The organism is Thalassospira sp. GO-4 (genome assembly GCF_023588965.1).
GTDB lineage: Bacteria > Pseudomonadota > Alphaproteobacteria > Rhodospirillales > Thalassospiraceae > Thalassospira > Thalassospira povalilytica.
Genome location: NZ_CP097807.1, coordinates 3,184,045 through 3,241,715, shown reverse-complemented (window position 1 = coordinate 3,241,715; position 57,671 = coordinate 3,184,045). Strand labels below are relative to the sequence as shown.

52 protein-coding genes (2 of these 52 only partly in view) are annotated in these 57,671 nt (G+C 54.9%); 28 read left to right on the top strand and 24 right to left on the bottom strand.

Translation table 11 applies throughout. The features are described from left to right. Both gcvA and M9H61_RS15005 read left to right on the top strand, forming a co-directional pair. Positions 1-98: the end of a transcriptional regulator GcvA gene (gene gcvA / locus M9H61_RS15010; protein ID WP_101246545.1), read on the top strand. It extends 817 nt beyond the left edge of the window; only the last 98 of its 915 coding nucleotides appear in the window; the start codon falls outside the window, past its left edge; the stop codon is at positions 96-98. Positions 99-298: 200 nt separating this feature from the next. Then, positions 299-2,008 (top strand): methyl-accepting chemotaxis protein, encoded by a 1,710-nt coding sequence (locus M9H61_RS15005; RefSeq protein ID WP_250281355.1) that lies wholly within the window; start codon positions 299-301, stop codon positions 2,006-2,008. Positions 2,009-2,020: 12 nt separating this feature from the next. Here the strand turns inward: M9H61_RS15005 and M9H61_RS15000 are convergent, their stop codons facing one another. The 8 genes from M9H61_RS15000 to M9H61_RS14965 form a co-directional block, all read right to left on the bottom strand. Continuing rightward, positions 2,021-2,845: a heme ABC transporter ATP-binding protein gene (locus M9H61_RS15000; RefSeq protein WP_371922191.1), complete on the bottom strand. Its 825-nt coding sequence runs from the start codon at positions 2,843-2,845 to the stop codon at positions 2,021-2,023. Then, positions 2,842-3,927, bottom strand: coding sequence for an iron ABC transporter permease (locus M9H61_RS14995; protein WP_250281351.1), 1,086 nt, complete (start codon positions 3,925-3,927; stop codon positions 2,842-2,844). The genes M9H61_RS15000 and M9H61_RS14995 overlap by 4 nt, the downstream gene beginning before the upstream one ends. Next, a complete protein-coding gene (locus tag M9H61_RS14990; RefSeq protein ID WP_250281350.1) occupies positions 3,924-4,781 on the bottom strand; it encodes a hemin ABC transporter substrate-binding protein in 858 nt (285 codons plus the stop codon). The genes M9H61_RS14995 and M9H61_RS14990 overlap by 4 nt, the downstream gene beginning before the upstream one ends. Before the next feature lie 3 nt (positions 4,782-4,784). Continuing rightward, positions 4,785-5,858: a hemin-degrading factor gene (locus M9H61_RS14985; RefSeq protein WP_250281348.1), complete on the bottom strand. Its 1,074-nt coding sequence runs from the start codon at positions 5,856-5,858 to the stop codon at positions 4,785-4,787. 63 nt (positions 5,859-5,921) lie between these two features. Then, positions 5,922-7,991 (bottom strand): TonB-dependent hemoglobin/transferrin/lactoferrin family receptor, encoded by a 2,070-nt coding sequence (locus tag M9H61_RS14980; protein WP_250281346.1) that lies wholly within the window; start codon positions 7,989-7,991, stop codon positions 5,922-5,924. A gap of 117 nt (positions 7,992-8,108) precedes the next feature. Then, positions 8,109-8,276, bottom strand: coding sequence for a hemin uptake protein HemP (hemP, locus tag M9H61_RS14975; protein WP_101246552.1), 168 nt, complete (start codon positions 8,274-8,276; stop codon positions 8,109-8,111). Between the two features lie 207 nt (positions 8,277-8,483). Further along, on the bottom strand, positions 8,484-9,710 hold the full coding sequence (locus M9H61_RS14970) for an MFS transporter (protein WP_114112037.1): 1,227 nt from the start codon (positions 9,708-9,710) through the stop codon (positions 8,484-8,486). A gap of 94 nt (positions 9,711-9,804) precedes the next feature. Next, entirely contained in the window at positions 9,805-10,440 is a 636-nt protein-coding gene (locus tag M9H61_RS14965) for a LysE family translocator (RefSeq protein WP_114112038.1), read from the bottom strand. A gap of 161 nt (positions 10,441-10,601) precedes the next feature. On the opposite strand from M9H61_RS14965, the gene iadA reads away from it, so the two are divergent. The 14 genes from iadA to M9H61_RS14895 all read left to right on the top strand — a co-directional run bounded on the left by iadA (position 10,602) and on the right by M9H61_RS14895 (position 25,375). Beyond that, entirely contained in the window at positions 10,602-11,771 is a 1,170-nt protein-coding gene (iadA, locus tag M9H61_RS14960; protein ID WP_250281344.1) for a beta-aspartyl-peptidase, read from the top strand. Positions 11,772-11,968: 197 nt separating this feature from the next. Next, positions 11,969-12,202, top strand: a complete 234-nt coding sequence (locus M9H61_RS14955) for a hypothetical protein (protein WP_101246555.1) — start codon at positions 11,969-11,971, stop codon at positions 12,200-12,202. A gap of 14 nt (positions 12,203-12,216) precedes the next feature. After that, the gene (locus M9H61_RS14950; RefSeq protein WP_250281342.1) at positions 12,217-12,795 is read left to right on the top strand and encodes an RT0821/Lpp0805 family surface protein; all 579 of its coding nucleotides are present in this window, start codon (positions 12,217-12,219) and stop codon (positions 12,793-12,795) included. A gap of 234 nt (positions 12,796-13,029) precedes the next feature. Then, positions 13,030-13,326, top strand: coding sequence for an SCP2 sterol-binding domain-containing protein (locus M9H61_RS14945; protein WP_101246557.1), 297 nt, complete (start codon positions 13,030-13,032; stop codon positions 13,324-13,326). Positions 13,327-13,358: 32 nt separating this feature from the next. After that, entirely contained in the window at positions 13,359-14,027 is a 669-nt protein-coding gene (locus M9H61_RS14940) for a DUF6134 family protein (RefSeq protein ID WP_101246558.1), read from the top strand. A 54-nt stretch (positions 14,028-14,081) separates the two neighbouring features. After that, complete coding sequence (locus M9H61_RS14935) at positions 14,082-15,392, top strand: OmpP1/FadL family transporter (protein WP_250281340.1); 1,311 nt, start codon at positions 14,082-14,084, stop codon at positions 15,390-15,392. Positions 15,393-15,489: 97 nt separating this feature from the next. Beyond that, positions 15,490-17,181, top strand: a complete 1,692-nt coding sequence (locus tag M9H61_RS14930) for a long-chain fatty acid--CoA ligase (protein WP_250281337.1) — start codon at positions 15,490-15,492, stop codon at positions 17,179-17,181. Between the two features lie 105 nt (positions 17,182-17,286). Beyond that, positions 17,287-17,691: a MerR family DNA-binding transcriptional regulator gene (locus M9H61_RS14925; protein ID WP_101246560.1), complete on the top strand. Its 405-nt coding sequence runs from the start codon at positions 17,287-17,289 to the stop codon at positions 17,689-17,691. 45 nt (positions 17,692-17,736) lie between these two features. Next, positions 17,737-18,873: a thiolase family protein gene (locus M9H61_RS14920; RefSeq protein WP_250281335.1), complete on the top strand. Its 1,137-nt coding sequence runs from the start codon at positions 17,737-17,739 to the stop codon at positions 18,871-18,873. Then, positions 18,873-21,197 (top strand): 3-hydroxyacyl-CoA dehydrogenase/enoyl-CoA hydratase family protein, encoded by a 2,325-nt coding sequence (locus M9H61_RS14915; protein ID WP_250281333.1) that lies wholly within the window; start codon positions 18,873-18,875, stop codon positions 21,195-21,197. The genes M9H61_RS14920 and M9H61_RS14915 overlap by 1 nt, the downstream gene beginning before the upstream one ends. Positions 21,198-21,219: 22 nt before the next feature. Then, positions 21,220-23,004, top strand: coding sequence for an acyl-CoA dehydrogenase C-terminal domain-containing protein (locus M9H61_RS14910; protein ID WP_250281331.1), 1,785 nt, complete (start codon positions 21,220-21,222; stop codon positions 23,002-23,004). Between the two features lie 55 nt (positions 23,005-23,059). Beyond that, positions 23,060-23,590: an acyl-CoA thioesterase gene (locus tag M9H61_RS14905; RefSeq protein ID WP_228194800.1), complete on the top strand. Its 531-nt coding sequence runs from the start codon at positions 23,060-23,062 to the stop codon at positions 23,588-23,590. Positions 23,591-23,652: 62 nt separating this feature from the next. Further along, positions 23,653-24,459: an enoyl-CoA hydratase/isomerase family protein gene (locus M9H61_RS14900; RefSeq protein WP_250281329.1), complete on the top strand. Its 807-nt coding sequence runs from the start codon at positions 23,653-23,655 to the stop codon at positions 24,457-24,459. A gap of 22 nt (positions 24,460-24,481) precedes the next feature. After that, positions 24,482-25,375: an NAD(P)-dependent oxidoreductase gene (locus tag M9H61_RS14895; RefSeq protein ID WP_250281327.1), complete on the top strand. Its 894-nt coding sequence runs from the start codon at positions 24,482-24,484 to the stop codon at positions 25,373-25,375. Between the two features lie 254 nt (positions 25,376-25,629). On the opposite strand, the gene M9H61_RS14890 is transcribed toward M9H61_RS14895, so the two are convergent. From M9H61_RS14890 to M9H61_RS14860, 7 genes are all read right to left on the bottom strand, one after another. Further along, the gene (locus M9H61_RS14890; RefSeq protein WP_101246567.1) at positions 25,630-26,127 is read right to left on the bottom strand and encodes a hypothetical protein; all 498 of its coding nucleotides are present in this window, start codon (positions 26,125-26,127) and stop codon (positions 25,630-25,632) included. A 159-nt stretch (positions 26,128-26,286) separates the two neighbouring features. Further along, positions 26,287-28,365 (bottom strand): glucans biosynthesis glucosyltransferase MdoH, encoded by a 2,079-nt coding sequence (gene mdoH, locus M9H61_RS14885; protein ID WP_250281325.1) that lies wholly within the window; start codon positions 28,363-28,365, stop codon positions 26,287-26,289. Between the two features lie 56 nt (positions 28,366-28,421). Further along, positions 28,422-30,197: a glucan biosynthesis protein gene (locus M9H61_RS14880; protein ID WP_250281323.1), complete on the bottom strand. Its 1,776-nt coding sequence runs from the start codon at positions 30,195-30,197 to the stop codon at positions 28,422-28,424. Positions 30,198-30,546: 349 nt separating this feature from the next. Beyond that, positions 30,547-32,145, bottom strand: a complete 1,599-nt coding sequence (locus tag M9H61_RS14875; RefSeq protein WP_250281321.1) for a gamma-glutamyltransferase family protein — start codon at positions 32,143-32,145, stop codon at positions 30,547-30,549. A 23-nt stretch (positions 32,146-32,168) separates the two neighbouring features. After that, on the bottom strand, positions 32,169-33,692 hold the full coding sequence (locus tag M9H61_RS14870) for a tripartite tricarboxylate transporter permease (RefSeq protein ID WP_101246570.1): 1,524 nt from the start codon (positions 33,690-33,692) through the stop codon (positions 32,169-32,171). A gap of 15 nt (positions 33,693-33,707) precedes the next feature. Beyond that, entirely contained in the window at positions 33,708-34,259 is a 552-nt protein-coding gene (locus tag M9H61_RS14865) for a tripartite tricarboxylate transporter TctB family protein (protein WP_250281319.1), read from the bottom strand. Continuing rightward, positions 34,256-35,200 carry a tripartite tricarboxylate transporter substrate binding protein gene (locus M9H61_RS14860; protein ID WP_250281318.1) on the bottom strand — a complete coding sequence of 315 codons (945 nt, stop codon included), beginning with the start codon at positions 35,198-35,200 and terminating at the stop codon, positions 34,256-34,258. The genes M9H61_RS14865 and M9H61_RS14860 overlap by 4 nt, the downstream gene beginning before the upstream one ends. A 235-nt stretch (positions 35,201-35,435) precedes the next feature. On the opposite strand from M9H61_RS14860, the gene M9H61_RS14855 reads away from it, so the two are divergent. Next, complete coding sequence (locus M9H61_RS14855) at positions 35,436-36,269, top strand: sulfite exporter TauE/SafE family protein (RefSeq protein WP_114112351.1); 834 nt, start codon at positions 35,436-35,438, stop codon at positions 36,267-36,269. A 111-nt stretch (positions 36,270-36,380) separates the two neighbouring features. Beyond that, a complete protein-coding gene (locus M9H61_RS14850; protein WP_206926540.1) occupies positions 36,381-37,052 on the top strand; it encodes a FadR/GntR family transcriptional regulator in 672 nt (223 codons plus the stop codon). An 86-nt stretch (positions 37,053-37,138) separates the two neighbouring features. Here the strand turns inward: M9H61_RS14850 and M9H61_RS14845 are convergent, their stop codons facing one another. The 5 genes from M9H61_RS14845 to M9H61_RS14825 all read right to left on the bottom strand — a co-directional run bounded on the left by M9H61_RS14845 (position 37,139) and on the right by M9H61_RS14825 (position 42,176). Next, positions 37,139-37,897 carry an aspartate/glutamate racemase family protein gene (locus M9H61_RS14845; protein WP_250281316.1) on the bottom strand — a complete coding sequence of 253 codons (759 nt, stop codon included), beginning with the start codon at positions 37,895-37,897 and terminating at the stop codon, positions 37,139-37,141. Further along, positions 37,894-38,721 carry an ABC transporter permease gene (locus tag M9H61_RS14840; RefSeq protein WP_250281310.1) on the bottom strand — a complete coding sequence of 276 codons (828 nt, stop codon included), beginning with the start codon at positions 38,719-38,721 and terminating at the stop codon, positions 37,894-37,896. The genes M9H61_RS14845 and M9H61_RS14840 overlap by 4 nt, the downstream gene beginning before the upstream one ends. 2 nt (positions 38,722-38,723) lie before the next feature. Then, on the bottom strand, positions 38,724-39,581 hold the full coding sequence (locus M9H61_RS14835; RefSeq protein ID WP_101246575.1) for an ABC transporter permease: 858 nt from the start codon (positions 39,579-39,581) through the stop codon (positions 38,724-38,726). Positions 39,582-39,735: 154 nt separating this feature from the next. After that, positions 39,736-41,049, bottom strand: a complete 1,314-nt coding sequence (locus M9H61_RS14830) for a PotD/PotF family extracellular solute-binding protein (protein WP_250281307.1) — start codon at positions 41,047-41,049, stop codon at positions 39,736-39,738. Positions 41,050-41,090: 41 nt separating this feature from the next. Beyond that, positions 41,091-42,176: an ABC transporter ATP-binding protein gene (locus tag M9H61_RS14825; protein ID WP_250281306.1), complete on the bottom strand. Its 1,086-nt coding sequence runs from the start codon at positions 42,174-42,176 to the stop codon at positions 41,091-41,093. A 315-nt stretch (positions 42,177-42,491) separates the two neighbouring features. Here M9H61_RS14825 and M9H61_RS14820 point away from each other — a divergent pair, with 315 nt between their 5' ends. From M9H61_RS14820 to M9H61_RS14800, 5 genes are all read left to right on the top strand, one after another. Next, the gene (locus tag M9H61_RS14820; RefSeq protein ID WP_101246578.1) at positions 42,492-43,223 is read left to right on the top strand and encodes a GntR family transcriptional regulator; all 732 of its coding nucleotides are present in this window, start codon (positions 42,492-42,494) and stop codon (positions 43,221-43,223) included. A 308-nt stretch (positions 43,224-43,531) separates the two neighbouring features. Continuing rightward, the gene (locus tag M9H61_RS14815) at positions 43,532-44,044 is read left to right on the top strand and encodes an RNA polymerase sigma factor (protein WP_101246579.1); all 513 of its coding nucleotides are present in this window, start codon (positions 43,532-43,534) and stop codon (positions 44,042-44,044) included. Positions 44,045-44,110: 66 nt separating this feature from the next. After that, a complete protein-coding gene (locus tag M9H61_RS14810) occupies positions 44,111-45,139 on the top strand; it encodes a FecR family protein (protein WP_250281304.1) in 1,029 nt (342 codons plus the stop codon). Positions 45,140-45,323: 184 nt separating this feature from the next. Next, positions 45,324-47,795 carry a TonB-dependent receptor gene (locus M9H61_RS14805; protein ID WP_250281303.1) on the top strand — a complete coding sequence of 824 codons (2,472 nt, stop codon included), beginning with the start codon at positions 45,324-45,326 and terminating at the stop codon, positions 47,793-47,795. 381 nt (positions 47,796-48,176) lie between these two features. Further along, positions 48,177-49,754, top strand: coding sequence for an aldehyde dehydrogenase (NADP(+)) (locus M9H61_RS14800; protein WP_250281299.1), 1,578 nt, complete (start codon positions 48,177-48,179; stop codon positions 49,752-49,754). Between the two features lie 83 nt (positions 49,755-49,837). On the opposite strand, the gene M9H61_RS14795 is transcribed toward M9H61_RS14800, so the two are convergent. Next, positions 49,838-50,287: a PaaI family thioesterase gene (locus tag M9H61_RS14795; protein WP_250281294.1), complete on the bottom strand. Its 450-nt coding sequence runs from the start codon at positions 50,285-50,287 to the stop codon at positions 49,838-49,840. Between the two features lie 322 nt (positions 50,288-50,609). Here M9H61_RS14795 and M9H61_RS14790 point away from each other — a divergent pair, with 322 nt between their 5' ends. Together M9H61_RS14790 and M9H61_RS14785 are read left to right on the top strand one after the other, a co-directional pair. Continuing rightward, entirely contained in the window at positions 50,610-50,786 is a 177-nt protein-coding gene (locus tag M9H61_RS14790) for a hypothetical protein (protein WP_170310186.1), read from the top strand. Positions 50,787-50,886: 100 nt separating this feature from the next. Continuing rightward, positions 50,887-51,819, top strand: coding sequence for a LysR family transcriptional regulator (locus M9H61_RS14785; protein ID WP_101246583.1), 933 nt, complete (start codon positions 50,887-50,889; stop codon positions 51,817-51,819). 17 nt (positions 51,820-51,836) lie between these two features. Here M9H61_RS14785 and M9H61_RS14780 read toward each other — a convergent pair whose 3' ends face one another. Next, positions 51,837-52,637, bottom strand: a complete 801-nt coding sequence (locus M9H61_RS14780; protein WP_101246584.1) for a sirohydrochlorin chelatase — start codon at positions 52,635-52,637, stop codon at positions 51,837-51,839. Positions 52,638-52,733: 96 nt separating this feature from the next. Further along, positions 52,734-53,636, bottom strand: a complete 903-nt coding sequence (locus M9H61_RS14775; protein ID WP_228195141.1) for a LysR family transcriptional regulator — start codon at positions 53,634-53,636, stop codon at positions 52,734-52,736. A gap of 161 nt (positions 53,637-53,797) precedes the next feature. On the opposite strand from M9H61_RS14775, the gene M9H61_RS14770 reads away from it, so the two are divergent. The 3 genes from M9H61_RS14770 to M9H61_RS14760 all read left to right on the top strand — a co-directional run bounded on the left by M9H61_RS14770 (position 53,798) and on the right by M9H61_RS14760 (position 56,469). After that, positions 53,798-54,499: a pirin family protein gene (locus M9H61_RS14770; RefSeq protein ID WP_101246586.1), complete on the top strand. Its 702-nt coding sequence runs from the start codon at positions 53,798-53,800 to the stop codon at positions 54,497-54,499. A 40-nt stretch (positions 54,500-54,539) separates the two neighbouring features. Continuing rightward, the gene (locus M9H61_RS14765; RefSeq protein WP_101246587.1) at positions 54,540-55,010 is read left to right on the top strand and encodes a DoxX family protein; all 471 of its coding nucleotides are present in this window, start codon (positions 54,540-54,542) and stop codon (positions 55,008-55,010) included. Positions 55,011-55,212: 202 nt separating this feature from the next. Beyond that, positions 55,213-56,469: a response regulator gene (locus M9H61_RS14760; protein WP_250281293.1), complete on the top strand. Its 1,257-nt coding sequence runs from the start codon at positions 55,213-55,215 to the stop codon at positions 56,467-56,469. On the opposite strand, the gene M9H61_RS14755 is transcribed toward M9H61_RS14760, so the two are convergent. After that, positions 56,466-57,671 carry the 3' portion of a sensor histidine kinase gene (locus M9H61_RS14755; protein WP_250281290.1) on the bottom strand. It continues 315 nt past the right edge of the window, so the window shows 1,206 of its 1,521 coding nt (coding positions 316-1,521); its start codon lies off the right edge, out of view; the stop codon is at positions 56,466-56,468. The genes M9H61_RS14760 and M9H61_RS14755 overlap by 4 nt on opposite strands.

Below are 57,671 nucleotides of genomic sequence, written 5' to 3'. Positions count from 1 at the left end.
TCTATCCCAAGGAAAAGGAAAACAACTTTGCGGTGCGGGCTTTTCGGGACTGGCTGATCGCGACCTGCAAAACCGAACAGGAAGCTCGCCCGGGCTGACCCCACCCGAACAAAACCCAGATACTATTCTTGTGGACAGAAAATTGATTGCCGATTGAACCAGCGATCCCTAAAGTTTCCGCATCCGGGGGTCGGGGCCGCATTTTTGCGCGCAATCCCCATATAGAAAAATGCTTTCAAAAGCATATTCGGGAGCAGTCCGGCAAGCTGGCCGGGGGTGGGAGAAGGGAATTCAATCCGTGTCGTTACTTGAAGACCGCCTGGAACGCTACGACGTCTTGCCGGCCACATTTGGCATTTTGCGCAAGGCATCCAAGGAAATTCACGATGGGGCGGCCAAACGCGCCAGGACATTTTACAAGATCATCGCCCAAAAAGCCGGTCCTGATCAGCCTTCCCTTTCCGATAGCGTTACAGCACAGCTGACCGACGCCCTTCAATCCCACTGGCAAAAGCTGTTTGATGGCAAGATCGATGATGATTTTGTGCGGCAATCCATTGCCATCGGGAAACGCCACGAAGAATACGCCATCACCCCCAAACTTTATATTTCCGCTTATAACGCGGTTACCGATGCGCTGATCGAAACCATTATTGTCAAATTCCGCTGGCGTGCCGGCGAAGCCGGGAAAATCGTCACGGCCCTGACATCGGTCATGCTGCTTGATATCGAATTGACCCTGACGGCCTATTGCGATGCCAGTGCCGAAAACCGGCACAAGGCATCGGAAAACGCGTTTGCCGATCAACAGCTTGACCGCACGATGGATTTGTCAGTCGCGATCAATGAAAGTGCAATTTCAAATGCACGGATGATGAACGTGATCAGCGATGTCGACCGACAAGCCCAGTCGATTTCAGCAGCGGTAGATCAGATGGTATCAGGCATCAGTCACATTGCGGAAAACGGTCGGGTTGCTGCCGACAATGCCGAAGACGCCATCAATGTCACCCGCAACGGTCAGGAAACCGTCAATGGCGCAGTCGACAGCATGAATGCCATTGCCAACGCGGTTCAGGATGCGTCGCGCCGGGTCGATATTCTGGCCGATGCATCGGCAAAGATCGGGGAAATTGTCCAATCGATCGAAGCCATTGCATCGGAAACCAATCTTTTGGCGCTTAATGCCACCATTGAAGCCGCCCGTGCTGGCGAAGCCGGCAAGGGATTTGCCGTCGTCGCCAACGAGGTCAAAGCACTGAGCCAGCAAACCGCACGTGCGACCGAGGAAATCCGAACCCGTATCACCAACCTTCAGGACGAAACGCGCGGCATTGTCGATGCGATGAATCTTGGGACCGAAGCAGTATCGCGCGGGCAGGAAGTCATGGGTGAGGTCGCCCATGACATCAGTGAAATCGGCAACAAAATGGAAGACACCACCCAACGCATTGCCGACATTTCAAACATTCTTGATGAACAAAACCGCGCAACCGATGCCGTACGCACCGGCATCAGTGGCATTGCCAACCAGACCGGCGGACAGGTTACGGCAATCAAATCGGCAATCGCAACCGTTGGTGAAGTCGAACAACTGATCGAACAACAGGTTTCCGAACTTGTGCGGTATGACATTCCCAACCGCACGATCCGAAGTGCCCGGGCCGAGCACGCCGTCTATTTCAAGGCCGTCGCCGAAGTTCTGGCCGGGCTTGCCGATCCTGCCAATGTTGAAATCGGTGCCGCCACCAGTTGCCGGTTTGGCAAATGGTATGACAGCGACGCCAGCAAACCCTTCCGGGACCTGCCGGGATTTGCCGCCGTGCGCCAACCTCATGAAAATCAGCACAAAGCCGGGCATGACGCAATTGCGGCCTATGCCAATAATGACATTCCGGCTGCCGAAGCGGCCTTTGCCAGGATGGAGGCCGCAACGACCGATGTGCTTGCAGCCCTTAAGCAGCTTGCCGATGAAGCATCGCAAACAGTTTCAAAAAGCAGCACCTGACGGAAAAACCGGTCAACCGGGCTGACTGACCAGAACGCTACCGCCTTCGGGATCAGGGATGGCACGGATCGGGCTTTTAAACACGGCCGACAACAAATCCGGGCGCATGACATCGTCAACCGCACCCTTTGCAACCATTTCCCCGTTTTGCAAAACAACAACCCGGTCGGCATAGGCCGTGACCTGATTGAAATCATGCAAGATCATCAGAACACCAACCTTGTTTTGATGGGCTTCGCGCCGGGCAACGCCAAGCAACGCATGCTGATGGGAAACATCCAGACCCGATGTCGGCTCATCAAGCAACAAAAACCGGTCACGATCCTCATGACCGGTTTTGGGAACCATATTGCGTTCCGGCCCATCCATTCCCCAGACCTGAACCAAGGCACGGGCCAGATGCACGCGCTGTTTTTCCCCGCCCGACAATGCCGGATAGGCACGGTCGGCAAGGTGATCAATATCGGCAAGCCTGATCGCATGACGGACCAGCTTCTGATCAAGTTGCCTGGTTGATATCTTGCGAAATGGTGCACGACCCAGCGCAACCACATCGCGCACCGCAAACGGAAAGGTCATCGAGGCGGCCTGTGGCATCACGGCGCGCGACTGGGCCAGCGCCAATGCCGTGGTTGCCGTGATGTCCTGACCACTTTGCCGTATGGCCCCCTTGGTTGCCCGATATTCACCGGCCAATACCCTAAGCAGGGTCGATTTGCCCGCCCCGTTTGGCCCCAGCACGGCCAGTACCTCGCCCGGTGTGACTTCAAGCGAAATATCACGCAGCAAATAACGGCCACGTGCCACAAAGCTAACGTCTTGTGCCACCAAACTCATAGGCGACGCCTTTTCTTTTCGCGCATCAGCAATCCAAGGAAAAACGGCCCGCCGACAATCCCGGTCACAAGACCGATCGGCAGTTCGGCCGGAAGAACAATGATCCGTGCCACCGCATCGGCCCCGGTCAGCATGATCGCCCCGCAAATTGCCGATGCCGGCAGGACATAACGGTTATCAGGCCCGGTAACCAGCCGCACAAGATGCGGCGCCACCAGCCCGACAAATCCGATAATGCCCGAAACCGCAACCGCTGCCCCGACGACAAGTGCCGTCACAACCGTTGCCCGACGTTTGAGATGTTCGACCTCGACGCCAAGATGGCGTGCTTCGGCCTCGCCCAGCAAAAACAGGTTAAGCGGGGTTCCCAGCGTCATCAGATAGGCAATACCAATTCCCATGATGATCAGGGCCGGTGTATCGGTCGGGCCGTTCCCGGCAAGTGCCCCCATCTGCCAGAAGGTCAGGCTGCGTAACTGAGCGTCATCGGCCATATAGGTAAAGACACCGACACCGGCAAAGGCCATCGCATTGATGGCAACCCCGATCAGCAACATGATTGCGGCATCTGTCTGGCCATCCTGACGTGATAGAATCCGGATGAAGGCGGTTGCGATCACCGCCCCGCCAAAGGCTGCGACCGGAACACCATAAGGCCCGACAACCGGATAATAACTGCCCAGAATGATATGGCCGGTCACGATCATTGCAACCGCCCCCAGGGCCGCACTGGCAGATACCCCGATGATGCCCGGATCCGCGATCGGATTGCGAAACAGACTTTGCATCACCGCCCCGGCAAGACCAAGTCCCGCACCAATCACAATCGCGCGCGCAATCCGGGGCAACCGCAAGGTATCAAGGACACGCGCATCAAATGCATCAATGCCGACACCCGCGACACCAATCCGGTGCGCGATATGTGCAACCACATCACCAAGTTCGATGCGTGCCCCGCCGGTGCCCAGCGAAATGACCACCAGGACCAGCAGCGCAACCATCAAAAGAACAAGAACCATCACCGGCCGATTGATTTGCCAGTATTGCCGAAGCGATGTTTCCACCTGCTTCACAGACTTCATTGACCGTGTTCTTGTTGATGAAGGGATTTCGCCACATCACGGATTTCTGACGCCGATTCCGGTCCGAAACCAAGAATGGTCGAAGACGAAACCGTCAAAACCTTGCCATTGGCAACCGCCTTGTTCAGACCAAGAACCGGGTCGGTTTTCAAACCGTCCAGGCCACCGAAATGGTCAACCGTCGACTGCGGCACCAGCACATAATCAGACTGATCGGCAGCAATGATTTCCGGTGAAACCGGCTTGAACCCGTCAAAACTTGCCATCGGATTGGTCCCGCCAATCAGATCGATGATTTGTGAAGCCGTCGTGTGGCTTCCTGCCGAAAGCGGTTTGCCATGACCAACCGCCATCAGAAAGATGATGCTTGGACGTCCGGCTTCATCGCGTGCAGCAAGACCTGAAATATCGTCACGGACTTTCTGGATCAGTGACTTCGCATCTTCGTCGCGCCCAAGAGCCTTGCCCGCAACCGCGATTGCATCTGGCAGGTTGTTGATCTCGTCCAAAGACGGCAATTTGACAACCGGTATTCCCAGATTGCCAAGTTCCTGCAACACGTTTTCGGGTCCGGATTTTTCAACAGCAACAACAAGGTCGGGCTTCAGGCTGATGATCCCTTCTGATGCCAGTTGCCGCATATAGCCAACCTTGGGCAAAGTCGGCACGGGATCGGGTCGGGTACTGGTGGTGTCGGTTGCAACCACGCTGTCCCCGGCACCAAGTGCAAAGACGATTTCAGTTGCCGGCGCACCGACAGTAATGACACGCGCCGGACGCTCGTCGGCATGGCTTGGCACAGCAAGACCGGTACCGGCCGTCAGGACAATCAGGAATGCGATAAAACGACGCATCAGTTACTCCGCAACAGCTTGTTTAGCGGCATCAAATCGCGGAAGTCCTTCCGCCAGTTTCTGCCAGGCAGGGTTTTCGGGTTCTTTTGGTGCGCGTTCACCACAGAAGATCGCGAAGTTGTTAAGGTCCGCGTCATACAACTCAACAGTGGTCACCACACCTTCGCGGATCGGTTTGCGCACGATCCAGGCTTCGGCGATCATATCCATGCGCAGATGCAGGGTGAAACGCGGGTCCATGACATTGATCCAGTCCCCCATTTCACGGATGGTGTTCACGGGGCCGGTGTGAATCTGGATCGCACCGGCATTGCCGACAAACACCATGATCGGCAAACCGCTTTCGGATGCCGATTCCAGCATGATTTTTAGCGAATCGTTGGTCAGTCGTTCGGCAAACTCGGTGCCGACAAGACGCATGCCCTGCTGACGCCCGACATTGAAATCCTTAAGCAGACCGTGGAACTGATGCACATCGGTCATTTTGCGCCAGTGGGCGCGCAGGTTCTCGACATCGACATCTTCATCCTTGCGGGTCACGGCCTTGGGCAATGGCGGCAGGGTCTCGATACCCGGTTGCTGATTCCGCGCACGGAATTCGGCAACCAGCGCCTCGTAACCCGCAGCGTTTGAATTGTCGGTCAGGAAAATCTTGTGGATCGCTTTGCCTTCATGATCGAAGAACTGCAAGCTGCGGCGACGTCCTGCGCGCGGATTGTTGGTTTCAACCGCAAATCCGTGCCCCCAACGCCCCAAAAACAGGCGAAGGTCCACATCCCCGTTCAGGACCAGGCCCATTTCGCCATTGATGCTGACCTTGCCAAAGGTTCCGATCTTTTCATGAACAACACTGGGATTGCGGGTCAGGATCTTGACCTCGCCCAGTTCTTCAAGGCGCTTGATCAGATCCCCCCAATCAGCATCCAGACGCACGACATTGTTGCCAGTACCCGCTGCCACCAGCTCACCTTCGGTCAGGCCAAGCTCGGCTGCGATATCCACCGCATAGCCCTTTGCCTCCCCGGCAGAAAAGGCCGACCAGGCTTCAAGCGGTGTTTTGAAATTGTTTTCACTCATGGCGTTTAAATACCTCCTCAAAGATCAGACGATGCAAAAGCTGCATCGTCTGATCCCTTGACATCAGAATTTCATGCTTGCGGAAATTTTCAGATTGCGGCCCGGCTCATAGAGGCCCTGATCAGCTGTCTGATAATTGTGATCAAGGATGTTATCGATCCCGGCATTGACGGTCAGGCCGGGCACTGTTTCATGCGCATCCCAGCTGACAAAAACGTCAAAGGTTGCATATCCCGGAACCTCGCTGCCCGATGCGATCCGGGTCAAACGATCAACCAGATTGGCCCGTCCACCAAGCTCGACACCATGATCTTGGAAACGATAGCCGCCTGACAACGCAACCTTGTCAGCAGGAATGTCGGAAAGATTTGCACCCGTGCGGGTATTTTCCCCGCGGATGCGCGATGCAGCCAATCCGCCAAAGATCACACCGGTATCGTAAGTCAGCTCTGCTTCGAACCCTTGAATCTCGGCTTCGGGAACGTTGACGCTTTTGGTTTCCGAACTGCCAAACGTCGCACCTTGCTGTTCGATATAGTCTTCGATTTCGTTGTGGAAATAGGCGACCTTGGCGCGGAACGCATCACCATGCGTCAACAGATTGTCGGATTTGAAGTTCGTCCCGAATTCCCACGTTTTGGCCTTTTCGGCTTCGAGATCGGGGTTGGCGACAAAGTTGTTCCCCGGGAAGTGATAGCCGCTTGCATACATTTCAGTCATAGCCGGCGCGCGGAACGCCTCGGCATAACTGACATAGGGCTGCATCCAGGATGTCAGGCGATAGCTTGCCGAAAAGCGCGGTGAAATGGCGCTGTCTTCGCGGGCACGCTGCCCGTCCGCGGAAAGATCATAGGAATCAAAACGAACCCCGGCGGTCACATCAAGCGCATCGGTCAGCGCCAATGCATTATCGACATAGACGCCATAAATGGTCATTTCGGCATCAGGAAACAGGTTGGAAACGGCGACACCGTTACGACGGCCTTCCTGGGAATCCTGATAGATTTCACCACCGACAGTCACCGCCAGATCGCGTCCAGCCAGATCAAAGCGCGATGTGTTGCTGCCATCCAGACCAATGGTATCAAGGGTGCGTTCATCGTGACGACCGTCACTGACCCGTTTTTCATCCAGATCCGTGCGCATGCCATAGGCATTCACATTGGCATCAATCCAGTCATTTGCGGAGTCATGGTAACGATAGCCAAGCACCATTGATGTTTCTTCGCTTTCGCGATTCACAAGATAGTTGCTGGTACTCAGTGCCGCACCGCTATCGGGTGCCGACGGCAGGCGATGGTCATCGTTATAACGCTGCACGGTCAGGGTCAGCCGGCTGGCATCATTGATGTCGATACCACCTTTGAGCATCCCGTTAATGTAGTCATCATCGGTGTAGGGTTGCTTGTCGCCATCACCGGATTCAAAATTGCCCGTACTTTCGCGGGTCACGCTGACAAGCAGATCGGTGTTGTCAGTTGGACGGCCATACGCCATGCCATTGGTCGTAAGGCCGTGATCAACCGATGCGTAGCCAACCTTTACCCGCGCACCCAATGTCTGACCGGGATCAAGAAGATCGTTGGCATCTTTGGTGGTCAGAGCGATCACACCCCCCAGTGCCCCGGTGCCCTGCATGGTCGATGCCGCACCACGATACACCTCGACCGATTTCAGAACTTCCGGATCAAAGAAGAACCGCCCCTTGTGACCGACACTCATATTGGCGCGTGCACCATCCACGCGCACAACAACCCGGTCACCGGTCAATCCGCGAATGATCGGTTCCTGTACGGTGCTGCGCGGGCCACCATGAATTTCAACCCCCGGCATTCCGCGTAAAATATCGGAAAGATCAGATGCCTGACGACGTTCAAGTTCTTCTTCATCGACCACAGAAATGGATGCCGGGGCATCAATAACCGACGTTTCCAGTTTGTTGGCGATAATCGTGATGGCATCAAGTGCGACGACGGCGACTGTTCCGGTTTGCCCGGAAGTTTCCGCTGTCGTTTCGGTTTCGGCCGGTTGGCCGATTGTTGGCGATGCCGCGTCCTGGGCCTGGGCCGCTGTTGCAAGCGCAAATGTGGATACTGTCGCCATAAGCAGGCGCGCAGAATTGCTAAGAGCCATGATCTTCCCCTAAGGCAGCTTTTTTTTTCCGATTTCGGCTGGCTGGCTGGCTTGTGCAGGGCACTGGCGCGCTGGCTGGCAAATCTGGTGATTTGATTGTCGGGCGTCGGGCGACGCCTACTTCGTAAGAATAAGTTTGTTGTTTGACGTCATGCGCAGGCGGTATTCATCCCCCTGATGAAGAATGATGATCTCGCGATCCATTCCCATCAGATCTTCCACCTGGATCTGTCTTGCCTGACCGGTTTTTCCCGGCTTTTCTGATTTGGCTGCGATGTCAGGCATCGCAAACTCCTTGTCCAAATGACACCTTAATTGATAATGAGTTGCATTCTTATAGAATTTTGCGAAAGCAAGTCAACTGCGCAATTGCGTCGAATTCGCAACTTACATCCCCAAAACCGGCTGAATGTGAAAAAGGCCACATTTCCACACAGGAAATGCAGCCTCATGATCGGGATCAGGGTCTTTTTGGTCGTTTGATTTGCGCGCTCAGGCTTCGCCGATTTTGTCCGGTGACCCGGCACGCATCGATGCCACAAGCTGAATCGCCACGACAACAAACAGGAAATAAAGCGCGACCTGCCAATCCCCAAGCAGGTCGTGAAGGGCCCCAAACAATACCGGGCCAATCGCCGCAAACAGATATCCGACCGATTGCGCCATGCCCGACAAACGTGCCGATGTTTGCGGGTCCGCGCCGCGCATCCCCACCAGGGTGAGTGCAATACTGATCATGCTGCCCTGCCCCAGACCAAGACATACCGCCCATACATAGGGAAGTTCGGTTGTGGCAAAAACGAACCCGGGAATGGCGATGATCAAGGGGATATGCAACACCAACATTGCCAGCTTCTTGTTGGCAATTTTCGAATAGATCAGCGGTGCAGCAAAGGCTGCGGGAATGCCAAATACGTTAAAGATCGACAAAAGTGTCGCGGCCTCGGCCTCGGTGATCCCGTGATCAATAAAGACCTTCGCAAGCCATGCGACCCCTGTGTAAAACATCAGGGACTGACAACCAAAGAACAGGGCAAGCCACCAGGCTTCTACATTTTTCCAAAGCGATATTTTGGCCGTCAATGCCGGTGCAGCAGCCTTGTGCCGGTATCGCAGCATCGGCAACCAGCACACAAAGGCGATTGCCGCAAACACCGCCCAAACGCCAAGCGACCAGCGCCAATCCCCGCCTGCTGCATTGCGGATCGGAATAGAAATGAATGCAGCGACGGTGGCCCCGGTCGACATGGTGAAGGTATAAAGGGCTGTCACAAAAGCCACATGGGTCGGAAAGCTTCGCCGCACCAGTGACGGGGTGAGAACATTCATCACCGCGATCGCCGCACCCAGAATGATGGTCCCGATCACCATGATGTCATAGGCCCCGCTGGCCCGAAGCCCCTGCCCCACCGCAATGAACAGCAACATGGTCATCAAGGTTGCCTCAAGACCGAATTTTTGACCCAGACGCGGCGCAAAGATCGACAAAACACCGAAGCTCAGAACCGGCAATGTGGTCAACAGGCCAAGCTCCGTTCCCGAAAGAGACAAATCGGTGCCGATAATTTCGGCGAGCGGGCCAAGCCCGACGATGCTTCCACGCATGTTGGCCGCCAAAAGCAATACAGCCAGCAAAAAGCCGATATGCGCACCAAGGCGGTTAAACCCGCGTCCCGCATCATGGGCTGGATCGGTGGTCGGGGCAGTCTTGTCAGTCATCGGAAAACTCCGTCTGGATCACACACGATCCGCGTTACGTCGTGATGGTGGCACGATCTGGTCATATTGATTACAGGTCGACAGAACCCGTTCTTTATCCAAATGCGGTAACTCCCCACAAAACCCGAAGGGCGATCAGCACAAACAGAATGGCGATAATTCGTTCAATCCAGGCAGCATGATCGCGCAGCCATGGCAATACCGCACCATGGGACAAACCGATCGCCACCAGGCAATACCAGCCCGCATCAATTGCCGCTGCGGTAAATGCCAACAGGAACTTGCCGCTCCATTCGAATTCGGGGGATACAAACTGGCTAAACAAGGCCAGGAAAAACAGCGCGATCTTGGGGTTGAGAAACGCAATCATAAACCCGTCACGCGCCGCCTGCCCGATTGATCCGGAAAGCTTGGCTGTGCCGTCAACATTGAACTTTTCCCCAGATCCCGCCGCACGCCATGCCTTGATCGCAAGCCAGATCAGATAAAGCGCCCCCAGAATGCTGACTGCATTGTGAAATACCGGTACGGTCTGAAACAGGATACCAAGCCCGGTCATGGTGATCACGGCATAAAAGCCGATACCAAGACCATGCGCCAATGCACAGGCGAAACCTGCCTGACGGGACTGCCCGACCGAATAGCGCAGAACAACAGCCAAGCTCGGCCCCGGGGTCATCGCCCCCAGAACACAAATGGTTGCCACAGACAACCAGGCGGCAAAACTCATGACGTTTCCTTTTGGTGGCGCGGGCTTGGGTCCCGCCTTGTTTGCCTGCAAAGCTATATACTTGGCAGAACCGTTTCAACGGAAATGAAGTGTCGCTATGATGCCCGACTGCGCCACCCTGCACATGACCGGGAATTCCCCGCAAAAGACGGTTTCAAACGATGTTTCTGCTGCTTAAAAACGCCAATCTGTTCGCCCCTGCCGCACTCGGGATTAATGACATCCTGATCTGTGGTGAAAAGATTATCGCCATTGCCCCTGATCTTGTGGTCTCGGTTCCGGCCGAAATCAGGACGATTGACCTTCGGGGAAAAACGACAGTACCGGGCTTCATTGACGGTCATGCACATCTGATTGGCGGTGGCGGTGAAGGCGGATTTGCCACCCGCACCCCCGAAGTGGCGATTGGCGACTTGATCGAAGCCGGTATCACATCAATTTGCGGGTTGCTGGGCACCGATGCCGCAACCCGCCATATCGCGTCCCTTTATGCCAAAACCAAAGCTCTGCGCACCGAAGGCCTTTCGGCCTGGTTCTTTACCGGCGGGTATCGTGTTCCATCGCCAACGCTGACCGGAAATATTGGCGATGACGTCACATTCCTTGATGCCTGTATCGGCCTTAAGACCGCAATTTCGGACCATCGCAGCAGTCAAAGCACCGTTGACGAACTGGCCCGCATCGCATCCCAATCACGTATTGGCGGCATGACATCGGGAAAATCCGGCGCCGTGGTCGTTCATCTTGGCGATGGCGACGGACACTTTGATCCCTTGATCGGGGTGGTTGAAAATACTGAAATCCCGATTGGCCAGTTCATTCCAACCCACGTAAACCGCAAACGCGCCCTGCTCGATGCCGCAAAGGATTGGGCCAAACGTGGTGGCAATATCGATTTCACAACCGGGATTGATGCCGAAAGCGACCCAACCGGGTCGGTCAAGACATCAACCGGCATTGCAGAATGCCTGGCGGATGGCGTGCCACTTGATCGTATTTCCATGACATCGGACGGAAACGGTTCTTTGCCTGATTTCGACGAGAACGGCAAAATGATCGGGCTTTCGGTGGCCGGATTTGACACTGTCGGGCGTGAATTTGCCGATCTTGTCGAATCCGAAAAGCTTGATATCCCTACCGCACTTGCCCCGATCACCTGCAATCCGGCAAGGATGCTGGGGCTTGACGGGTCAAAAGGGTACCTTGGGTGCGGGCATGATGCCGATATTCTGGTTCTTGATGACGCACTGGCACCTGAAACGGTTATTGCGCGCGGCAAAGTGGCAATGATCGGCAAGGAACGGCTGTTGCGTGGTACTTTTGAGCGATAAGTCCCCGACTTTTGAGAAAACCGACCTTAAAAGGCATCAAACCGCCGCGTTACCGGGGTTTGATGCCTTTTTATTGTCATATCTGCCCGAATTATCCCCCAATAAGGTCAAACCTCTCTCGCAATTGTCGGTCACGATCCAGTCAGGAGACAGGCTTTCAAACGATCTGTTCCAAATTGACGGAAAGGACACGGGAAATGCGACAGGCAGCCATCGTCTTGGCCGTTGCAAGCGCATTGGGGCTTTCAGCTTGTAGCGGATTGAATGACCGAAATCAGAAAATGCTAAGTGGTGCCGCCATCGGTGCCGGTGTTGGTGCAGTCGGCACCGTTATCACTGGTGGATGCGTCACCTGTGGTGCCGTGATCGGCGGCGCGGTAGGTACCGGTGTCGGTTACATCATGCATGAAAACGAACAGGCCCGGAAATGATCGGAAAATCCATCATGATCGCTGCGGCACTGGGCCTTGCGATACCGGTCGGTTTTGCCGACATCGCCCGGGCCGATCCACCGCCATGGGCCCCGGCGCATGGTTATCGTGCCAAACACCATGATGGCCGTGGCGACAAACATCACCCCAAACAAAGACCCGATCAGGACATCTTTGTGTCCAATGGCAGCTATCTGCGCTGCAACCGCGACATGATCGGTGCGGTGATCGGGGCCGGGTCCGGTGCGGCACTTGGCTCAACCATCGGCAAGGGTGACGGTCGTACTGCTGCGATGATTGGCGGGGCTATTCTGGGAATGCTCGGCGGCTATAATATTGGTCAAACCCTTGATCAAAGCGATGTGGCCTGTACCGGGTATACCTTGCAAACTGTGCCCGATGGGCGGCCGGTGCGGTGGCTTAATCCGGAGTCGGGGAACAGCTATAACGTTGTGCCGACAAGAAGCTGGCAAAACAGCGATGGCCGCTATTGCCGTGAATATACTGCAACCGCAGATATTGGCGGAACACCGCACGAAACCTATGGCACCGCATGCCGTCAGGCTGACGGATCCTGGCAAATTGTTTCCTGAATGTGCGGCGCATCCGTCTTCTAAAAACCTGATCACCAAACATGCAAAGACCCGGTATTTCCGGGTCTTTTTTTATATTCAACCCTTGAAAATACGCATCTTAAAATCACTTGAAATCAATGCCTTATTCGTTGACAAAGTGTCCATATCGTAATTTGATTTACGTTAACGTCACTTTGTATTACAGTCTGATCACAATCATAAGAAAAATACGTCCTAATGAGGGAGGCGTTCGTGGATGACATCCTCGAAACCGTAAAAGAAAAGCTGCCGCAGCTTCGCGGACTTAATGCCGTTGTCGCATTTGATTGCGGGGATGACGGCCATATTGTTGTCGATGCCACTGGTGACGAGCCGGTCATCAGCGATGATGATCTTTCGGATGCGGATTGCATCTTGAAAATCAAAAAAGCCAACCTCGAAAAACTGATCGCCGGAAAACTTGACCCGATGCTTGCCTTCACGCTTGGCAAACTCAAAATCAAGGGATCCATGGGAATAGCGGCAAAATTGTCATCCATGCTGGATTGACGCGGCCGGATGATCCGTTCTGCGGGGGAAACATGCGCCAACACAACTGGAAGCGCACCGTATCGGGGTTGATAGCAGGCATACTCGCCCAATCCGCCATTGTTTCAATGGCATCAGCAGGCGAGACCCTTAATTTTCGCGTCCTCAAGGACGGCGAACCGATTGGTCACGAGACAGTCGAAATCACACCGACAGATACGGGACATACCGTCAGGATAGAAACCCTGACCGATGTCAGCGTGCTGTTCCTGAAGTTCCATTACGACCATCAGCGCACCGAGATTTGGCAAAACGACGCGCTGGCTTCGGTCGAAACCACCACCAATGATGACGGCACACACTATAGCTGGCAGGCAAGCTATGATGGTGATTGTTACCAGCTTGTCGGCAAGGGTGTCGGAAAACGCGACGCCTGTGACGGTGCCTGGCCCCTGAGTTTGTGGTCCGAAGACGTCACAACCAAAACCAGCCTCTATAGCGTCATTGATGCCGAACCTTATGGCGTAGAAATCCGGAAGGTCGGCACAGAAAATGTAATGATCGAAAACCGGGAAACACCGGCGACACATTACATCATGTCAGGGGATGTCCAGCGCGACCTTTGGTACGGTCCTGACAAAAAACTGCTGAAAACCAGCTTCAAACGAAAGGGTTACGACATCGACTTCATTCGGGTTGATGCGATGAGCCTTCACAAATAAAAGCGGGCGTTTCGAATTAAGAATTTGAAGCGTTTAAGATTAAGGGAGAAACTGATGTCAAAGCTCAAGATGAGCTGCCTCTGGGGGGCAGCTTCGGGTACTGCAATTCTGTGTGCATTGGCAACCATTGGCACTGCACACGCTTCGGGTTTCCAAGTCCGCGAAACCAGCGGCACACTGCAAGGGTCAAGCTTTGCAGGGATGTCGACACTGACCACCGATGCTTCCACAATGTCCTACAACCCCGGTTCGGTCGGACAATACACCGAGACAACATACAGTGCCGGCGTCACCGTGATTCGGCCAGTCGCAAAAGCGACCAATACTGTCGCAACAGATGGTGCACGTACAACCATTGCCCAAACTGGCGGCGGCTATAAGGATATGGCAGAAGATGCTGCTGTTCCGAACGCCCATGCAGTCTGGAAACTCAACGAACAAATTAATCTCGGTGTATCAATCACTGCCCCTTGGGGTCTGGTAACAGATAACGACTCAGATTTCGCAGGGCGTTTCTTTGGTACAACATCCAAAATCAAAACCGTCAATATCAAGCCCGTGATGGCGTATCGCTTTGACAACGGCCTGAGCATCGGAGCTGGGCCGCAAATTCAGCGTTTTGAAGCAAGATTGGACAAAGCTGTTCCATCTTTGGCGGGTGCCAAGACGGAAGGGAACTCATCGCTTACAGGCGATGATATCGGGTATGGCTGGACAGCTGGCCTTAACTGGGAGCTTACCGACGCAACCCGCCTTGGTCTGTCCTACAATTCCGAAGTCGATCACAAACTCGAAGGCAAGATCAAGTTTGACAGCGCTGCAAAAGGCCTTCTGACCCCTTATACTGATCGCAATGCTTCGGCAAAGATCACAACCCCAGAAGCCATTGCATTCGGGATGTCCCACGATATCGACGATCAATGGACAATTATGGGCGACGTCCAATGGACGAACTGGAACTCGGTGAGTGAGCTGGTCTTTAACTATGACGGCCTAATCAACAGCAACCTGTCCACCAGCAGCAGCACAACCGAATATTACAACTGGGGATCGTCATGGTTCGGGGCACTCGGTGCACGTTACCAGCATGATGAAAACTGGGCCTTCACCGGGGGTATTGCTTATGACGAGACCCCGATCAAAACCCGCAACCGTAATGTGCGCTTACCCGATTCCGATCGTTATTGGGTATCGTTTGGCACCACCTACAAGGTTGCTGACTGGGTAGATGTGAATCTTGGATACACCCACATTTTCGCTAAGTCTGCACGGGTAGATCACACCTCTGCAGCACTTGGTAACTATGCAGCAGACTATGATGCAAAAGTCGACATCATCGCTCTGCAGGCGAATTTCAAGTTCTGATCTGCTATAATGCCTGGCATGGGGCGGCGATAGACGCCCCGACCGGGTTGCTTTTTTTTGCCCGCAAAGTGACGTTAACGTAATGGAGTTAACGCAAGTGAACAAAGTAAACGTTCAAGAATCCCCTATCCTGATAAACGGCGTTGATGTCAGCACGCCCGTTCAGACGCGCCTGGTCCACGAGATTTTTGATTCCGCGGCCAAGCGGTTTCCGCAACGCCCGTGTCTGGATTTTCTGGGACGGATCTATGATTACAAAACCATCGCCGAGCAGGTTGATCGTGCCGCCGAAGGGTTCAAACAACTGGGCGTGCGCAAAGGCGACAAGGTCGGCCTTTGCCTGCCAAACACGCCTTATTATGTCGTATGTTATTACGCGATTTTGAAATGCGGCGGCGTGGTGGTCAATTTCAACCCGCTTTATGCCAAGCGCGAAATTGCCTATCAGATCGAGGATTCCGGCTGTCGCATGATGGTGACGCTGAACCTCAAACAGATTTACCCCAAGGTTGCTGCCTGTCTGGATGAAACCTGTCTCAAACGCATTGTTGTTTGCGAGATGAGCGACATCCTTCCGCCGGTCAAAAGTGTTCTGTTTTCGCTGTTCAAACGCAGCGAACTGGCTGAAGTCCCGAATGATCTGCGTCATATTGCCTATGCGCGGGTCATTGGCTGCAAGCCGGTTGAAACTGTTGCCGATGTATCGGTCGAAGATCTTGCCGTTCTGCAATATACCGGCGGAACCACCGGTCGCCCCAAAGGGGCAATGCTGACCCACGCCAATCTGAGCGCCAATGTCGATCAGCTAACCCGCTGGATGCCCGATGCCCATCCCGGACACGAAGTCACGCTTTGTGTTCTGCCGTTTTTCCACGTGTTCGCAATGACGGTGGCACTTAATACTTCAATCAATCTTGGAGCAGAACTTGTACTGCATCCAAGGTTTGAACTCGGCGCGCTTTTGAAGTCGCTCGACAAGAAAAAGGTCACCATCTTCCCGGGGGTTCCGACCATCTATACGGCGATCAACAATTCGCCTGAAACACCCAAACACGATCTGTCACATATCCGGTGCTGCATTTCCGGTGGTGCCCCCTTGCCGGTCGAGGTCAAGCACCGCTTTGAAGACATCACCGGCTCGAAAGTGGTTGAAGGATACGGACTTACCGAAGCCAGCCCGGTTTGCACCTGCAACCCGGTCAAAGGCGAAAACAAGGAAGGGTCCATCGGCTTGCCATTGCCGGGTACCGAAATCGAAATAAGGTCACTTGCCAACCCGTCCCAGACCATGCCGGTCGGCGAGAAAGGCGAAGTCTGCATTCGCGGTGCACAGGTCATGCCGGGTTACTGGCAGAACAACGCCGCAACGCAAGATGCCTTCATCGATGGATGGCTCCGAACCGGTGATGTCGGATATCAGGATGATCAGGGATATACTTTCCTTGTTGATCGCCTGAAGGATGTCATTCTGTGCAGCGGCTATAACGTATATCCTCGTGCGATTGAGGAAGCACTGTATCTGCATGAACAGATCGCCGAAGTCACCTGTATCGGTGTTCCCGACCAATATCGCGGTCAGGCCCCGAAAGCCTTTGTCCGGCTGAAAGACGGTGTCACCGATGTGACCCCTGATGATTTGCGTGCCTTTCTGGATGACAAGATTTCAAGAATCGAGATGCCCCGCGAAATCGAAATTCGCGAGGAACTTCCAAAAACCATGGTCGGCAAACTGTCGAAAAAAGAACTGGTCGAGGAAGAACGCCTGAAGCGAGAGGGAAAAACGTCTTAGTTTCAGTGCGTTAGCGTCATCAAACACACACTGGAAAAAATCCAAGTGACGTTAACGTAAACTAATTGACGTTAAGATAAAAATATATACGATTAGGGGCGAAACATGACCAAACTTGACGACCGGTTTTACACCGTTCCCGAACTGGCCAAGGATTTGGGGATCACGCCGCGCACCATCCGGTTTTACGAGCAAAAGGGCCTTGTAAATCCGCAGCGTGCCGGCACCACCCGGGTCTATACCCGCCAGGACCGTGCGAAGCTTCTGATCATTTTGCGCGGCAAACGATTGGGGTTCAGCCTGAACGAGATTGCAGATTATCTGGATCTTTATGGCGCGGATCCCACACAGGCAGAACAGATCAAAATGTTGCTGCGTCGTGTCCGGGGACGGATTTCCGATCTGGAGGAACAGCGCCAGGCACTGGACGTCACGTTGGATGAATTGCGCGACATTGAACAACAATCGATTGATGCGCTTGAAGAAAAAGGAATCAATCCGGACTCGTAACAAGATCCCCGGATCAGAGGACAGCTCAGGAAGGAAGACATAGCCATGACCAACGCCGTTATTGCCGGATATGTCCGGTCGCCATTCACCCCGGCCCGCAAAGGGGCCCTTGCCAAGGTCCGTCCTGATGACCTGGCGGCACAGGTCGTAAAAGGTCTGGTCGAAAAGACCGGCATTGATCCCAAAGCAATCGAAGATTTGATTCTTGGCTGCGCCTTTCCGGAAGGCGAACAGGGCTTCAACGTTGCCCGGCTGGTCACCTTCCTTGCAGGTCTTCCGCGCTCTGTTGCCGGTGTCACTGTCAACCGGTTCTGTGGATCGTCGATGCAATCGATCCATCAGGCTGCCGGCGCAATTGCCATTGGTGCAGGCGAAGCATTTATCTGTGCCGGTGTTGAAAGCATGACCCGTGTCCCGATGATGGGCTTTAACCCGCTTCCCAACCCGGAACTTTATAAGGCCATGCCCGAAGCCTATATGGGCATGGGCGATACCGCCGAAAACGTTGCCGCCAAATACAGCCTAAGCCGTGCCGATCAGGAAGCTTTTGCGGTCGAAAGCCACAAACGCGCGGCGAGCGCGCAGGCTGCGGGCAAGTTCGTTGATGAAATCATCCCGATCCAGACCAAAGATGGCGTCGTTTCCGAAGATGGCTGCATTCGTGGTGACACAACGGCCGAAGGTCTCGCAGACCTGAAACCGGCCTTCCGCGCTGATGGTGTGGTGACTGCCGGTACCTCATCGCCACTGACCGATGGTGCATCTGCGGTTCTGGTATGTTCCGAAGAATTTGCAGCCAAAAACGGTCTGACCCCGCTTGCCCGCATCAAATCGGTTGCGGTTGACGGTTGCCTGCCCGAAATCATGGGCATTGGTCCGGTTGGCGCGTCGAAAAAGGCATTGGCACGTGCCGGCCTGACATCGGCGGATATTGACGTTACCGAACTGAACGAAGCGTTTTCGTCCCAGGCAATGGCAAGCATTTCCGATCTCGGACTTGATGGTGCCAAGGTCAATATCGATGGCGGTGCATTGGCCATCGGTCATCCGCTGGGGGCGACCGGTGCCCGTATCGTCGGCAAGGCGGCAAGCATCCTGAAACGTGACGGCGGCAAATATGCGCTGGCCTCGCAATGCATTGGCGGGGGTCAAGGGATCGCGACCATTCTGGAGGCGATGTAATGACCACCATCAAACAGGTTGCCGTTATCGGCGCCGGTGTGATGGGCGCGGGGATCGCTGCCCATATCGCCAATTCCGGGACCCCGGTCCTGCTGCTTGATATCGTTCCCGACGGGGCAAAAAACCGCAACGCGGTTGCCGAGGGCGCGGTTGCCAAAATGCTGAAAACCGATCCGGCCCCGTTCATGTCCAAACGGGTCGCCAAGCTGATCACATGCGGCAATATCGAGGATGATCTTGATAAAATCGCCAAATGTGACTGGATCATCGAGGCCGTCATCGAACGCCTTGATATCAAGCAGGATCTGTATCGCAAGATTGATGCCGTCCGCGCCAAGGGATCGGTCGTGTCATCCAACACATCGACCATTCCGCTTGCCACCCTGATTGGCGGCATGGATGAAAGCTTTGCCCAGGACTTCATCATCACCCATTTCTTCAACCCGCCGCGCTATATGCGTTTGCTTGAGCTGGTTGGATCGGGTGTCACCCGTGATGGCGTTATTGACATGGTTGCCGATTTTGCTGATCGCAAACTGGGCAAGACTTGTGTCACCTGCCATGATGAACCGGGCTTTATTGCCAACCGTCTGGGTGTCTACTGGATTCAGGCTGCCATGGTCGAAGCCATGGATCGCAAACTGACCGTCGAGGAAGCCGACAGCGTCATTGGCCGCCCGTTTGGCATTCCCAAAACCGGTGTGTTTGGCCTGATGGATCTGGTTGGTCTGGATCTGATGCCCCATGTGCAGTCGAGCATGGCGGGGCTTCTCGATAAATCCGATCCGTTCCATGCCATTTACCGCGAAAGTGAACTGGTCGGCAAACTGATTGCCGATGGTTATACCGGTCGCAAGGGCAAAGGCGGGTTCTATCGCCTGAACCGTGATGGCGGTGAAAAGATCAAGGAATCGGTTGATCTGCAAACCGGCGAATTTTCCAAATCTGAAAAGGCCCGCATCAGCAGTGTTCGCACCGCTGGCAAGGACCCGCGCAAGATGATGGAAGCAACCGACAAGGGCGGTCAATATGGCCGTGCCGTTATGGGTAAAACCCTTGCCTATGCTGCCTTCATTGCCGAGTCCGCGGCAAACTCCATCCTTGATGTCGATGATGCGATGAAGCTCGGCTATGCATGGAAAACCGGCCCCTTCGAACTGATTGACGCGATTGGCGTTGATGTCCTGATTTCGATGCTCGAAGAAGACGGCATTGAAGTTCCTGCCCTGCTGAAAAAGGCTGCTGGCAAATCGTTCTACAAGGTCGAAGACGGTGAACTTTATTACCTCGGCTTTGATGGCGGCTACACCAAGGTTACCCGCCCGGACGGCGTTCTTTTGCTTGAAGACATCAAACGCAAATCCGAACCGGTTGCCGGTAACCGTGCGGCATCGCTTTGGGATATTGGCGATGGTGTCGCCTGTCTTGAATTCCATACCAAGATGAATGCACTTGATGCAGACGTTCTTGGTGCCATCAAGACATCGATCCGGACTGTGAAAAAGCAGTTCAAGGCAATGGTGATCTATAACGAAGCCAGCAATTTCTCGGCCGGTGCGAACCTTGGCCTTGCCCTGTTTGCCGCCAATATCGCCGCATGGCCGGAAATCGAAAACCTTGTTGAAACCGGTCAGGAAACCTACAAGGCGCTGAAATATTCGCCTTTCCCTGTTGTTGGTGCGCCAAGTGGCCTTGCCCTTGGGGGCGGCTGTGAAGTTCTGCTTCATTGCGATGCGGTTCAGGCCCATGGGGAAACCTATATCGGGCTGGTTGAACCCGGTGTTGGTCTGATCCCGGCCTGGGGCGGGTGTAAGGAAATGATCCGTCGCTGGGCGGAAAATCCGAAATTCGTCAAAGGCCCGATGGCCCCGAGTGCCAAGGCGTTCGAGATTATCTCGGTCGCGACCGTTGCCAAATCAGCAATGGAAGCCAAGGAAAACCTGTTCTTCCGCGAAACGGATGGCATCACCATGAACCGTAACCGTTTGCTGGCAGATGCCAAGGAACGCGCACTTTCGATGGTCGATGGTTATGAGGCCCCCGAAGAATTCACCTATCGCCTGCCGGGCGAGTCTGCACGGGTTGCCTTTGAAATGGCTGTCGATGGTTTCCACCGTCTTGGCAAGGCAACCGATTATGACCGCGTGGTGGCCGGTGAATTGGCCAAGGTTCTGGCCGGTGGTGACACCGACGTGACCGAGGAACTGTCCGAAGACGACATTCTTGAACTGGAACGCGAAGGCTTCATGCGTCTGGTCCGCAACGAAGGCACCATGGCCCGGGTGGAGCATATGCTTCTGACCGGCAAGCCGTTGCGCAACTAACCGGTCCGGGAGGAAAAGTAAAATGGCTGAATATAAAGCACCCCTGCGCGACATGCGCTTCGTCCTGACCGAGCTGTTTGATTACAACGATATCAATCAGTTGCCCGGTTGCGAGGATTTCACCCCCGACGTCGTTGACGCCGTTCTCGAAGAAGCCGCCAAAGTCTGTGAAGAAATCCTGTTCCCGATCAACCGGTCGGGCGATGAGGAAGGCTGCACCTGGGATGACGGTGTTGTCACCACCCCCAAGGGTTTCAAGGAAGCCTATCAGACCTTTGCCGAAGGCGGATGGACGGGCATTGCCTGCGATCCGTCCTATGGTGGTCAGGGCGCGCCGAAATCGATCAATGCCCTGGTCGAGGAAATGATTTGTTCGACCAACCTGTCATTCGGGATGTATCCGGGTCTGTCCTTTGGCGCCTATGCCGCCATGCATGCCCATGCATCGGACGAACTTAAGGAAAAATACCTTCCGAAAATGGTCGAAGGCACCTGGTCCGGGACGATGTGCCTGACCGAACCGCATTGCGGTACCGACCTTGGCATCATCAAGTCCAAGGCCGAACCGCTCGATGACGGGTCCTATGCCATCACGGGAACCAAGATTTTCATCTCGGCAGGTGAGCATGACCTGACGGAAAACATTATCCATCTGGTTCTGGCAAAGCTTCCCGATGCGCCCAAGGGCACCAAGGGTATCTCGCTTTTCCTTGTTCCGAAATTCATGGTCAATGATGACGGATCGCTTGGGGATCGTAATGCGGTAAAATGCGGTTCCATCGAACACAAGATGGGCATTAAGGCATCGGCCACCTGTGTCATGAATTTTGACGGCGCGATCGGCTATCTGGTCGGTGAACCCCATCAGGGCATGCCCGCCATGTTCACCATGATGAACCAGGAACGCCTTTCGGTCGGCATTCAGGGACTTGGTCTTGGCGAAGCCGCCTATCAGGGTGCGCGTGCCTATGCCAAGGACCGTCTTCAGGGCCGTGCTCTGACCGGTGCGAAATCGCCCGACAAGGCCGCCGATTCCATCATCGTGCACCCCGATGTGCGCCGTATGCTCCTGACCGCGAAGGCCACCAATGAAGGCTGCCGTGCGATGGGTATGTGGGTTGCCCGTGCCCTTGATACCGCCAAACATCATGAAGACCCGGTCAAACGCGAAGAAGCCGACGAATTCGTTCAGTTGATGACCCCGATCGTCAAGGCACTGTTCACCGATTGGGGCTTTGACAACACCAACCTTGGTGTGCAGGTCTTTGGCGGTCACGGTTACATCCGCGAATGGGGCATGGAACAATATGTCCGTGACGCCCGTATCGCCCAGATTTACGAAGGCACAAACGGTATTCAGGCCCTTGACCTTGTCGGTCGTAAAATGCCGACCAAGGCCGGCCGTTATCTTCGCCGGTTCTTCCACCCAGTTCAGGAATATATCGAAGCCAATGTCTCCAAAGAAGGCCTTGGCGACTATGTCCAGCCGCTGGCAAAGGCGTTCATGCGCCTGCAACAGGCCACGGGTGAATTGGCGCAGCGCGGCATGAAAAACCCGAACGAAGCCGGTGCCGCTGCAACCGAATTCCTGCGTCTGTTCGGTCTGGTGGCAGTTGGCTTCATGTGGGCCCGGATGGCCGAAGTCGCATTGGCAAAACAGGATGACGACCCGGACGGCTTCTATAAGGCCAAACTGATCACGGCAAAGTTCTATATGGAACGTATCCTGCCGCAATCAGGTGCCCTTTTCAGTCAGATGATGTCAGGGTCTTCGACCATGATGGCACTCGACGAGGAGCTGTTCTGATCATGGCTGCGGGCCGCATAAATCGTCAGACCACATCAGAAAACGGAGACATGTCGTGAACCTGATTTTCCGGCTGATCCGTGTGGTGATCCTGTCGCTGTTGCGGCCCCGCCTGCATCCGCTTGATCCATCCTGCCTGCATTTCCGGGCATGGCCACTGGATCTTGATATCAATGTCCATATGACCAATTCGCGCTATTTCGCGCTTATGGATCTGGGCCGCACCGAACTTATTGTCCGCAATGGCATCGCCAAACAGATGTTGAAACGCAAATGGCAACCGGTGGTGTCGGGATCAACAATGCGGTTCAAGCGCGCGATCAAGCCGTTCCAGAAATTCGCCCTCGAAACCCAGGCACTCTATTGGGATGACAAGGGGTTTTATCTTGAACAACGCTTTGTTTCTGGTGGCAAAACCCTGGCACTTGGCGTGGTCAAGGCCGTGTTTGTCGGTCCGGAAGGTATCGTCACCCCGCAAGAAGTCTGTCGTCTGGTCGGGGCGGACCAGAATTCGCCTGTCATGCCCGACTGGCTATCGGGCTGGCCCGATATGGAAAGCGCAATAGAAGCCCGGCTTGCGATTTAATACCGGCCCAATCCCCGATAGCGGGAACAAAAAAAAGCGGCAACCCCGCGGGAGGAAACCACATGACATCGACCGACGCCGTATTGCTGAACATCACCGATGACATCGCGACGATCACGCTAAACCGGCCAGACCGGATGAATGCACTGGATCACGCAATGATCGCCGGTTTCTCCGATGCGCTTGACAAGATCGAAGCTCAAAGCAGCCAGATCGGTGCTGTGATCCTTGAAGGATCGGGTGGTACCTTTATGGCAGGCGGCGATGTCAAATTCTTCTATGAGATGACGCAATCATCTGCCGAGGAAACCCGTTCGGTGATTGATGCCATGATCAGCCGCGTGCACGACATTGTCATCCGCCTGACTGCCCTTCCCTGTCCGGTGATTGCCAAGCTTGAAGGTGCGGTTGCCGGGTTTGGTGTCAGCCTGATGAATGCCTGCGATCTTGCCATCGCTGCGGAAGAAACCGTTTTCACCCTGGCCTATATCCATATCGGCACCTCGCCCGATGGCGGTTCGACCCATTCGCTTACCCGGTTGGTCGGCATGAAAAAGGCCAAGGAAATTGCCCTGTTCGGTGATCGTTTCGGCGCGGACGAAGCCCATGATTGCGGCCTGATCAACAAGGTTGTGCCCGCCGATCAACTGGCATCGGCGACGACGAATTATGCAGCCCGTCTGGCATCCGGTCCGCGCGGTGCCATTGCACGTACCAAGGCACTTCTGAATGCCGCCCCCCAGGCAACCCTGACAGAACAACTGACAGCCGAAGCCAAATCATTTGCCGAATGCGCCGTCAGTGCCGATTTCCGCGAAGGCGTTACCGCCTTTGTTGAAAAACGCAATCCGCGCTTTGGCAAATCATAAAAAGAACCCAGGGAAATAAACGATGACTAGTCTTAAAGGCAAAACACTGTTCATCACCGGTGCATCGCGTGGTATCGGCAAGGAAATTGCCCTTCGCGCAGCCCGCGACGGTGCCAATGTCGCGATCATCGCCAAAACCGATGAACCCCACCCCAAACTCCCCGGCACGATCCATTCAGCTGCTGCCGAGATCGAGGAAGCGGGTGGCAAGGCCCTGGCCCTTAAGACAGACATTCGCGACGAAGAACAGATTGCCGACGCTGTTGCCAAAACGGTCGAAACATTCGGTGGCATCGATATCCTGATCAACAATGCCAGCGCGATCAATCTGACCCCGACCTTGCAAACGCCCATGAAGCGGTTTGATTTGATGCATCAGGTCAATACACGGGCGACTTTTGCCTGCGCACAGGCTTGCCTGCCGCATCTTTTGAAGTCGGATAACCCGCATATCCTGACCATGTCGCCACCGCCCAACCTGTCACCACAATGGTTTGCCAATCACACGGCCTATACCATTTCGAAATACGGCATGAGCCTGGTGACCCTTGGTCTGGCGGCCGAATTTGCTGATGACGGGGTGGCCGTCAATTCGCTTTGGCCGGTCACCGTGATTGAAACCGCCGCCCTTAATATGATCCCGGGTCTGGAACAGGGCCGCGCGCGCACCCCGCAAATTCTGGCCGATGCCGCGCACGCCATCCTGACCGCGCCCGCACGCGAAGTGACCGGCGGCTTCTTTACCGATGAATCCGTGCTTGAAGCCATCGGAATTACCGATTTCGAACCCTACAACCTGACACCGGGCAAGGCGCCCTATCCGGATTTCTTCCTTGAGCTTGATCGCAACGGAAAGAACGATCCCGCGGTTGCAGGGCTTCTTGAAAAACTGGGCCGCTTTCACAAAGCAGCCTGACGATTTGGCGTCGGGGAAGTGTGTGTCCCGGCGTCTGGTAGGGGCCTGATTTGACGAGCGTGGAAACCCCACACGGAAAATCGGGCTCTCTCGCCCGCTGAACTAAACCCGCCCTTTCGGGGCGGGTTCTTTTTTTGAAAATCTTTGGCCGATACTCATAAAGACACCGCCAAATTGCTGGCGGTGTCTACCTTCGCAAAACGCATTAACGTTGAGGGTAAAGATGAAAAAGCGTGGGCGAAGGATTTACCGGGTTACGATGCCCGGCGTTCGAGTGCCCGTTTTTCCAGTGTCTGGCGCGGCATCTCACAGGCCTTAAGGCTGGGTGTCGGCAGCATCATCTGAACCGAAAGTGCCATGGCAAGATCACGATGATCACCATCCTGATCAAGGAACCGGCTCGACCAGATGCCGTCACGGTTTGCCGACAGGAAAGCGCAGCGCAACATGGAAAATGACGCCGATCCATAGCAATCCTGCTGACCGGTTACACGGGCAAGCCATCCGGCAATCGCATCATGTGCGGCCTGATCGAGGATATCCTGCATGCTTGCCCGGTCATGACTTGCGACACTGTCTGCGGCCAGCGCATCGCGCAGGGCATTGATCAGACGCTGATTGGCCTGTGCATCGGACATGATTCCAAATGACCGAAGCCAGGCGCGTGCTGTGTCTTCGATCAGACGGGTCATTGCGGCCGACTCAAATGCGGCATAGGAAAAACCCTGTGATGCAACGGTCATATCAGTCATGTGTTTGGCCCTCCGGGCAGTAAACGATCATCGGCGATTAACGCTTCGTTAAGGATAATCATCGCTGAAAAAACGCGGGATAATTTGCTCGAATCTGGGCGTTTTTGTGGCGCACAAGATTCTTTTAAAACAATTGGTTAGACAAAGCGCTTTTGAAAATCAGGACCCGTTGACATCCCGGCCCGCCATGATCTGGTCAAGCGGTTTGACCGGCCAGGACAGGATCAGGATTTTTTCATCACGTGTCAGACTTTCAATGCCCAGCCGGGCAAGCTTTTCATAGATGATGCCGATCTCGATCGTGGTCCGCGCATCGGGTTTGCGGACCGGAAGCAATGCCGAATGCAGGGCATTGGCATACGGGTCCTCGATCAGCCGCATCAGGCCATCCTTGACGTCCCCGTCGGCCAGCTCGGCACTGATCCGGGCCAGACCGCGCAGTTCATCGGGGCTGTCATATTCTTCCGGTGTCAGGAAAAGCTTCATCCGGCGTGCGGCCTTGCCGATTGCAAGACTGCTCGAATAATGGGTCAGCCACGGCGACAGAACCAGACCAGCCAGAATCGGCGACAGCCACCAGAAGAACGCCGTATCGACAAAGACGGCAACCGCCCCCCAGACCAGACCGATGACAATGATCGTACGATGGGTTTTAAGCGCCGCCTTGAACGGCACCCCGGCATCGTCACGTTCCTGCGCATCCCAGCCAACCTGATTGCCGGTCAAAACCGAAAACACGAACTGGGAATGCAGCATCATCATGATCGGGGCCTGCAAGGCCGAATAGATCGTTTCGAACAAGCCACTGAACAAAACCATGACCCCGCCATACTTCTTGCGGTCACGGCCCAGACACACCATCAGGATCGAGATGATTTTCGGCAAAACCAGCATCCCGATGGTAAAGATCAGCAAAACCAGCATCTCGAACGACCGGTCCACCGGCCATTGCGGGAACATGGTGAAATGCCCCGGAAAGAAGCTGTAGGTCAGCTGCGTGTTTTGCAGCGTCGCAATGGTCGAACTCAGCAACAGCAACAGCCAAAGCGGCGATGAGACAAAACTCATCACCCCCATAAAGAAGTGCAAACGACTAAGCGGTTTGAAACCCGGTGCGACCATCAGGCGGGCATGCTGCATATTGCCCTGGCACCAGCGACGGTCACGGATGGCAAAATCGATCAGGTTGGGCGGCAATTCTTCCCAGCTGCCTTCCAGCTGTGGGATCAACCAGCACCGCCAGCCTGCCTTGCGCATGAAGGCGGCCTCGACGAAATCATGGCTCAGGATATGACCACCCATCGGCGGTTTGCCCGACAGAACCGGAAGCCCGCAACATTCGATGAACGCCTTGGTGCGAATGATCGCGTTATGGCCCCAATAGTTCGAACTGCCCATGCACCAGAATGACAAACCGGCCGACATGGTCGGACCATGCACACGCGAAATGAACTGCAAGATTCGGGCAAACAGCGTTTGGCGACCGGTCGGTTGCGGCGGGCTCTGGATAATGCCGGCATCCGGATTGTTTTCCATCAGATAGGCCATATTCACCATGGCCTCGCCCGACATCACACTATCGGCATCAAAAACGATCATGTGATCATAATTGGCCGCATAGGTTTCGCAGAATTCCTTGAGGTTGCCCGATTTGCGTTCGGTGTTTTCCGGACGACGGCGGAAGAAGATTTTCCCGCGCGCATTCAAATCCGTACAGGCCTTTGCCCATGCCAGTTCCTCGGCGATCCAGATATCGGGATCGCGGGTATCAGACAAAACAAAAAAGTCAAAGGCATCAAGCTCGCCGGTTTTGGCAAGGCTTTCATAGCTGGCCCGAAGACCGGCAAAGACCCGGTTGGGGTCCTCGTTATAAACCGGAATCACAACAACGTTTTTGGAACGCAGCGGTCCCTTGCGCACGATCGGTTTCAGGCGCTTTAACGTGATGGCATCAAGCTTGAGCCCGCGCAGGATCAACCCGACAATCCCGGTAAAGAACGAGAGCGAAATCCAGGCAAAGTTGATGGTAAAGAATGCCACCACCACCATTTCCATGATGGTCAGCTGATCGGCACCCAGAACATCTGTCATCAGCCATGCGGCATAGGCCGTGGCAGCAATCGACGCTCCGAACAAAAACAGCCGCCGCTGACCAACACCGGGGCCACGTAACTGGACCGTCGGATCATACTGGGTCTCTGAAATGTTTTCGTTTCTATGGTCAGACTTCTGACTCATCTGCATCTACCTGAATGTCGCATCTGTGTGAACGGCACGGTCCGGAAAATCCGGGATCAAAAAACCCACGGCATGGTCCAGGTTTCACTAAGGACCTTATCCTTGTGAAGAAGAAATACCCGAAGGTTGCTTGAACGCGCCTCGCCATCATTGACCAGATCAAAGAACACGCGCACACCGCCGTTTTCCGAATCCGGCATCACACGGATGTTTTCAATCTTGCCTTCGGACGCACTGACATCTGCCCGCATATTTTTGGCATCGCCAATGAAATAATCCAGATCACCACCGGCAAAGTTCAAGACAAACCGGGTACGACCGGCATCATCATCGCCCTGGGATGCGATGCGCATGATCCGCGTATCGGTCGCCTGGGCCAGATCGTGCAAACCGCCGCCATCACGGGTCGCTGTGATGCTGTATTCAATTTCCATCTCGCCACCGGCCACCGGTTTGGTTTCCGGCACCCAATAGGCAACGATATTGTCATTGGTTTCAGACGGGCTTGGAATTTCCACCAGTTCGACATGGCCCTTGCCCCAATTGCCTTTGGGAGTGACCCAGTAACCGGGCTGGCGATCAAACCGGCGTTCAAGATCCTGGTAATGATCGAAATTGCGATCCCGCTGCAAAAGCCCGAAGCCGATCGGATTTTCATCCAGAAACGAGCTCATCTGTAGGTGAACCGGGTTATCAAGCGGCCGCCACAGCCATTCGCCACGTCCATTATTGATCAGAAGCCCGTCACTGGAATGTACTTCGCCACGATAATCGTCAAAGGACCGGCGACGCTGTTCACCAAACAGGAACATGCCGTTCAGCGGCGCGATACCGATTTTTTCGACACCATCACGGAAAAACAGATTGGCTTTGACATCGGCCTGACTGCGCGTGCCCGGATTGATTTCGAACCGGAAGGCACCGGTTACCCGCGCACTGTCAAGCAGACCATAGACCGTAATCGTCTGATCGCCCTTTTTCGGCTCAACAATCCAGAATTCGCGAAATACCGGGATTTCTTCGCCCGTCGGGCCGGCAAGGTCAATGGCAAGTCCACGTGCCATCTGGCCAATCGATTGTCCTTCGCCCTGAAGACGGAAATAGGACGCCCCGAGGAAGCGGGTCAGCTCATCGCTGCTGCCGACATTCGACAACGGATAGCGCAACCGGAACCCAGCATAGCCCTGGGTCGAGAAATCATTGCCCGAAAGTCCGGTCTTGCCGAAATCAAAAAGACCGGCAGAAAACGGAATGACCTGGATTTCACCGTCGCGCACCAGATTGATGGCGACCGGCACATCATACATGTTGCCCGGGTGAAACAGCTCAAGCGAGAAGTCCGAATTATCCGGATTGAAGAAGGCGCGCTGCGACTTGAAGCGGATCTGGTCATACGCATCCGAGCTCAGATTGGCCAGTGCATCGGGCAATTCACGATGCGGGTTTTCAAACGGCGCATTCGCAAGTGCACGTGCCCGTTCAATCACCATGGCAGGATCAAACATGACCGGTGCGCTGACTGCCGGTTTCTGGCTGTCTGCCTGATCGGCATTGTCGGCCTGTTCTTCGGATGTCTGTTCGGACGCGGCGGTTGCGTCATTGTCGGTCGCAGGCTGCGCGTCGGGGGTTGCCACCGGCGCAACGGGTTTGACCTGTGCCTCTGATGCGGGCGCGGGCGCAACATCCGTATTGGCGGGCTGTGCCGCTGCCGGGTCATTTGACTGTGCCTGTGCCAGTAACGGGGTGCCAAACACGACTGTTCCGGTCGCGATTGCAACCAGAAGGACATGCTTTAAAACCAGCGCCGTGCGCCGCGGAAAATGATGCGTCATGCCTCTATACGCTACCAACCATTGGATTTTTTCGATTTGTTCAGTGTGCTTGTGCACAAAAAACAGGGCAGGAATGTGTCGCCATCAGGGAAAGAATCCGCAAAACCTGACAAGGCCCCCTGCCATAACTGATCGCTTTATACCTGTCGATGGCCTGTACGAAGCGTCATTTTTGCATGGGCTATCCCCCTGAAATGCGGCACTTTCCATCTTGACAGATGCCGGAAATCCCAAGGGGCCCCGTATGTTGAGTCGTCCCACCCCTGCGCAAAGAAAAAGGCCGACCCATTACTGGGCCGACCCTGCTTTCAGATGACTGCGAATGCCGATCCGAAAATCTGTTCTTTCATCAATAGCCGACGGCACATCCGTCCTTGCGCGGATCGGAACCGGCGACATATCCGGCCTCGGCCTTGGCAATCAGCTGGGCGCCACCAAAACCGAAATTGGTGCTGTCTGGCGTTTCGACCTTGATCGCATGGCCCTTGGCCTTGAGCGCATCAATGACCTCATGGCCAAGCGATGCTTCAACCGCAACATCAAGCCCCGACAGTGCCTGCCAGCGCGGTGCATCCACCGCAGTTTGCGGATCCTGGTCCCAAAGCTGGGTACGCAGGGTCATTTGCAGATGTCCCTGGGCCTGCATCGGGCCGCCCATCACGCCAAAGCTCATGATCGGGTTGCCGGTATCGCTCATCAGGAATGCCGGAATGATGGTCTGGAACGGACGTTTTCCACCTTTGACAAGGTTGGGATGACCGTCTTTCAGGCTGAAACCGTGACCACGGTTTTGCAGGCTGATCGAAGTTCCCGGCACCACGACACCGGACCCGAAGCCCATATAGTTCGACTGGATGAACGATACCATCATGCCGTTTTCGTCGGCTGCGGTCACATAAACCGTCCCGCCATGCTTTGGCGCACCGGCCTTGAAATCCTGTGCCTTGTTGGCATCGATCAATGCCGCACGGGATTTCAGATAATCATCGGACAGAAGATTTTCGACCGTAACATCGGTCATGTAATCAAGATCGGCGACATAGGCCCGCATATCGGCAAAGGCCAGTTTCATGGCCTCGATCTCAAGATGCAGGGCCTCGGCCGAATCGGGCTGATAATCAGTGATATTGGTATGACGCAGAATGCCCAGCGCGATCAGGGCTGAAATCCCCTGACCATTCGGCGGGATTTCATGCAGTTTCACCTTGCCGAAGCTTTGTGAAATCGTGCCGACCCAATCGGCCTTGTGATTGCCAAGGTCATCCTCGGACAGGGCCGCGCCATGTTCCTTGGCAAAAGCTGCGATCTTTGCGGCAAGCTTGCCACGATAGAAACTTTCACCTTTGGTTTCGGCAATGTCGATCAGGCTGTCGGCAGCGGCCTTGTTTACAAACAGCTCGCCCGCTTTGGGGGCCTTGCCATTCGGAAGGAATGCCTCGGCAAAGCCCGGCTGCTTGCCCAGCAATTCCCCACCCTTTTCCCAAAGGGTGGCAATGATCGGCGACACCGCAAATCCGCGCGATGCATATTCGATGGCCGGCTCAAACAGCTTTTCGAACGGCAATTTGCCAAATTTGGTGGAAATTTCCTGCCATGCGGAAACCGCCCCCGGGGTGGTTACGGATTCCCAACCACGCTGGGGCATCTTGTCTGCGCCGGCAAACCGTTCGGGGTTCCAGGCCGCCGGTGCGCGACCCGATGCATTCAGCCCGTGCAGTTCCTTGCCATCCCAGATGATGGCATAGGCATCCGAACCAAGTCCGTTACCGGTCGGCTCAACCACGGTAAGGGCGATGGCCGACGCCAAGGCCGCATCGGCGGCATTGCCACCTGCCAGCAACATGCGCAGGCCTGCCTGTGCGGCCAATGGCTGGGATGTGGAAACCATGTTGCGCGCCAGAACCGGTGACCGGCGTGAGGCATAAAGCGCGTCATGACGAAGTTTCATAGAAGTCTCCTCAAAGCAGTGGCCTAGTCGCCATCTTGTTCATCGGTGGCAGGACGGTCTTTTCGGCGCATCTTGAGAACCGAACGGACGCTGAAAATAACAGACAGAACAGCAGCCGCCAGCAATACCGCCGAAATCGGACGGGTAAAGAATACCGTCCAGTCCCCGTCACTCATCAATGCACGGCGCAGGTTGGTTTCGGCAATCGGTCCAAGGATCACACCCAGAACCAGCGGCGCCAACGGATAATCGAGCGATTTCAGCCCGTATCCGACAAGCCCGATCGCACCAAGCAGATAAAGATCGGTTACCCGGTTATTGAGTGCAAAGGCCCCGATCACACAACAGATCATCACGGTCGGAACAATGAACTGTTTGGGAATGTCGGTCACCCGCAGGAACAGGCGCATCGACAGAACGCAAACCACCAGCATCATCAATGATGCAACAACCATGGCAACGAACATGCCATAGGCCAGATCGGCATGATCCATGATCAGGCGCGGACCAACCGAAATGCCATGCACCATAAGGGCCGCCATCAGGATCGCATCAACCGCCGACCCCGGAATACCCAGCGCAATCATCGGGATCAAACCGCCACCCGCCGTGGCAGAGTTCCCGGCTTCGGACGCGATCACACCATTTGGCGTGCCCTTACCGAATTCTTCCGGGGTTTTGGAGCTGCGCTTTGCCTGGTCATAGGCCAAAAGGTTGGCAATCGACCCGCCCGCACCGGGCAGTGCGCCAATAAACACACCGATCAGCGATGAGCGCACCAGATTGACCGGATGCATCAGAACTTCGCGCATCACAGCCCAGGTCTTGAATTCAATCACATCAGGGATCAGCGCGCCCTTGTTGTCATTCTTCCCATGGTCCTCGACTTCGCCCATCAGCTGACTGATGGCAAAAATACCGATCAGGACAATCAGGAACGGCAAGCCCGGCATCAGAATATCCGACTCAAAGGTCAGACGCGGGCGCCCCATCATCGGGTCCGGACCGATCGTTGCCAGACCAAGACCGATGACACCGGCAATCAGGCCGCGCATCAATGAATTGCCGACCAGGCTTGCGACAATCGTCAGGGCAAACACGATCAGCGAAAAATATTCCCAGGGGCCAAGCTTGACCGCAATCAGCGCAAGTGGCGGGGCTGCAACAATCAGAATGATTGTGGAAATCACCGTGCCAAAGAACGACGCCCAGACACCAAGCGACAATGCACGTCCGGGTTCGCCCCCACGCGCCATCGGAAAGGCATCAAAAGTGGTGGCCACCGAACTTGGCGTTCCGGGAATACCAAGCAACGCTGCACTGATCAGACCGCCGGTATAACCACCGACATATACTGACAACATCACCGAAACCCCCTGAAGCGGTTCCATGGTAAAGGTCAGCGGCAAGGTCAGAATGATGGCCATGGTCACGGTAAAACCGGGAATGGCTGCTGCAACGATCCCGGCAACGGAACCGATCAGCATGTAAATCAGGGTATCGAATGCGAAAACCTGATGGGCACCGGCAAGAAATGCATCCAACATGATCGTAAACTTCTGTTAGCCCGCGAACAGCATGCCGCGCGGGAGAAACACGTTAAAGACTTCGGCAAACAGCAGATTCAAGCCAACCGAGAAGATCAGGGCGGCGATCACGGACTGTATGACGGTCTTTTTCGAAATGCCTGCGATCATAAGCTGGCTGATCAGCAGAAAAACAAAGGTCGCCAGCGAAAAGCCGGCAAAGGGCAATGCGCCAAGATAGACAACCAGCAAGCCAAACAGCGCAAAGGATATCCGGCGGACCTTGACCCAGCTGCACAACGCTTCGCCAAGCGCGTCAAGCTGACCGGCCTTGCGGATATCAATAATCGCCCGGATGGCTGCAATCAGGCAAAGACCTGCAAGAACGCCAAAGACCAGCTGCGGGAAAGACCCGGCACCCAGCGGTTCCCAGCGCGAGGTCGGCAACTCACCTGCCCGCAGGGACAAATAAACCGAACCAGTTCCGAAAACGATATAGGAAACCAGCCGCGCAAATTCTGTTCTTGCACGAGAAGCAGCGGGTGCCGATGCATCCGCTGCTGCTGATTTCTCAGCCCCGTTCGTCATCCTGCGAGCTTGCCGACCAGACGGTTAACCGTGTCAGACAGCTTGCCGAGATATGCCTTGTAGGCATCCTGGCCAAGGAAGACCGGCTCGGAACCGACATTCTTGATTTTTGCGCGAACGTCTTCGTTCTGCATGACTTTTTCCAAATGTGCTTCAAGCGCATCTGCAACATCCTGCGGGGTGCCTTTGGGCAGAACAACACCGCGGGTCACAGCCAGATCAAGATCATGACCAAGTTCGGCAAAGGTCCGAACATCAGGCTCATCGGCGGTACGTTCCGGCATGCCGACAGCAGCAAAGATCAGATCGCCGTTTTCAACAAACTGACCAGCCGAGGAAACATCACCAATGGCAACGTCGATATTGCCGCCAACCAGGGCACGGATACGCTGACCGGTACCTTCGTAACCGACATAGGAGAACTGGATACCAAATGCGTCTTCAATCATCGCCATATGAAGGTGCGGAACACCAGCAAGGGTAACACCGGCGCGAACCGCACCCGGATGATCCTTGGCAAAGGCAACCATTTCTTCAAAGGTCGAGAAGTTCTCGTTCTTCGAGAAGGTCAGATATTGCGGCGACGACGTCACCAGCGCGATCGGCATGAAGCTGTTCCAGTTCAGGTCGGTGATGCCCGTACCATTGGAAATCAGCAGGCCTTCGTGGATCTGCGAGATGGTGTAACCGTCAGCCGGACGCTTTGCGAATTCTGCCAGACCAACATTGCCGCCAACGCCCGGCATGTTGATGACCGGAACAGCCTGACCGGTTTCTTCGGCAAGACCCTGTGCGACCAGACGCATCAGCGTGTCACTGCCGCCACCCGGACCCCAGGGAACGATGAATTCAATCGGTTTTTCGGGATAGTCCTGCGCCTGTGCAGGTCCTGCAATGGCAGCCGCCATCAGACCAGCGGCAACAGCAATCTTGCGGAACATGTCAATGCCTCCTGATAAATCTACTGGATCAATTAAAACCAATTATTTTTTGGTTCGTTCATTTTGTCGACATATTGTTGTCATCGTAACTTGGCATCCGCAACCCCAAAAACGCGAAACTACGTATTTTTCGCCATATTTATGGATTTCAGGCGCAAAATCATTGCCAAATGGATAGGACTGGCGTTACTACCAATAACATATAACCGTAAAAATTGGTTTGGATTGGTTCAAGATGATTGAAATCGAAGGCACCATGAGCCTTTATCTGATCTGGGGCGCTGCAATGCTGTTTGCCGGCGTTGTCGGCGGCATTATGGCTGGCCTGCTGGGCGTGGGTGGCGGGATCGTGATTGTCCCGGTGCTCTACCATTTTCTGACCACCATGGGCGTTGATGAATCGTTGCGCATGCAGGTCGCCGTGGCCACCTCGCTCACGACAATCATTGCAACCGCGATCTCGTCGACTCGCAGCCACTATAAAAAAGGTTCGGTCGATATTGCCCTTCTCAAACACTGGGGTCCGGCAATTGTCGTCGGGGTGATTATCGGCACCGCGATTGGCGGCCTTGCCGATGGTCGCGTTCTGACCATCGTCTTTGCCGTGGTGGCAATTCTGGTTGCTGCAAACATGATGCTGGTCAAGGACCGCGAAACGGACGAGGCCAAAAACCCGCCGAAATCGGTCTGGGCGGTTCTGGGCGTCCTGGCCGGAAGCCTGTCGGCAATGATGGGAATTGGCGGGGGAACCATCTGTGTTCCGGTACTCAATTTCCTGGGATATGACATTCGCCGTGCGGTCGGAACGGCCGCTGCGATCGGTCTGATCATCGCCCTTCCCGGGACCATTGGCTATGCGATGTCGGGGATCGGTGTTGACGGTCGTCCGCCATTTTCGATTGGCTATGTCAATGTTCTGGCGGCAGCCCTTCTGATCCCGATGACAGTTCTTTGCGCACCGATCGGGGCACGCATTGCCCACACCATACCGCGACGCGCATTGCGCATGTGTTTCGGCCTGTTTCTGGCCATCACATCATTGCGAATGTTCTATGATCTGATTAACTGATATCAGAAACAAAGACTTGCGATCCGAACCAGTCTTCTGGGAGATGGCACCACAAAAAACCGGTGCAGATTGGTTCGGATACAGGGAACGCCATAATAAAGAACAAAGACCATGAATGACCTTGTGACCAACGGATTGGCTGAAAAGCTCAAATCCGGATTTGCCCGCGGCGAATTTGTCAAAGACGGCCGTGTCATTGCCGAACGCAACCTTGCCGAACAGCTTGATGTCGGACGCAGGGCATTGCGCAAGGCACTTGATCTGCTTGAAGCAGAAGGCCTGATATGGCGCCGTCAGGGTCAGGGAACCTTTGTCGGCACGCCCCCGACACCACGCCTGCGCAAGCTTGAAGGCATCGCCACCAAAACAAGCCCGTTCGAAATCATGGAAGTCCGTCAGGAAATCGAACCGTCCATGGCACGGTTCGCGGCCCTGCGCGCATCCCAGGGCGACATTGATGCCATGCGAACCATGGTCGAAAATGCCGCACGTGCCACTACCCAGGGCGAATATGAAAAATGGGATGCGGCCTTTCATCAGAAACTGGCCGAATCGGTCAAGAACACCCTGTTTCTTGCCGTGTTCGAAGCTGTAAATGCCGTTCGCCGTGACGCCGCCTGGGCCCGCATGCGCGAAAGCAGCCATTCCGACAGTCTGATCAATGATCTCAGCGCCCAGCACCGCGACATCGTCAATGCCATTGAACAGCGCGACCCCAAACGCGCCGAAGAAGCCATGCGCCGCCACCTCGCACAGGTCGAACAGGCCCTGAAACAAAGCTGACTGACAGAATATCGGCTTTGCCCAAACACAACAAAGGCCCGTCACTGTGCGGGCCTTTGTTGGTTGTTGCAGGCGGAAACACCCAATCAGCCTTGCGGCGCAAACCCCGCGAACACCCCGTGATAGGCCTTTGATGGCGGCACGGCATAGGCCCCGGCCTTGCTGGTGCGAATGCCCAGCATTGCCAGAGCTTCGATCATTTTGACCGCCGCACTGACCCCGTCAATCACCGGCACGCCAAGTTCCGCCTGAAGACGCTGCGCAATATCGGTCATGCCCGCACAGCCCAGAACAATTGCCTCGGCATGGTCATTGGCAAGGCAAATCTCGGCCTGTTTCTTTAACGCGCCATAGGCCATGGCGGCATTTTCACCCTCGAAATCAAGGGTCCGCACACCTGCGGCACGCACCACGCATTGCGATGAAGCCCCGTATTTCGACACCAGATGTTCAAGCGGACGCACCGAAACCGGCATCGGTGTCACGATTGCAAAGCGCGACGCAACAACCGCTGCCATGCGAAGGGCTGCTTCACACAACCCCATCACCGGGGCCGCGGTCAAACAGCGTGCCGCATCAACCCCCGTATCATCAAAACACGCCACCACATAACCGCCAACCGGATCGGCAAGCTGTTCGGGCGCTGCTTCAAGATCACGAATAACTGACAGCAACCCGACACTGGCAAAGGCCTCGTCGTAATAACCTTCGATGCTGTCCGGACCAAATTGCGGATTAAGGGCAAGCACGGCGGTACCGTCCGCCACAATCCGTTTTGCCTGATCACCGACCTTTTTGGTGAATCCCGTCGACAGGTTGGGATTGATGACAGCAATCCGGCTCATGCTTTTTGCCCCTTGCGACGCCGAAGGATCATGACCGATCCCAAGGCAATGCCGATCACCAGGAACGAGAAACCGGTGGTTACTGTTCCAAGCGCATATAGAACCGGCGTCGTGACATTGGTTGTCATGCCATAAATCTCAAGCGGCAAGGTATTAAGCGCCCCGGCCGTCATCAGGGTGCGGGCAAATTCATCGTAAGACAGGGTAAAGGAAAACATCGCAACCCCGATCAGGCTCGGCCCCACCATTGGCAGAACCACATACTGGATCGTCTGCCAGTTGCTCGCCCCCAAATCACGTGCGGCTTCCTCGTAAGACGGATCAAACCGGTTAAACACCGCAAACATGATCAAAAGACCAAACGGGAAGGTCCATGTCAGATGCGCACCAAGGGCGGATGTGAACCATTGCGGCTGCCATTCGATGATATTGAACAGCAACCCGATCCCCAGTGAAATCAGGATCGACGGCACAATCAGACTGGCAATCGCCAGATAGAAAATCACACTGTCGCCACGGAAGCGGCGACGGAATGCCAAACCCGCCATGAACGAAACCACCACAGTCACGACCATGACAATCAGGCCAAGCTTCAGTGACCGGGTAAATGATCCGCCAAAATCACCCACGGCCTGCTGTTCAAACAGATTGCCAAACCAGTGGAACGAAAACCCGTTCATCGGAAAGGTCAGGCCCCCATTTTCCCCCTGGAATGACAGGATAAAGATGGTTAGCATCGGCCCGTACAGGAACAGAACGAACAGGGTGAAAAAGGCCGCAAGGATGTAAAAGCTTGTCGGACGCCGTTCACGCGTGATTGCCATGATCACAGCTCCTTCCGGATATCGACAAGGCGCAAAAGCCCGGTCACAATCAGCAACACCGTGATCAGAAGCACCACCGCACTTGCCGCCGCGGCCGGGTATTGCAAAAGCCCGATCTCGTTTGAAATCTGCAAACCGACCGACGCACTCTGCCCGCCACTCATCAAACGCACCGTGATGAAATCCCCCATCACCACGGTGATGACAAAGATCGAACCAATGGCAATGCCCGGCTTTGACAACGGCACGATGACCGATTTCAGGGTTTCAAACCCGCTGGCCCCGGCATCACGCGCCGCCTCAATCAGGGAACGATCAATCCGCATCATGGAGTTGAAAATCGGCACCACCATGAAAAGCGTATAGAGATGCACATCTGCCAGCACGACTGCGAAATCGGAAAACAGAAGGAACTCAAGCGGTTGATCGACAATTCCCAGATTGATCAGTGCCGAATTCAAAAGACCGTTGCGACCAAGGAATGGAATCCACGAAATCATCCGGATGATATTTGACGTCCAGAACGGGATCGTACACAGCATGAAAAGCACGATCTGCCAGGTCAGACTGCGCACATGAAACGCCAGGAAATAGGCAACCGTAAAGCCGATCGACAAGGTAAAGACCCAGGTCAGTGCTGCATATTTCAACGTATTGAGATAAATTTTCCAGGTCACCGATGACCCGAGCAAATAGCTGTAATTTTCCAAAATAAAATCGGGCAGGATCCGGTATTCGTCATAGTCCCAGAAACTGACAATCACGATGGTCAGAAGCGGAATGACAAGAAAGACCGCAAAGATCGCCGCCATCGGCGTGATCAGAAAATAGGACGATCGTTTGGACGTATCAAAAGCCATTATCTGTCCCTAAAAGCTCTGGCCGCGGTGCTTTGACATTGCTGTCTGGCGCAAAAACTGCCGCACACACGGATCAACCGGACAACTGAAATTATTAAACCGGGGTGCCGGGCGCGGCCAAAACCGCGCCCGATCAAAATCTTTGAACCCACGCTTAGGCCGCGATGAATTCGTTCCACTTGCGGACCATGTGCTTGTTCTGGTCCATGACAGAGTTCCAGCAAGCGACCGAGCCCATGCGCTCTTCGTAGGAACCGCCATCGCGAACCGCACCGGCTTTTTCCATGACCTTGCCGTCCGGGCTAAGGATATCGCCCTGGGCTTCCTTGCCTTCCATCCAGAAGCCCCATTCGTCTTCGGACATGAACTTCTTCGCGGTTTCCGGTGCCGCACTGTAGTAACCCTGACGGTTAAGATACGCGCCAACCCAGCCCGACAGGTACCAGTCGATATATTCATAAGCCGCTTCAAGCTCGAGACCCGAAAGATGCTTGGCAAGGCCGATACCGCCACCCCATGCACGATAGCCTTCCTTAAGCGGCTGATAGGTACATGCGATGCCCTTGGAACGAACGGCCGCAACCGCCGGTGACCACATGGACTGAATGACAACTTCACCCGATGCCATCAGGTTGACCGACTCATCGAAGCTTTTCCAGAAGGCACGGAACTGGCCGGCTTTTTTGGCATCAATCATCACCGCGATGGTCTTGTCGATTTCTTCCTGGGTCATGTTGCCCTTGTCGCCATAGGTAACTTCGCCCATGGCTTCACAAACCATCGCCGCATCCATGATGCCGATCGACGGGATGTTCAGGATCGATGCCTTGCCTTTGAATTCCGGATCAAGCAGATCGGCCCAGCTGGTGATCGGACGGCTGATCAGGTCGGGGCGGATACCAAGGGTATCGGCGTTATAAATGGTCGGAATCAGAGTCATCCACTGGGTCGGTGCCGATGCAAATGTGGTGCTGTCCGCACCCTCAACAAAGCCGACCGTATGCGGTGCAGTGCCCTGTGCAATTTCGGAATCAGGCGTCAGCTTGCCATCGATGAACAGCTTGGAAATATACTGATAATTCTTGAGCTTGGTCGTATCCATCGGCTGCATGGTGCCGGCCGGGAAGACTTTCTTACAGATCCAGTATTCGATATCGGCAATATCGAACGAGTTCGGCTGGGTCACGGCGCGCTGGGCAACCGCATCGGAATCAAGGGCCGTCATCTGAAGGGTAAAGCCAAGATCTTCTTTGACCTTGTCAGCAACCGCATTGATGTTCGAAACACCGGTACCGAACTGTCGCAGCGTCACATTCTTGATGTTCTGCGCCCAGATGGTCGGGAACCCGGTGATGGCACCAGAACCAATCGCGGCACCGGTTACGGCAGCCGCACCTTTGACAAAACCGCGGCGCGATACACCGGCATCGCTCAGCAAATTCTTTGACTTCTTGGTCTCGATCGTCATGTGAAGCACTCCTGATAGATTGTTTTGGTTTGGTTGGTTATTCACGCCAGAACATGAGCATGTTCGGGCTTCCAATAGGCGATGTATTTGTCCTGCCGCCTTACTGGCGCCTGCCGAAATTCGCTTTCGGTCTTCATCAGGGTTATTTCCTTGCCGTCGCTTGTGGTCGCGACGATCCTTACCCACAGGCCGAGATATTCGACCGTGGTAATCTCGACAGGGATTTGCCCGTTTTGGGCCTCCTGCGGGGCCGTTTCATCCAGACCGATCAGATCGGTCCGAATGGTGAATTCCAGTTCTTCGCCCGCCTTTCCTTCCGCAAAGCCCGGCAGGAAAAAGCTGTCCGGCCCCCGCGCAAGCAACGTGCCCGCAGGACCGGATTCCGAAACCGTGCCTTTGAAAATGTTCTGACCGCCCATGAAATTGGCGATGAAACGCGATTTTGGCTGGTTGAAGATTTCCTGCGGCGTGCCTTTTTGACGGATGATGCCGTCTTCCATCACCACCACCATGTCCGAAAGCGCCAATGCCTCGTCCTGGGCGTGGGTCACATGGACAAAGGTAATGCCGAGCTCCTGCTGCAAACGGCGCAGCTCGTCGCGCATGCGTGCACGCAAAAACGGATCAAGTGCTGAAAGCGGCTCGTCAAGCAACAGAACGGATGGTTCGGTAATCAATGAACGGGCCAGGGCAATGCGTTGCTGCTGGCCACCGGAAAGCTGATCGGGTTTGCGATCGGCAAACTGGGCCATCTGCACCCGCGTCAGCATTTCCATCGCCCGCTCCTTGCGATCGGCTGGCGACACGCCCTGCATTTTCAGGCCAAAGGCGACATTTTCCGCACAGGTCATATGCGGGAAAAGCGCGTAATTCTGGAACATCATCGCCGTGCCACGCTTGACCGGCGGCAATTCGGTCACATTGCGATCCCCGATCAGAAGATCGCCTTCGCTGATCACTTCGTGACCGGCGATCATGCGCAATGTCGTCGACTTGCCACAGCCCGACGGGCCAATCAAACAGCAATACGCCCCTGCGGGAATTTGCAGGTCAATGGACTTGACCGCCTGCGTGCTGCCATAAAACTTACTGACAGCAATTAGTTCGATGGCTCCGTTGCCCTTCATCCGCTCACCCGTCACTGCATGCAAAATTGTTAACAATCCTGTTGTCGATTGCAGGCAAAATGCGTGCCACTTGTTTTTATTGGCGGTTTCGTGCGGGACTCCCGGCCTATCCGCACCAGCATGGCGGGAATGCTGCTTGTTTTATGCTCACGCATTGTGCATTTTTTGCGCACCATGGTTTATGTGGTCAATTTAAATGCAATCTCTGCGCATGGCCTTCATTTGAGCGGGTGATTTTTTATTGTCCAAATCGTCAACAATTTTGTAGAAAGAATATATCGCGCGAAAACATAAACGACGGAAAGCATCGTCAAGATGGCCAAGGCCGAAGAAACCGGCAGCTATAAAGGCAGCGGCAAGCTGCGCCCGGAGGAAATGATCTATCAGGAAATGCTCGACGCGATCCTTGATCGCCGTCTTGAACCGGGCATGAAACTGGTCGAAGAAGACCTGGCCAAGACCTTTGGCGTCAGCCGCGCACGCATTCGCGCCACGTTCCTGCAACTGGCCCATGACAAGCTGATCAACCTTGTGCCCAATCGCGGGGCTTTTGTTGCCGAACCGACCATCGACGAGGCCATCGAAGTCTTTTCAGCCCGCCGCATGATCGAAGACGGCGTTGCCCGCAAGGTTGCGGTTTCCATGACGGACGCGCGTGCCGCCCAGATCAAAAGCCATCTGGACCGGGAACATGATGCCCATCATCGCGGCGATCATCGTGCTGCCATCATCCTGTCGGGCGAGTTTCATCTGCTTCTGGCCCGCCTGACCGGCAATCTGGTGATCGAAGAATTTCTGGAACGCCTGATCCTGCGCACATCGCTGATCATTGCCATGTATGAAAGTCCGCAACCTGTCGATTGCTCACATACCGAACATGACGATCTTCTAAAAGCACTGACAAGCGGCGATCCGGATATTGCAGCAGCCGAAATGTCGCGCCATCTCGATGCCATTCGCGACCGACTGCAACTTCAGCGCCCCAAACCCGGCAAGACGGACTTTGCCAGCATCTTTGGCCGCACACCAAAATCAGCTGCAAGCTGACCGGTGCCCGAGGCAACCCGGGGCAACCAGTACCGTCGGGAGTATACCCACCCCACGCCAACCAAGACCGGGCCAGACCGGACCCAATCACCGCACACCTGGGGCGACGCACCACAAGACATGCCCGAAACACTGCTGCGAATTTATTGGTGCGACCTGTCATCAACACAGTCGCCCCCAAACGGGCCAGATTTAGTGGCCGGGACGCAACAGGCACGCAGCCATGTTTTTGATCTCCTGATCAATATAGTTGCGATTGATTATCACAATGATTATCATGGAAATCACCCTGAACAGCTACTGATCCCATGGCGAGCAAGCCCGATACCCAGCAATTATTCCGGCAATATGGCGAAGAAGTCCGACGCTTCCTTGCCCGCAAATTGTCATGTGCGGATACTGCCGAAGATCTGACTCAGGAAACTTTTGCGCGTTTGCTCCGGATCGATAGCGACATCATCATCGAGGATGGCCGCGCCTTTATCTACAAAACAGCCAACAATCTGGCGATCGACCATATCCGGGCGCAACGCCGGCGGCGTACCGATCCCACAGATCACGACACCATGGCGCTGATTGCCGATGATCGCCCGAATGCTGAAACCCAGACCGGTGACCGGCGAAGATTGAAAATCCTTCAACAGGCGATTGCCGAATTGCCGCCGCGCACCCGGGAAATTTTTGTACTCGGACGGATTGAAGGTTACAGTTATGGCGCAATCGCACAGAAACTGTCGGTTTCGGAAAGCACGGTCCAGAAACATCTGGCAACTGCGCTGGCCCATGCGGTAACCAAACTCAAAAAACATCAGGCCGAATGAAAAAGATGTACGTTTTTCACGATGTGAAACGTCATAATAAACAGACCGAAATTCAGGAAGCAGTTCGTGGCACAGGGCAAAAACAAACCCGAAATTGATGAAATGGACCAACACGCAGCCGCGTGGGTGATCCATGATCATGCTGTGGCCACGACCGGCAAACAGTCGCCATCCGATGCCGCCCGGCAATCCGGCCACGCATCAAGTCGCGAATGGATCCAAAGCACCCCGGCCCATGCCGAGGCCTATGAAAACGCACAATCGGTCTGGGATGACCTTGCCCTGATTGATCCGGAAGACCTGAAACAACCCGGCCCGGCCGCAAACGATGCCAACACCGGCCCCGCCAAACGCGGCTGGCATATTGTTGCGATCGCCGCGACCATTTTGCTTGCGGTGATTGGCGGTATTGAATTGCCCGACCTGATGGCGCGATCCTTTGCCGATCACAGCTCCGCACATGGGGAAATCACCACGCTGACGCTGTCTGATGGCAGTCGCGTGCTTCTTGATTCCGCATCGGCAATCGATGTTGCATTTAGCGACACCGAACGCGCCGTCACCCTGATTTCCGGGCGGGCAAGCTTTGATGTCGCCCCTGCAAGCGACACGGTTCCGCCCTTTGTCGTCCATGCCGGAAACAGCACCACACGCGCACTCGGGACCAAATTTGATGTTGAATTTGGCGATGACGATGACGGTCATGATCTGACCGTGACGGCTATCGAACATCAGATCATGGTAACCCCCGATGTCGCACAGGCCGATACCAGTCTGGTTCTGTCACCGGGTGAACGCATTTCAATCCGCGCCGGGGCTTCGGATATCGCGGTACAACAGATCAATCTGGCAACCAGCACCAGCTGGCAAAACGGCTTCCTGATTTTTGACCATGCCCGCCTTTCGGACGTCACGCGAACGCTTAATCGTTATGCCAGCGGTCCGATCCTGATTGCCAGCGGCGATCTTGCCAATCGCGAAGTCAGCGGCATGTTCCGGATCGACAAGATTGATCAGGCGGTCGATGTCATCAGCAAGGGCCTTGGTGCTTCAAGCTACAGCATACCGCATGTTGCGACATTCCTTGTCGAATAACCCCAAGAAAACCGCCATTTCCTGACGGGATCCGGTACCGGAAATTCTGTATCTGAAAATTTTCAAAAAAAATTTCGGATATTTTTACCGGATCGGAAAACCGGCGCGTCTTCTCCTGTAGGATAGAGATAATGCGACCTACTTGCATTATCAATTAATGTGAAGACCTAGGGGAGATGGCTAAATGGCCTCCAAAAGGGGAACCTCGGCAACGCGTGTTGCCGATCATCGTAATATGCGCGCATCACAGCGCAGCATCGCCAAACAACTTCTGGCCGGTACCGCAATGTCGCTTGGGGCGATGATGCTGTTTGCACCGGTTGATGCACAGGCTGCACAAGCCGCACAGAACGCACAGAACGGCAGCAAGACCGAAATTGCCCAGGCAAGTGCGACCTTCGACTTCGCCATTGCATCTCAAAACCTCAATGATGCGCTTCTGGCGTTTGCCCAGCAGACCGGCATTCAGATTTTCTATGATACCGCGCAGGTCGAAAACCTGACCAGCACCGCGGTAAACGGCAAAATGACCGCAGCCGAAGCACTTGGAAAATTGCTTGAAGGCAGCGACGTCAAATACAGCTTCACCGACGACAATTCCGTCACCCTGGTTGCCGGCGGCGACGCCATGCTCGACCCGGTTGTTGTCGAAGCCCAGGGCACCAATCCTGGAGACCCGGCAGCCACCGAAGGAACAGGCAGCTTCACCACAACGGTCGCGGGTGTTGGTTCCAAAAGCAACGAAACCATCCGCGAATTGCCACAGTCAGTCAGCGTAATCACCTCAGCCCGCATGGAAGAGCAGAACTTCCAGTATCTTGACGATGCCATGCGCTATACCACCGGCGTTCAGGTTCTCGCAAACACTGCCGGTCGATCCTCCATTGCATCACGTGGCTATGAAACAACTACGGCACAAACAAACGGCTTGTCTGTGCCGATCTCAAGCCGCGAAGGTACCATACCCAACCTAGCCATGTATGACCGTATTGAGGTCCTGCGTGGCGCCGCTGGCTTGTATGGCGGATCGGGCTTTCCCGGCGCCACGATCAACATGGTGCGTAAGCAGGCCAAAGACGAGTTCACCGGCTCGGCCACCCTCGGCTACGGTTCGTGGGAACATTATAGCGCACTGGGTGACGTTTCCACGCCTTTGACCGAAGACGGCAGCGTCCGTGTACGTGGTGTTGTATCGACCGACTATCGCGAAAGCTTCGTCGATGTTGAAGAGAACAATAACGAACTCGGCTATGTAACCCTTGATGCCGATGTCACCGACGATACATTCATTTCCCTTGGCCTGTCGCACGAACGCAAAGATCAGGTGCCTCACAATGGCTTGCCTGCCAATTCCGATGGCACCCAACTTGATGTGTCACGCTCAACCTATGCCGGGGCAAGCTGGAACACTTTTGAAAACACCTCCAGCGACGTTTACTTCGACCTGAAACACCAGTTCAGCTCACGTACCGATGGCAGCGTCGGACTCCGCTATAGTGATCGCAATATTGATGCGAACTATGCCTACACAAACTCTGCTGTTGATGCTGCTGGTACTGCTACATATACCGGTTACGAATCACATGCAGACCAGCAAGCATTCGCTGCAGATGCGCATGTGAATCACAACTTTGATCTGCTTGGATATGAACAGACCCTGACCATCGGTGCAGATGCAAACCGCGTTATGACGGATTCCCAAATGTATCGGGGAACCACCTATGCTGGCAGATACACCATTTCGAGCCCGGATCTTCCATATGTTCAGCAGCCCCTGAACTCGGACACCAAGGTTACGGCAATCCAGTCTGGTGTTTACACCAAACTCAAACTGCAAACGTTTGACGACATCACCTTCTCGTTTGGTGGCCGAACCAGCTGGTACAATTCGGTAACGGAAAACCGTCGGACAAATTCCGAAAGTGATCTGACCGAAGATGCTGTTTTCACACCCTTCGCCGGTGTGGTCTATGACGTAACCGACGATTTCTCGACCTACTTCAGCTACACCTCGATCTTTGAACCGCAGGATGCACAAGATGTATCTGGTTCCCAGCTTGATCCCCGCACAGGTCAGCAGTTCGAAGTTGGCGTAAAGGGCGAACATTTCGGCGGCCTGCTGAACAGTCATCTTGCCGCCTTCCAGATTGATGACGTTAACCGTGCTGCTGACGATCCGAATGATGGCGGTAGCGCTAAAATTGCCTCGGGCGAGCAGCGTTCGCGCGGTATCGAAGCAGAACTCAGCGGTGAAGTCGTTGAAAACCTGCAGGCATTTGTTGGCTATACTTTCCTGTATGTCACCGACCAGACCAAAGACGATGATGCAACCATCCGTGTAAATTACGCGCCGCGCCATCGTGTCACATCATGGCTCGATTACGGCTTTGATCAGGGCGTTCTTGACGGCCTGAGCATCGGCGGTGGCGTTTCCTGGTCCGATGACTACTGGGTTAGCGACCGGAACGTAGTCTCTGACAGCTACTATCTTGTTGATGGCCGTATCGGATACGAAGTTAACCAGAACCTTGAGGTTGCTCTTAATGTGAACAACATCCTGGACGAAGAATATTACGAACGTCCAGGCACCACGAGCACCTTCAACTATTACGGCGCACCGCGTAACTTCTTCCTGAGTGTCACTGGCAAATTCTAAGCCTGACAATCATCAGACTATTTAAAAAGGCGGGGAAATTCCCCGCCTTTTACTGTTTCTACCTGCTGATTTGGCACCTTGTTAAGCCAGAAAACCATATTGTATAAAATATTCGACGGCGCAGAGCAGAGCTGTTAGGGTTCGCATACCAATTTATCGGGCACCGTCGCAGTATTATCATATTGTATGATGTTTACATCTGCCGACCCGGACTCTAAGCTGCGCACAGTTTATCAGGGCTGCGCCATTTGGGCGTTCCGACCGGCTTGAACCATGCGCAATTGTTTGCACATGACACATGCGGATCGGATCGGATCGGATCGATCAAAAAGCATTGCGCTGGCCCATCCGGCACAGGACATAACCCCACAGGAGACCCACATGCTTAGTGGACAGCATTACATCGCAGGCGAGTGGCTGAATGGCCCGGACGTGTTTCAGGCCGACAATCCGTCAACCGGTGAAAAGCTCCCGACCAAGTTCCAGCACGGCACCGAGGAAATCGTCAATCAGGCGGTCGAAGCAGCCCAGGCCTGTGCCGAAGAGTTCGCCGCCATGCTGCCGGCCAAACGTGCGGAATTCCTGCGCGCCATTGCGGATGAAATCGATGCGCGCGGCGATGCAATTACCGAAATCGGCAACCTTGAATCTGCCCTGCCTGCTGCACGCCTGACTGGTGAGCGCGGCCGCACGGTTGGTCAGCTGCGCTTCTTTGCTGACTGGATCGAAGAAGGGTCATGGTTCGAAGCCCGCATTGAAACCGCACAGCCGGACCGTCAGCCGCTGCCAAAACCCGACATCCGCGTGATGAACAAGGCGCTCGGTCCGGTTGGCGTATTTGGGGCATCCAACTTCCCGCTGGCCTTTTCGACCGCGGGTGGCGATACCGCATCGGCACTGGCCGCGGGTTGCCCGGTGGTCTTCAAGGGCCATGCCGCCCACCCCGGCACGTCCGAACTGGTTGCCCGGGCAATTGAAGCCGCCATCATCAAAACCGGCATGCCCAAGGGCGTCTTCAGCCTGATCCATGGTGGCACGCGCAAGGTTGGCCAGGCACTGGTAGCCCATCCGCTGATCAAGGCAGTTGGCTTTACCGGTTCGACCGGTGGCGGACGTGCGCTGTTTGACATTGCGGTTTCGCGCCCGGAGCCGATCCCGTTCTATGGCGAACTTGGTTCAAACAACCCGGTCTTCCTGCTGCCCAAGGCAATGAACGAAAAGGCCGCCGATATTGCCAAGGGCTGGGTCGGATCGCTGACCATGGGTGTGGGCCAGTTTTGCACCAATCCGGGTCTTCTGATCGCGCTTAAGGGGGCCGATCTTGATACCTTTGTGGAAACTGCCGCAAGCGAGCTTGGCCAGGTTGGCGGTGCCGCCATGCTGACTGATCGCGTATCAAGCGCCTATCACGACGTCACCAACGCCATGAGCAAACATGCCAAGGTGACCTGCCCGCTGAAACGTCGCGACTCTGATGGCAAATTCGAAGGCAGCCCGGCCATCTTCCGCACCACGGCCGCCGACTGGAAAGCCAACCCGGAACTGGCTGAGGAAATGTTCGGCCCGGCCGGGATCATTGTCGAGTGCGACAGCATTGATGAGATGTTAGCGCTGTCATCGACACTGATCGGACAATTGACCGCAACCATCCACATGGTCGATGGCGATGCCGATCTGGCAAATGCCCTGCGTCCGGCGCTTGAAAAATGTGCAGGCCGTATTCTGATCAATGGCTGGCCGACCGGGGTTGAGGTCTGCCATTCCATGGTGCATGGCGGTCCTTATCCGGCCAGTACGGATTCGCGTTCGACCTCGGTCGGGTCACTCGCCATCAAGCGTTTTGTCCGTCCCGTTTCCTATCAGGCCTTCCCGGATGCATTGCTTCCGGCCCCGATCAAGGATGCCAACCCGCTCAATATCCCGCGTCTGGTCAATGGCAAGTGGCAGATGCCGAACTAGGATCTTCGGGTTTCAAACAAACACAAAGGGCGCGATCAACCGGTCGCGCCCTTTTGCATGATATGGACCGATCGGAATCGCGATCAGGCATCACGCGGCACACCATCGGGGTCATCACTGCCGCGATGATATTTGAATGTCCCGGTTGCCGTCCCGATCACTTCGCCATCGGCGTTATAGGCCACTGCCTCGGTAAAGACGATCTTGCGTCCCCGGCCCTGTTTGCGGGCAACCACACGCACCAACCCATCCTTGGCCATACCAATGAAATTGGTGGTCAGTGAAAGCGTCATGGTTTTGCGCACATTCCCCGCAACCGGGCAAAAACACACCGCATAGCCAGATGCCGTATCCATCAGCGTGGTCAAGATCCCGCCATGCAGGATCCCGACACGGTTGCGGTGAAAATCCTTCATCTCCAGCTCGACGACCGCGTGGCCGTCTGCCCATTCCACCAACCTGTATCCGAGATGGTCCTGAACCGCGCTGCCATGGGCCTGTTCATAGGCAAGATTATCGATTGTATCGGTCATATCAGCGACCCTGATTGTGAAAATTTCCCAAGCTATAGCAGATATTTGCCACCCCGAAAAACACACAGGACCGCCGATCACGGATTTGCCTGAGTCGCAGCGACCTTGGCGCACAAAACCCCCGCGCCAAGCCGAAAATCACACGAACCCCAAGACTTATTGCGCATCGCAACATAGAATAAATGTTTATTTTCAATTAGTTAATTGTACCGTTCTCCAAACAAGAACGGGATAGCGGTGAAAGGAGAATAGTCGCAAAGCAGGGTGTCTGGTATCTCTGAATTCATCGCAAAGACAGATGATGTCGCAAAGGATTAGAGCCATGACGACGATTGCTTACAAAGACGCAACCAGCATCGAACGTGAAGTCCGCACCGGCTGGTTCACCAGTTTTGTTCGTGCCCTTCAGGTTGCCGTAATCATGAAAGCATCCCAGGCCAAAACCCACGCAGAACTGACTGCGGACTGGAACAAGGCATGGCGTCAGGTTGAAGGTTAAGGCATCCGCCGCCTTCGTTTGAGGTTGGTGCGACGATCTGCACATCTGCCGCACCCTCAAACTTCTTGACGCTTCGGGCTGAACCACCGACAACGGTTCCATGCAAAAGTTTGATATCGTGACCATCCGGCTTTTCGTCGCCATCGTGCGCGCCGGGAGCATCAATGAAGCCGCAAGGCGCGAACATATCGCGACCTCGGCCGTGTCACGCCGCATTGGCGAACTTGAAGCCATGCTGGGTGTCAAACTGCTTCGCCGCCTGCCGCGCGGGGTCGAACCGACCGAAGAAGGCACGATATTTGCCCGCTATGGCGAAAAGCTTCTGGGCGATCTGAACCATCTTTCCAACGAGCTTCGCGATTTCAATGCCGGGGAAAAGGGCAAGATTTATCTTGCCGCGGTGACGTCTGCGATTCTGACCGGCTTGCCGTCATTTCTGGCCGATTTTGAACGCGATTTTCCCCACATCACTGTTGATGTCCGCGAATTGACATCGCGCGAAAGTGCCGAAGCCGTCCGCGAAGGGCGTGCTGATCTGGCGATCCTGGCCGATAACAGTCCGCTTGGCGATCTGGCCCATGATGTGTTTTGCGATGACCCGATCTGGGTGGTGACGCCCAAAGGCCATCCGCTGATCCCCAATGCAGACACCCCCAAACCGGTCAAATTTTCCGAAGCCGCCAAATATGACATCATTTCCCTGCATGAAGGCGGGGTGATTGATGACCTGATTTCCGAAGCCGCATCGAAAATGAAGCTTGATATGCATCCCCATATCAAGGTCGTGCGTTTCGGGTCCCTACGCCAGATGATTGCCGCAGGACTTGGGATCGGCTTTTTGCGGAAAAGTTCGGTTGCGGGGTATATCGGCCATATGAATATTGCCGGCGCACCGATTGCCGATGACTGGGCCAAGCGCCAGTTGCTGATCGCCCATGATGGTGATGCCAACCTGACCAGTGCCGCACGTCTGTTTCGCGACTATCTTCTCAAGAAATCATCGGAAACAAGCTTCAAACCTGTTCTGGGCTAATCTGGCGACCGTTGCGGTCAGGCGGATCTTGCCATCCGTTCGGCCCAGATATCACCGCCTGTCGGCCCCAGCGGCACCGCCATCCCGGCAAGACGGGCAACATGACGCCCGGCCTCATCAAGTACCAGACCGGGAAGTTCCGGCCATTGTCCGATTGGATCCAGAATTTCGATCTCTTCACCGTCGCGGGCATTGATCAATTCGGGCAGGTCTTCACGCGCATGCGTGCCACCACCGGCCAGCATCGGAATGATCAGGGTTTTCTTGTGCGTGGAAAGGTCGCGCCAATCGGCAAGCGATGGTTTGCCTTCGATATTGCCAATGCAGATTTCAGGCCCGGCGCAAAGCCCCTGAACCTGGCGGGCAAAACGGACCGTTTCCGGCAAAGGTGCGGTCAGGGTTTTCAAGCCATGCGGCACCAGAAATACCGACATTTCATCCAGTCGCCACCGCCGATTGGCGGCGGCTGCCCGGATTTTGCTGGCGACAAGGTCATCAAAGCCCGGAAGATTAAGGGCCGGGGGCAGAACAACTGCATCACCCAATCCGGCACGTTCAAGATCGCGCGGCAGTTCTTCGAATACGAGATACCCTTCACTGAAAAACAGCGGGAAAATGATCAGACGTTCGGCATGTCCCGACCGTTTGAGGGAAGCGAGCTGATCGGGCAGTGACGGGTTGCTTCGCATATAGCCATGCGACACCGGCCCGTTCCAGTCAGCCGCAACGGACCGGGCAAGATCCCCTGCCGGGTCCCCGCCATTGCCGCTATTACCATGCGACACCATCATCAATGTTGGCATTTCGAAATCAGACATTGCGACCAGTCCCGTTATGCGTTCATGCAAAGACCTAGTAACCAGTACGCAGGATGCAAGGTTTTGGATCGCAACAATCCGGTTCTGATTTGGGTTTTATTGCACCAGATCCCAGCGCGGCTGGCCGCCAAACCGGTCATGCATGAAATCAACCAGAAGCCGGATACGCGATGAAAGCTGCCGACTGGGCGGATAGAGCAAATAAAGAAAAATCTCGGGCGGGGTATAATCACATAACACCGTCACCAGACGACCGGTTTGCAATTCCGGCCCGGCAATGAAAGTCGGCATTTCTGCCAAGCCCAGACCGGCCACCGCCGCATCACGCAGAACTTCGGCATTGTTACAGCAAAACACGCCATTGACCTGAACCGAAACCGGCCCGTTCGGGCCGGTCAGCTTCCAGGTCGAACCCGACGGAAGATTGCCATAATGCAGACAGGGCAAAGTCGCCAGATCCCGGATATCTGTTGGTTCACCATGTTTCTGCAAGAAATCGGGTGCCGCGCAAATCACGCGCCGGATCGGAATAATTTCATGATCAATCAGCGCCAGGGTTTCGGTCGGGCGGCTGATGCGCACCGTCATGTCAAAACCATCGGCAACCGGATCGATGAAATGATCATTCAAGGCCAATTCGATCCTGATATCGGGATACATGCGGGCAAAATCGACAAGTGCCGGGCCAAGATGCAGGGTGCCAAATGACATTGGTGCATTGATGCGAATGTCACCAGCCGGCTTTTCCGGATTCTCGCGAATGGAGTCTTCGGCATCCGTCAGATCCGTCAGAATGGCCTTGGCCCGCTGATAAAACGCCTGCCCGCTTGGCGTTACCGAAACAGTGCGTGTTGTGCGGTTCAGCAATTGCACACCCAGATCATCTTCAAGCGCGACCACCGCACGGTTGACCTGCGATCGCGACTGCCCGATGGCCCGGGCCGCGGCGGCAAAGCTGCCTTCTTCGACCACACGGATGAAACTTTGCAAACTGGCCATTTTATCCACGGGCAATATCCCTGGGATGCGTCATATGACGCGATGATAGGCTTATTGTCGCATTAAACGCAACACTGTGGGCATTATTGCGATAATTGTCTCATTTCATGAAAAGCGTATTCTGTCTCCAACAGAAGACATCCTCATGGAGGTACAGACAAATGCTGATCAAAGTAGATGCAGACACCCGTGGCCGCGCACAGTTTGGCTGGCTTGATTCCAACCACACTTTTTCGTTCGGTCATTATTACGATCCCAACCGGATGGGCTGGGGACCGCTTCGCGTCATTAACGAAGACCGTGTCATTCCCGGTGCCGGTTTTGACACCCATGGCCACAAGGATATGGAAATCATTTCCTATGTTCTTGATGGCGCCCTTGAACACAAGGACAGCATCGGAAACGGATCTGTGATCCGTCCGGGCCGCCTGCAACGCATGACGGCTGGCACCGGCATCCGTCATTCGGAATACAACCATTCGAAATCCGATCCGGTTCACTTCCTGCAAATCTGGATCATTCCGGAAGCCGCCGGACTGGAACCGGGTTACGAAGAAAAGGAAATCGCACGCCGCGATACGGGATCGGGACTTACCCTGATCGGCAGCCGCGATGGCCGCGAGAATTCGATCACCATTCACCAGAATGTCGATCTGTATGTTGCGCACCTTAACGATGGCGAAACTGCACAGCACAGCATCGAAAAAGGCCGCATTGCCTGGATCCAGGTGGCCCGCGGGTCGGTCAAAGTGAATGGCGAAACCCTTACTGCCGGTGACGGTGCGGCAATCCGGGATGAAGACGAACTTGTCTTCTCTGATGCCGACAATGCCGAAGCCCTTGTTTTTGACATGGTGGCCTGAGCTGCGAAAACCGCACTCCCCCATCCCGAGGAGAAAAATCATGACCTCGCTTACCAGTGACAAACCCCGTTCGATCATCCCTGCCATTGGCAATGTTACGTCCGCCCTGCAACCGCTTGCCCCGGTGATCATTCGTGTTACCACCGGCCTTTTGATGGTTCCGCATGGTGCACAGAAACTGTTTGGTGCCTTTGGCGGTTATGGCCTTGAAGGAACGGCCGGCTGGCTTGAAAGCATCGGCTTTGCCCCGGGCTTTGTCTTTGCCCTTCTGATCGGCCTTCTTGAATTTGTTGGCGGTTTGATGCTGACAGTCGGTCTTTTGACCCGTCCGGTTGCCGCCGCTGTTCTGGTTTTCATGGCTGTTGCCGTTTCAACCCATATCCCGGCTGGCTATTTCTGGAACAATGGCGGCTTTGAAATGCCGTTGATGTGGGGTCTGCTTGCCCTGACGGTTCTGATCCAGGGTGGTGGTAAATTCTCGGTCGATCGCAAGATCGGCTACGAATTCTGATCCGACGCCCTTAAGCGCACCGATCAAACGGGTTGCTGATACAACAGCAGCCCGTTTTTTTATGGCTCCTCATATGAGGATATTGGAGATCAGATAAAACAGCCAAAGTAAGGTTGCACTGAATGGCCCGACAGGCTGCATCCCGAAGATGCGGTTTGTTGGTTCTTTATGATAACCCAAGCCAGATCTGTCTGACCGAACCATGTACGAAGATATTTCGATCATATTTGTTGATGACGATCCCAACGTGTTGCGCGGATTGCGTCGCCGTATGATGAGCCAACGCCCGAACTGGTCGCTGCGGTTTTTTGAAAGTGCTGAAAGTGCGCTGATCGGCCTTGCAGAAGAACAGGCAGATGTGGTTATTTCCGACATGCGGATGCCCGAAATGGACGGGGCCGAATTCCTGCGGATTGTTGCCAATCGTTATCCCCAGACATCCCGCATATTGCTTTCCGGCTATGCCGACGAAATCCCCATTCAAAACGGCACCACCGCAACCCAGCACTTTTTGACCAAGCCCTGCAAGGATACCGACATCATTCACGCGGTTGAGCGCGGTCTGGTCATGCGGCGTTATTTGCATGATCCGATGCTGGTTGATCTTCTGGCACGGATTCCCAGGGAACTGGCATGGCCGGCAACCTTTGAACGCCTGCACACGATATTGCAGCTCACCGGCCCCAAAAGCCGCGATGAGCTTAATGAATTTGCCGCCGATCATCCCGCACTGACATTTCTGGCACGGGATCTGGCGCGACGGGAAAAGCTTGTCGCCGCCGATAGCCAGACCGGCCTGATCGGTCTTGTGAAACTGCTTGGCATCGAGACGATCAAGGCATTGTGCATTCTATGGTCAGAACTGGGTCAGCCCGCCAAATTTGACCCGAACGTGCCAGCCATCGAACTGCACCGACCACTGGTTCTTGGACAGATGGCCGCCAATATTGCCCGGTTGCAAAACCTGCCCTTTGAAACGGTTGATCAGGTCCGTGCGGCGGCCCTTTTGTGTCATATCGGGGAAATCATCATCAAACGGGTGATGCCCGATGGCTACAAGGCCAGCCGTGATCGGGCCGATCGCGATGAATGCGATATTATTTCCGCCGAAGTTGCCGAAATGGGATTTGCCCATCCGGCGGTATCGGCATCAATTTGTGCCTATTGGGGATTCCCGCACGAAGTTGTTGAACAGATCGCGTTCCATCACAGGCCCGAAGTTGCACCGACCCCGAATTCCAGGACTCTGCTGATTGTCTATGCTGCGCAATATTTTGCCCGCATCGTTGGCAAGGACGGTATGAAACGCGCCGCCAAATATGACCTTGCCAGCGGGTTCATTTCACGATGCGGTGCCGATGACATCTGGCCGGTCTGGGAACGCAGCTGCATCGAAAACCACCTGCCGCACGGTATCGAAAAACCATATCCCGGCCAGATGTTCCATTCGGCAGGCTAACGCAGCAGCGCACCAAGATCGCTTGGCCCCTGCATGGCATCATTTTGCGAATGTGCGTTATAGGACGGATTGATTTTGGGCAGACGGATAACGAATTCGGCCCCGTCGACATAGTCCTCTGACAGGGTCAGATCACCACCGAAATCATCCTGGATAAGCTTGCGACAAATCGGAAGCCCCTGACCGGTGCCGACACCGCGTTCCTTGGTGGTAAAGAAATAATCAAAGATGCGATCGCGCAGGTCTTCCGGCACACCCGACCCGTTGTCGCGCAGACGGATAAACACATTGTCGTCGTCCGATGTCACCGTCAGATCGATGCGGCCGCGCCGCTGGCCGGTTTCCTTGATGGCCTGCGATGCATTGACGATCAGGTTGATCAGCGCCTGTGACAGATGGTTGCGTCGTCCATTGACCTCGGTGACATCCGACTGGATATGAACATCAAGATCGGCAACATGTTTGACCTGGTTGCGGGTAAGGGTAACCGCCGTTTCGATTTCTTCGGGAATTGAAATCAGTTCGATTGCATCATTGGCCGGATGGGCAAATTTGCGAATCCCCCGGACAATTTCGGCAATCCGTTCAAGTCCCTGGATACTTTCATCGATCGCAAGCGGCACTTCCTGCACCAGGAAATCGATTTTGCTTTGGTCAAAGTCGATCTTTGCCGTCGGGTCGGCCTGTTGGCGGCGCACTGCATCGACCAGACCCGAAAAGCTGTCAGAAAGAAATTCAAGATTGTTCTGGATATATTGCGCCGGGGTGTTGATTTCATGCGCAACCCCGCCTGCCAGCGTCCCCAAAGCATGCAGCTTGGCGTAATCGGCGGCCTCTTCGATGACTTCCTGTTCCTGTCGGGCTTTCTGGGCGGCAATATCCGCGGCAAAAACACGCTGGCGCTGACGGATCATGAATGCCCCCAGCACCGCCATTGCAACAACACCGACAAAGAACAAATAGGTCAGAAATTCAATATTGCGCTTCACGGTCTGAATATTCTGGGCGTTATAGACCGACACAAAATTCGTGGTCCGCACCACCGCCTGTTGCAACGGTTCGCCCATCGGTTCAAGCAACCGATAGAGTTCCTGTAATTTTGACCTTGGATCCGGGGCATTTTCCAGCGCGATATCGACTTCATCGATCCGGTTTTGCAGAGCGTCTATGGATGCCGCCACTTCGGGCACGGAAAACAGCAC

What these genes read in the sequence shown, in the direction of transcription:
- M9H61_RS15000 (WP_371922191.1), bottom strand. Translation starts at nt 2,845, where the DNA reads ATGAGTTTGGTGGCACAAGACGTTAGCTTTGTGGCACGTGGCCGTTAT.
- M9H61_RS14995 (WP_250281351.1), bottom strand. Translation starts at nt 3,927, where the DNA reads ATGAAGTCTGTGAAGCAGGTGGAAACATCGCTTCGGCAATACTGGCAA.
- M9H61_RS14990 (WP_250281350.1), bottom strand. Translation starts at nt 4,781, where the DNA reads ATGCGTCGTTTTATCGCATTCCTGATTGTCCTGACGGCCGGTACCGGT.
- M9H61_RS14985 (WP_250281348.1), bottom strand. Translation starts at nt 5,858, where the DNA reads ATGAGTGAAAACAATTTCAAAACACCGCTTGAAGCCTGGTCGGCCTTT.
- M9H61_RS14980 (WP_250281346.1), bottom strand. Translation starts at nt 7,991, where the DNA reads ATGGCTCTTAGCAATTCTGCGCGCCTGCTTATGGCGACAGTATCCACA.
- hemP (WP_101246552.1), bottom strand. Translation starts at nt 8,276, where the DNA reads ATGCCTGACATCGCAGCCAAATCAGAAAAGCCGGGAAAAACCGGTCAG.
- M9H61_RS14970 (WP_114112037.1), bottom strand. Translation starts at nt 9,710, where the DNA reads ATGACTGACAAGACTGCCCCGACCACCGATCCAGCCCATGATGCGGGA.
- M9H61_RS14965 (WP_114112038.1), bottom strand. Translation starts at nt 10,440, where the DNA reads ATGAGTTTTGCCGCCTGGTTGTCTGTGGCAACCATTTGTGTTCTGGGG.
- iadA (WP_250281344.1), top strand. Translation starts at nt 10,602, where the DNA reads ATGTTTCTGCTGCTTAAAAACGCCAATCTGTTCGCCCCTGCCGCACTC.
- M9H61_RS14955 (WP_101246555.1), top strand. Translation starts at nt 11,969, where the DNA reads ATGCGACAGGCAGCCATCGTCTTGGCCGTTGCAAGCGCATTGGGGCTT.
- M9H61_RS14950 (WP_250281342.1), top strand. Translation starts at nt 12,217, where the DNA reads ATGATCGCTGCGGCACTGGGCCTTGCGATACCGGTCGGTTTTGCCGAC.
- M9H61_RS14940 (WP_101246558.1), top strand. Translation starts at nt 13,359, where the DNA reads ATGCGCCAACACAACTGGAAGCGCACCGTATCGGGGTTGATAGCAGGC.
- M9H61_RS14935 (WP_250281340.1), top strand. Translation starts at nt 14,082, where the DNA reads ATGTCAAAGCTCAAGATGAGCTGCCTCTGGGGGGCAGCTTCGGGTACT.
- M9H61_RS14925 (WP_101246560.1), top strand. Translation starts at nt 17,287, where the DNA reads ATGACCAAACTTGACGACCGGTTTTACACCGTTCCCGAACTGGCCAAG.
- M9H61_RS14920 (WP_250281335.1), top strand. Translation starts at nt 17,737, where the DNA reads ATGACCAACGCCGTTATTGCCGGATATGTCCGGTCGCCATTCACCCCG.
- M9H61_RS14915 (WP_250281333.1), top strand. Translation starts at nt 18,873, where the DNA reads ATGACCACCATCAAACAGGTTGCCGTTATCGGCGCCGGTGTGATGGGC.
- M9H61_RS14910 (WP_250281331.1), top strand. Translation starts at nt 21,220, where the DNA reads ATGGCTGAATATAAAGCACCCCTGCGCGACATGCGCTTCGTCCTGACC.
- M9H61_RS14900 (WP_250281329.1), top strand. Translation starts at nt 23,653, where the DNA reads ATGACATCGACCGACGCCGTATTGCTGAACATCACCGATGACATCGCG.
- M9H61_RS14895 (WP_250281327.1), top strand. Translation starts at nt 24,482, where the DNA reads ATGACTAGTCTTAAAGGCAAAACACTGTTCATCACCGGTGCATCGCGT.
- M9H61_RS14890 (WP_101246567.1), bottom strand. Translation starts at nt 26,127, where the DNA reads ATGACTGATATGACCGTTGCATCACAGGGTTTTTCCTATGCCGCATTT.
- mdoH (WP_250281325.1), bottom strand. Translation starts at nt 28,365, where the DNA reads ATGAGTCAGAAGTCTGACCATAGAAACGAAAACATTTCAGAGACCCAG.
- M9H61_RS14880 (WP_250281323.1), bottom strand. Translation starts at nt 30,197, where the DNA reads ATGACGCATCATTTTCCGCGGCGCACGGCGCTGGTTTTAAAGCATGTC.
- M9H61_RS14875 (WP_250281321.1), bottom strand. Translation starts at nt 32,145, where the DNA reads ATGAAACTTCGTCATGACGCGCTTTATGCCTCACGCCGGTCACCGGTT.
- M9H61_RS14870 (WP_101246570.1), bottom strand. Translation starts at nt 33,692, where the DNA reads ATGTTGGATGCATTTCTTGCCGGTGCCCATCAGGTTTTCGCATTCGAT.
- M9H61_RS14865 (WP_250281319.1), bottom strand. Translation starts at nt 34,259, where the DNA reads ATGACGAACGGGGCTGAGAAATCAGCAGCAGCGGATGCATCGGCACCC.
- M9H61_RS14860 (WP_250281318.1), bottom strand. Translation starts at nt 35,200, where the DNA reads ATGTTCCGCAAGATTGCTGTTGCCGCTGGTCTGATGGCGGCTGCCATT.
- M9H61_RS14855 (WP_114112351.1), top strand. Translation starts at nt 35,436, where the DNA reads ATGATTGAAATCGAAGGCACCATGAGCCTTTATCTGATCTGGGGCGCT.
- M9H61_RS14850 (WP_206926540.1), top strand. Translation starts at nt 36,381, where the DNA reads ATGAATGACCTTGTGACCAACGGATTGGCTGAAAAGCTCAAATCCGGA.
- M9H61_RS14845 (WP_250281316.1), bottom strand. Translation starts at nt 37,897, where the DNA reads ATGAGCCGGATTGCTGTCATCAATCCCAACCTGTCGACGGGATTCACC.
- M9H61_RS14840 (WP_250281310.1), bottom strand. Translation starts at nt 38,721, where the DNA reads ATGGCAATCACGCGTGAACGGCGTCCGACAAGCTTTTACATCCTTGCG.
- M9H61_RS14835 (WP_101246575.1), bottom strand. Translation starts at nt 39,581, where the DNA reads ATGGCTTTTGATACGTCCAAACGATCGTCCTATTTTCTGATCACGCCG.
- M9H61_RS14830 (WP_250281307.1), bottom strand. Translation starts at nt 41,049, where the DNA reads ATGACGATCGAGACCAAGAAGTCAAAGAATTTGCTGAGCGATGCCGGT.
- M9H61_RS14825 (WP_250281306.1), bottom strand. Translation starts at nt 42,176, where the DNA reads ATGAAGGGCAACGGAGCCATCGAACTAATTGCTGTCAGTAAGTTTTAT.
- M9H61_RS14820 (WP_101246578.1), top strand. Translation starts at nt 42,492, where the DNA reads ATGGCCAAGGCCGAAGAAACCGGCAGCTATAAAGGCAGCGGCAAGCTG.
- M9H61_RS14815 (WP_101246579.1), top strand. Translation starts at nt 43,532, where the DNA reads ATGGCGAGCAAGCCCGATACCCAGCAATTATTCCGGCAATATGGCGAA.
- M9H61_RS14805 (WP_250281303.1), top strand. Translation starts at nt 45,324, where the DNA reads ATGGCCTCCAAAAGGGGAACCTCGGCAACGCGTGTTGCCGATCATCGT.
- M9H61_RS14800 (WP_250281299.1), top strand. Translation starts at nt 48,177, where the DNA reads ATGCTTAGTGGACAGCATTACATCGCAGGCGAGTGGCTGAATGGCCCG.
- M9H61_RS14795 (WP_250281294.1), bottom strand. Translation starts at nt 50,287, where the DNA reads ATGACCGATACAATCGATAATCTTGCCTATGAACAGGCCCATGGCAGC.
- M9H61_RS14790 (WP_170310186.1), top strand. Translation starts at nt 50,610, where the DNA reads ATGACGACGATTGCTTACAAAGACGCAACCAGCATCGAACGTGAAGTC.
- M9H61_RS14785 (WP_101246583.1), top strand. Translation starts at nt 50,887, where the DNA reads ATGCAAAAGTTTGATATCGTGACCATCCGGCTTTTCGTCGCCATCGTG.
- M9H61_RS14780 (WP_101246584.1), bottom strand. Translation starts at nt 52,637, where the DNA reads ATGTCTGATTTCGAAATGCCAACATTGATGATGGTGTCGCATGGTAAT.
- M9H61_RS14775 (WP_228195141.1), bottom strand. Translation starts at nt 53,636, where the DNA reads ATGGCCAGTTTGCAAAGTTTCATCCGTGTGGTCGAAGAAGGCAGCTTT.
- M9H61_RS14770 (WP_101246586.1), top strand. Translation starts at nt 53,798, where the DNA reads ATGCTGATCAAAGTAGATGCAGACACCCGTGGCCGCGCACAGTTTGGC.
- M9H61_RS14765 (WP_101246587.1), top strand. Translation starts at nt 54,540, where the DNA reads ATGACCTCGCTTACCAGTGACAAACCCCGTTCGATCATCCCTGCCATT.
- M9H61_RS14760 (WP_250281293.1), top strand. Translation starts at nt 55,213, where the DNA reads ATGTACGAAGATATTTCGATCATATTTGTTGATGACGATCCCAACGTG.